This is a genomic window from Streptomyces sp. NPDC056061, from assembly GCF_042266885.1.
Lineage (GTDB): Bacteria > Actinomycetota > Actinomycetes > Streptomycetales > Streptomycetaceae > Streptomyces.
The window spans coordinates 115,344-173,014 of record NZ_JBHJWQ010000008.1 but is presented as its reverse complement, the minus strand read 5'-3'; the positions used below and the strand labels follow the sequence as shown (position 1 = coordinate 173,014).

At 69.8% G+C, this 57,671-nt stretch carries 46 protein-coding genes, 1 tRNA gene and 2 pseudogenes (2 of these 49 cut by a window edge); 34 read left to right on the top strand and 15 right to left on the bottom strand.

The window, feature by feature from the left end; translation table 11 throughout:
* From ACFC79_RS15125 to xerC, 9 genes are all read left to right on the top strand, one after another.
* Positions 1-49: the final stretch of a hypothetical protein gene (locus tag ACFC79_RS15125; RefSeq protein WP_376239920.1), read on the top strand. The gene continues 155 nt to the left of window position 1, outside the view; 49 of the gene's 204 nt are visible here — the last part of the coding sequence; its start codon lies off the left edge, out of view; the stop codon is at positions 47-49.
* A gap of 136 nt (positions 50-185) precedes the next feature.
* On the top strand, positions 186-542 hold the full coding sequence (locus ACFC79_RS15120) for a DUF6251 family protein (protein WP_376239917.1): 357 nt from the start codon (positions 186-188) through the stop codon (positions 540-542).
* 16 nt (positions 543-558) lie between these two features.
* Positions 559-747 carry a hypothetical protein gene (locus tag ACFC79_RS15115; protein WP_376239915.1) on the top strand — a complete coding sequence of 63 codons (189 nt, stop codon included), beginning with the start codon at positions 559-561 and terminating at the stop codon, positions 745-747.
* A 75-nt stretch (positions 748-822) separates the two neighbouring features.
* A complete protein-coding gene (locus ACFC79_RS15110; RefSeq protein WP_376239912.1) occupies positions 823-1,143 on the top strand; it encodes a hypothetical protein in 321 nt (106 codons plus the stop codon).
* A 96-nt stretch (positions 1,144-1,239) separates the two neighbouring features.
* Entirely contained in the window at positions 1,240-3,408 is a 2,169-nt protein-coding gene (locus ACFC79_RS15105; RefSeq protein WP_376239909.1) for an FtsK/SpoIIIE domain-containing protein, read from the top strand.
* Between the two features lie 297 nt (positions 3,409-3,705).
* A complete protein-coding gene (locus ACFC79_RS15100; protein WP_376239907.1) occupies positions 3,706-4,566 on the top strand; it encodes a bifunctional DNA primase/polymerase in 861 nt (286 codons plus the stop codon).
* Between the two features lie 3 nt (positions 4,567-4,569).
* Positions 4,570-6,045 (top strand): ATP-binding protein, encoded by a 1,476-nt coding sequence (locus ACFC79_RS15095; RefSeq protein WP_376239904.1) that lies wholly within the window; start codon positions 4,570-4,572, stop codon positions 6,043-6,045.
* Between the two features lie 457 nt (positions 6,046-6,502).
* Entirely contained in the window at positions 6,503-6,709 is a 207-nt protein-coding gene (locus ACFC79_RS15090; RefSeq protein ID WP_376239901.1) for a helix-turn-helix domain-containing protein, read from the top strand.
* Positions 6,710-6,774: 65 nt separating this feature from the next.
* Positions 6,775-7,953, top strand: coding sequence for a tyrosine recombinase XerC (gene xerC, locus ACFC79_RS15085; protein ID WP_376239899.1), 1,179 nt, complete (start codon positions 6,775-6,777; stop codon positions 7,951-7,953).
* Between the two features lie 82 nt (positions 7,954-8,035).
* On the opposite strand, the gene ACFC79_RS15080 is transcribed toward xerC, so the two are convergent.
* Together ACFC79_RS15080 and ACFC79_RS15075 are read right to left on the bottom strand one after the other, a co-directional pair.
* Positions 8,036-8,109 (bottom strand) — tRNA-Pro (locus tag ACFC79_RS15080).
* Between the two features lie 165 nt (positions 8,110-8,274).
* Entirely contained in the window at positions 8,275-9,201 is a 927-nt protein-coding gene (locus ACFC79_RS15075) for a metallophosphoesterase (RefSeq protein ID WP_376239897.1), read from the bottom strand.
* A 202-nt stretch (positions 9,202-9,403) separates the two neighbouring features.
* Between ACFC79_RS15075 and ACFC79_RS15070 the strand changes: the two genes are divergently transcribed.
* Positions 9,404-9,868: a GatB/YqeY domain-containing protein gene (locus tag ACFC79_RS15070; RefSeq protein ID WP_376239894.1), complete on the top strand. Its 465-nt coding sequence runs from the start codon at positions 9,404-9,406 to the stop codon at positions 9,866-9,868.
* Positions 9,869-10,052: 184 nt separating this feature from the next.
* On the opposite strand, the gene ACFC79_RS15065 is transcribed toward ACFC79_RS15070, so the two are convergent.
* Entirely contained in the window at positions 10,053-12,320 is a 2,268-nt protein-coding gene (locus ACFC79_RS15065) for a transglycosylase domain-containing protein (RefSeq protein WP_376239892.1), read from the bottom strand.
* Positions 12,321-12,707: 387 nt separating this feature from the next.
* Between ACFC79_RS15065 and ACFC79_RS15060 the strand changes: the two genes are divergently transcribed.
* Complete coding sequence (locus ACFC79_RS15060) at positions 12,708-13,061, top strand: WhiB family transcriptional regulator (protein WP_199883305.1); 354 nt, start codon at positions 12,708-12,710, stop codon at positions 13,059-13,061.
* Positions 13,062-13,074: 13 nt separating this feature from the next.
* Here ACFC79_RS15060 and ACFC79_RS15055 read toward each other — a convergent pair whose 3' ends face one another.
* Positions 13,075-14,838: an ArsA family ATPase gene (locus ACFC79_RS15055; RefSeq protein ID WP_376239889.1), complete on the bottom strand. Its 1,764-nt coding sequence runs from the start codon at positions 14,836-14,838 to the stop codon at positions 13,075-13,077.
* Positions 14,835-15,845 (bottom strand): ArsA family ATPase, encoded by a 1,011-nt coding sequence (locus tag ACFC79_RS15050; protein WP_376239887.1) that lies wholly within the window; start codon positions 15,843-15,845, stop codon positions 14,835-14,837. The genes ACFC79_RS15055 and ACFC79_RS15050 overlap by 4 nt, the downstream gene beginning before the upstream one ends.
* Positions 15,846-15,927: 82 nt before the next feature.
* Here ACFC79_RS15050 and ACFC79_RS15045 point away from each other — a divergent pair, with 82 nt between their 5' ends.
* From ACFC79_RS15045 to ACFC79_RS15030, 4 genes are all read left to right on the top strand, one after another.
* Positions 15,928-16,086: a DUF4177 domain-containing protein gene (locus ACFC79_RS15045; protein ID WP_003967454.1), complete on the top strand. Its 159-nt coding sequence runs from the start codon at positions 15,928-15,930 to the stop codon at positions 16,084-16,086.
* Positions 16,086-16,556: a RidA family protein gene (locus tag ACFC79_RS15040; RefSeq protein WP_376239885.1), complete on the top strand. Its 471-nt coding sequence runs from the start codon at positions 16,086-16,088 to the stop codon at positions 16,554-16,556. Before ACFC79_RS15045 ends, ACFC79_RS15040 begins: the two co-directional genes overlap by 1 nt.
* Before the next feature lie 338 nt (positions 16,557-16,894).
* Entirely contained in the window at positions 16,895-17,803 is a 909-nt protein-coding gene (locus tag ACFC79_RS15035) for an NUDIX hydrolase (RefSeq protein ID WP_376239883.1), read from the top strand.
* Positions 17,800-18,645: an MBL fold metallo-hydrolase gene (locus tag ACFC79_RS15030; RefSeq protein WP_376239881.1), complete on the top strand. Its 846-nt coding sequence runs from the start codon at positions 17,800-17,802 to the stop codon at positions 18,643-18,645. Before ACFC79_RS15035 ends, ACFC79_RS15030 begins: the two co-directional genes overlap by 4 nt.
* Before the next feature lie 123 nt (positions 18,646-18,768).
* Here ACFC79_RS15030 and ACFC79_RS15025 read toward each other — a convergent pair whose 3' ends face one another.
* Positions 18,769-19,443, bottom strand: coding sequence for a Crp/Fnr family transcriptional regulator (locus ACFC79_RS15025; protein WP_014046869.1), 675 nt, complete (start codon positions 19,441-19,443; stop codon positions 18,769-18,771).
* Between the two features lie 418 nt (positions 19,444-19,861).
* Here ACFC79_RS15025 and nth point away from each other — a divergent pair, with 418 nt between their 5' ends.
* From nth to ACFC79_RS15010, 3 genes are all read left to right on the top strand, one after another.
* Positions 19,862-20,893 (top strand): endonuclease III, encoded by a 1,032-nt coding sequence (gene nth / locus ACFC79_RS15020; RefSeq protein ID WP_376239879.1) that lies wholly within the window; start codon positions 19,862-19,864, stop codon positions 20,891-20,893.
* A gap of 428 nt (positions 20,894-21,321) precedes the next feature.
* The gene (locus ACFC79_RS15015; protein WP_376240186.1) at positions 21,322-21,963 is read left to right on the top strand and encodes an NUDIX hydrolase; all 642 of its coding nucleotides are present in this window, start codon (positions 21,322-21,324) and stop codon (positions 21,961-21,963) included.
* Between the two features lie 92 nt (positions 21,964-22,055).
* Positions 22,056-23,261, top strand: coding sequence for a MarP family serine protease (locus ACFC79_RS15010; RefSeq protein WP_376239876.1), 1,206 nt, complete (start codon positions 22,056-22,058; stop codon positions 23,259-23,261).
* Positions 23,262-24,014: 753 nt separating this feature from the next.
* Here the strand turns inward: ACFC79_RS15010 and ACFC79_RS15005 are convergent.
* From ACFC79_RS15005 to ACFC79_RS14980, 6 genes are all read right to left on the bottom strand, one after another.
* Complete coding sequence (locus ACFC79_RS15005) at positions 24,015-24,218, bottom strand: hypothetical protein (RefSeq protein ID WP_376239874.1); 204 nt, start codon at positions 24,216-24,218, stop codon at positions 24,015-24,017.
* Between the two features lie 105 nt (positions 24,219-24,323).
* On the bottom strand, positions 24,324-25,331 hold the full coding sequence (locus ACFC79_RS15000) for an alpha/beta fold hydrolase (protein WP_376240183.1): 1,008 nt from the start codon (positions 25,329-25,331) through the stop codon (positions 24,324-24,326).
* A gap of 245 nt (positions 25,332-25,576) precedes the next feature.
* Positions 25,577-26,110, bottom strand: coding sequence for a phage holin family protein (locus ACFC79_RS14995; RefSeq protein WP_376239871.1), 534 nt, complete (start codon positions 26,108-26,110; stop codon positions 25,577-25,579).
* 47 nt (positions 26,111-26,157) lie between these two features.
* On the bottom strand, positions 26,158-27,561 hold the full coding sequence (nhaA, locus tag ACFC79_RS14990) for a Na+/H+ antiporter NhaA (protein WP_376239868.1): 1,404 nt from the start codon (positions 27,559-27,561) through the stop codon (positions 26,158-26,160).
* 300 nt (positions 27,562-27,861) lie between these two features.
* Positions 27,862-29,832: an acetate--CoA ligase gene (gene acs / locus ACFC79_RS14985; RefSeq protein WP_376239865.1), complete on the bottom strand. Its 1,971-nt coding sequence runs from the start codon at positions 29,830-29,832 to the stop codon at positions 27,862-27,864.
* Between the two features lie 278 nt (positions 29,833-30,110).
* Entirely contained in the window at positions 30,111-33,134 is a 3,024-nt protein-coding gene (locus tag ACFC79_RS14980) for a SulP family inorganic anion transporter (RefSeq protein ID WP_376239863.1), read from the bottom strand.
* A gap of 352 nt (positions 33,135-33,486) precedes the next feature.
* On the opposite strand from ACFC79_RS14980, the pseudogene ACFC79_RS14975 reads away from it, so the two are divergent.
* Positions 33,487-34,407, top strand: a pseudogene (locus ACFC79_RS14975) (hypothetical protein); the annotation flags it as partial.
* Between the two features lie 252 nt (positions 34,408-34,659).
* On the opposite strand, the gene ACFC79_RS14970 reads toward ACFC79_RS14975, so the two are convergent.
* Positions 34,660-35,655, bottom strand: coding sequence for an ATP-binding protein (locus tag ACFC79_RS14970; RefSeq protein WP_376239860.1), 996 nt, complete (start codon positions 35,653-35,655; stop codon positions 34,660-34,662).
* 102 nt (positions 35,656-35,757) lie between these two features.
* On the opposite strand from ACFC79_RS14970, the gene ACFC79_RS14965 reads away from it, so the two are divergent.
* Positions 35,758-36,582, top strand: a complete 825-nt coding sequence (locus tag ACFC79_RS14965; protein ID WP_376239858.1) for an oxidoreductase — start codon at positions 35,758-35,760, stop codon at positions 36,580-36,582.
* Positions 36,583-37,244: 662 nt separating this feature from the next.
* Here the strand turns inward: ACFC79_RS14965 and ACFC79_RS14960 are convergent.
* Entirely contained in the window at positions 37,245-38,084 is an 840-nt protein-coding gene (locus tag ACFC79_RS14960; RefSeq protein WP_376239855.1) for an HAD family hydrolase, read from the bottom strand.
* A gap of 568 nt (positions 38,085-38,652) precedes the next feature.
* On the opposite strand from ACFC79_RS14960, the gene ssd reads away from it, so the two are divergent.
* The 7 genes and pseudogenes from ssd to ACFC79_RS14925 form a co-directional block, all read left to right on the top strand.
* Positions 38,653-39,714, top strand: coding sequence for a septum site-determining protein Ssd (gene ssd / locus ACFC79_RS14955; protein WP_376240180.1), 1,062 nt, complete (start codon positions 38,653-38,655; stop codon positions 39,712-39,714).
* Positions 39,711-40,859, top strand: coding sequence for a TadA family conjugal transfer-associated ATPase (locus ACFC79_RS14950; protein ID WP_376239852.1), 1,149 nt, complete (start codon positions 39,711-39,713; stop codon positions 40,857-40,859). The genes ssd and ACFC79_RS14950 overlap by 4 nt, the downstream gene beginning before the upstream one ends.
* An 11-nt stretch (positions 40,860-40,870) precedes the next feature.
* Positions 40,871-41,737: a type II secretion system F family protein gene (locus ACFC79_RS14945; RefSeq protein ID WP_376239849.1), complete on the top strand. Its 867-nt coding sequence runs from the start codon at positions 40,871-40,873 to the stop codon at positions 41,735-41,737.
* The gene (locus ACFC79_RS14940; RefSeq protein WP_376239846.1) at positions 41,734-42,525 is read left to right on the top strand and encodes a type II secretion system F family protein; all 792 of its coding nucleotides are present in this window, start codon (positions 41,734-41,736) and stop codon (positions 42,523-42,525) included. Before ACFC79_RS14945 ends, ACFC79_RS14940 begins: the two co-directional genes overlap by 4 nt.
* A gap of 177 nt (positions 42,526-42,702) precedes the next feature.
* Positions 42,703-42,903 carry a DUF4244 domain-containing protein gene (locus ACFC79_RS14935; protein WP_376239843.1) on the top strand — a complete coding sequence of 67 codons (201 nt, stop codon included), beginning with the start codon at positions 42,703-42,705 and terminating at the stop codon, positions 42,901-42,903.
* Positions 42,890-43,264, top strand: a complete 375-nt coding sequence (locus tag ACFC79_RS14930) for a TadE family type IV pilus minor pilin (protein WP_376239840.1) — start codon at positions 42,890-42,892, stop codon at positions 43,262-43,264. Before ACFC79_RS14935 ends, ACFC79_RS14930 begins: the two co-directional genes overlap by 14 nt.
* Positions 43,156-43,620: pseudogene (locus ACFC79_RS14925) on the top strand (Rv3654c family TadE-like protein); the annotation flags it as partial. The gene ACFC79_RS14930 and the pseudogene ACFC79_RS14925, both read left to right, overlap by 109 nt.
* 88 nt (positions 43,621-43,708) lie before the next feature.
* Here ACFC79_RS14925 and ACFC79_RS14920 read toward each other — a convergent pair.
* Positions 43,709-46,309: a DEAD/DEAH box helicase gene (locus tag ACFC79_RS14920; RefSeq protein ID WP_376239837.1), complete on the bottom strand. Its 2,601-nt coding sequence runs from the start codon at positions 46,307-46,309 to the stop codon at positions 43,709-43,711.
* Between the two features lie 78 nt (positions 46,310-46,387).
* Between ACFC79_RS14920 and ACFC79_RS14915 the strand changes: the two genes are divergently transcribed.
* From ACFC79_RS14915 to topA, 7 genes are all read left to right on the top strand, one after another.
* A complete protein-coding gene (locus ACFC79_RS14915; RefSeq protein WP_003967428.1) occupies positions 46,388-46,741 on the top strand; it encodes an STAS domain-containing protein in 354 nt (117 codons plus the stop codon).
* 944 nt (positions 46,742-47,685) lie between these two features.
* On the top strand, positions 47,686-48,159 hold the full coding sequence (locus ACFC79_RS14910) for an ATP-binding protein (protein ID WP_376239835.1): 474 nt from the start codon (positions 47,686-47,688) through the stop codon (positions 48,157-48,159).
* A gap of 393 nt (positions 48,160-48,552) precedes the next feature.
* Entirely contained in the window at positions 48,553-51,015 is a 2,463-nt protein-coding gene (locus ACFC79_RS14905; protein WP_376239832.1) for a sodium-translocating pyrophosphatase, read from the top strand.
* 497 nt (positions 51,016-51,512) lie between these two features.
* The gene (locus ACFC79_RS14900) at positions 51,513-52,136 is read left to right on the top strand and encodes a small secreted protein (protein ID WP_376239829.1); all 624 of its coding nucleotides are present in this window, start codon (positions 51,513-51,515) and stop codon (positions 52,134-52,136) included.
* Positions 52,137-52,443: 307 nt separating this feature from the next.
* Positions 52,444-53,961, top strand: coding sequence for a methyltransferase (locus tag ACFC79_RS14895; protein ID WP_376239827.1), 1,518 nt, complete (start codon positions 52,444-52,446; stop codon positions 53,959-53,961).
* 680 nt (positions 53,962-54,641) lie between these two features.
* Positions 54,642-54,839 (top strand): hypothetical protein, encoded by a 198-nt coding sequence (locus ACFC79_RS14890; RefSeq protein WP_376239824.1) that lies wholly within the window; start codon positions 54,642-54,644, stop codon positions 54,837-54,839.
* Between the two features lie 404 nt (positions 54,840-55,243).
* A protein-coding gene (gene topA, locus ACFC79_RS14885) for a type I DNA topoisomerase (RefSeq protein WP_376239821.1) crosses the window boundary here: on the top strand, positions 55,244-57,671 show its 5' portion. 497 nt of this gene lie beyond the right edge of the window; only the first 2,428 of its 2,925 coding nucleotides appear in the window; the start codon lies at positions 55,244-55,246; its stop codon lies off the right edge, out of view.

Sequence of the window (57,671 nt, the reverse complement as noted above, 5' to 3'; positions counted from 1 at the left end):
CACCCCGCCTGCCAAGTGGCGCAGCAGCAGCGGCTCCATCGGTCGCTGACCCTCACCGCCCCGGCAGCCACGCCGTGAGGGCGCCGGATCAAATCCGGCCCGGGGCACTCCCCGCACCACCTCGCCGACGCCGCTTCCCGCCGTCGGCGGTCCGCCCCTGCCCGCGTCCCCGAGAGGAAGCAGCCTTGACCACCAACCTCCCTGTCCCCGAAGTCCGGGTGGTGCAGCTCCCGGACGGCACCTACACCTACACCGACCACCTGCCCGCCCCGCCGCAGCAGATCGTGCAGCACATCCACCACGCCCCGCCCGACCGCACCGTGCAGCGCGTCGCGCTCGGGTCCGGTGTCGGCGCCGGTGCTGTTGCGGCCGGTGTCTACTTCGGCCCGCTCCTCGTCGGCGCCCTCACCGCCATCGCCGCCAACCTCGCCCTGCTCGCGTTCCTCGCCGTGGCCCTGGCCTGGGGCGTCGTGACCGTCGTGAAGTCGGTCGGCGGCACCCAGGACGCCGCCAAGTCCCTCACCAAGACCGGCCGCCGCTGACCCGAAGGAGCCCGTCATGTTCAAGGCAGGCGACAAGGTGCGGATCGTCCGCTGTGAGGACGACCCGCGTGCGATCGGCAGAACCGGCCGCATCGTCGACGAAGTACCGCCCGGCCCGCTGACCGAGGGGCGGTGGACGGTGGACAGGATCAGCTGGCTGATCGGTCCCGTGCTGTGCCACACCTCTGAGCTGCGGCTCGCCTGACGGTTCCCTGTCCGCCCCGGTCGCCCGGGGCGGGCGGGGAGCTGGACAGTCCGGCCCCGCCCTGAGGAGGACACCGTGGAGAGCTACACCCGAGCCGAGAAGCGCGAGCGTGCCCGCCTGTTCCGCAAGGGCTTCAGGCAGGCCCTCGCGGACTGCGTCGACCCGAAGGTCGAGAAGGCGATCGAGCGGATCGACGAGCGGGCCCGCGTCCGCGGCGCCCAGGAGTTCGAGGCGCTGCTGAAGGTCCAGGCCGACGCCCGTCAGGCCGTCGCGAACGCCAAGGCCACCGAGCGGACCGCCGCCCGTGAGGACCGGGCCGCCGCCCGGCAGGCCCGCAAGACCGCCGAGGACCACTTGCGCCGCGCCGAGCGGGCCGTGGCCCGTGCGGAGCGCTGAAGAAACCACCCCCGCCGGAGAGGGGGCGCCGGTAGCAGCACGTACCGGGCGCCCCCTTTTCGGTGGTCCCACTGGATTCAGGCAGGAGCACCAGTCATGACCGAACTCGCTGTTGAGGGGGCCGACATGGGCACCCTGCACCATCTCGACGACCACCGCCCCGCCCCCACAGGTGCGGGCCCGGTCGACCTGACCAAGACCGCCCCCGATCCCGCCCAGGATGAAGCCCCGGCGGAGGCCCCGGTGTCGCGGTGGGTGCGGTCCGGCCGTGCGGTCCGGCGGGCCGTCACCCACGAGCGGACCCGTACCGTCGGGCGCCTGACCGTGCGGCACGGCATGTACATCGTGGGCGGGGGCCGGATCGTGGCCCGCCGCACCTGGGAGGGCCGTACCGCCGCCCGCTACGAACGCATGCTGCGGGCCGCCGAAGCCGCGGGGAACCTGGACCTTGCCACCGAGTGGGAGGAGCGCGGGGCCCGCTTCCGTGCCGCACGCCACCAGCGGCGCATGGACCTGCTGACCGCCCCGGTCAAGGCCGCCAAGGGCGCGGCGGCCGGGGCCGGGGTGACTGCCGGTGGACTGCTCCTGCTCGGGATCCTCCTCGCCGTCGCGAACAAGGACTTCGCCGATGTCGCCACACCCACGTTGGCGTTGATCGAGTTGGTCCGATGGATCGTCCTGATCATCTCCGTGGTCTGGGGGCCGCTGGTCACCCTGGGCCCGTGGGCGGCCCTGCTGGGGCTGTGGGCGGTCGGTCGTCACCAGCAGTCCGCACCGCAGTGGGCTCTTCCCGCCAAGGCCCGAAGCAGCGCGGGGGACCCCATTACCCCGTCGATCGTCGTGATGGCCTTGCGCGACCTGGGGATTGCCACGCTGCGCACGGCCGTCAAGGAGATGGGGGATGCCGGGGCGTCGATGCTCGGCCCGATCACCATCGCCGGATGCGGCGTCGAAGTCGATGTCACCCTGCCGTCCGGCGTCTCCACGAACGAGGTGCAGGGCAGGCGCCGCAAGCTCGCCGAGAACCTTGCCCGGCACGAGCACGAGGTGTTCATCACGATCCCGCAAGCCGCCCGCACCGTGCGGCTGTGGATCGCCGACTCCGGCGCGCTGGACGAGCCGATCGGCCCGTCCCCGCTGGTCACCGACGACGCTGTGACCGCCGACTACGCCAAGGGCCGCGCCCCCTGGGGCCAGGACCTGCGTGGCGACGCCGCAGTGCTGAGCCTGTACCAGCGGCACCTGCTCATTACCGGCCTGTCGAACCAGGGCAAGACCGCCGCCCTGCGGGCGCTGGCCCTGTGGGCGGCGCTCGACCCGCGGGTGGAGTTCCGGATCTCCGACCTCAAGGGTGTCGGCGACTGGGCCATGTTCGAGGGCCTGGCCACCTTCCTCAACCAGGGCCCGGCCGATGAGAACGTCATCTCTGCGACCGAGATGGTCGAGAGCCTGGTCACGGAGATGAACCGGCGGATCGAGGTCCGGCGCAACGACCCGAAGGCCGTGTTCGCCCCGCTGATCGGGATCGTCGACGAAGCCCAGGTGGCGTTCATGTGCCCGGTCAAGGACGAGGACGGTGTCCCGTACGGCGGGTCCAAGGCCACGAGCCGGTACTTCATGGCAGTCCGCAAGGTGCACAACCAGGGCCGCGCGGTCGACGTGATCCTGTGGGAGGGCACCCAGGACCCGACCGACCAGAACCTTCCCAAGCTGGTCCGCGAAGGGGCGCACACCCGCGCCTCACTCGCTCTGGGCACTGAGTCGCAGGCCCGCATGGCGCTGGGCGACAAGGCCGTGGACGGTGGCGCCGCCCCGCACCTGCTGCGGCAGGGTCTGGACAAGGGAACTCTGGTCGTCGCGTCCGACGGCATCGACATCCCCGCCGGTCAGGCGTCCATCACCGTGCGCACGCACTACATCGACGACGACCAGGCCAAGACCATCACCGACCGCGCCAAGGCCCTGCGCGACGGCGTCACCACCCTCCACGTCGTCGACCGGGGCGAGGAGCATGACCCGCTCGCCGACATCGCGACCGTGCTGGGCAGCGACGCCCGCGTCCGCACCCAGGAAGTCATCACGCGGTTGGTCGCGCTGAACAAGGACGCCTACGGCAAGTGGTCGTTCATCGACCTCAAGCGCGTCCTGGACGACGCCGGGGCCGAGCCGTACAAGTCCGACGGCCGCATGGTCGTCGCCCGCGACCGCGTCACCGCCGCACTCGCCAACCGCGACGGGGACGGTTCCGCTTCCGCCTCGGAATAGAGGGAGGCGACCTTGCACGGGGCAGGGAGACAGGGAGAACTCCCTAACCGCCTCCCTGACCCACCTCCCTGGGCCTGACCTGCATAAATGCCCGTTCAGGGAGGCAGGGAGGCGCGTACGCCCACACCCTTGGAACCCTCTCCACACGCACCCCGGGAGGGGGTGCCTCAGCCTCCCTGACCGACCCACGGCAGGGATTCCGCATCACGCCGGACGAGTCGAGAGCGGCCCCCTCACGCCAATGAATTGGGGCCGCTCTCGTCTGCCAGCACCTTCTACAGAACTGGAGACCCCAGCATGACTCAACCCACCCCGATCCGGCGAGACCATCGCCGGTCCGCTCTCGACCTGGCGGCGTCGGGCGTGCCCGTGCTGCCCCTCCGGGCGGGCAAGCGCCCCGTCGGCAACTGCCACGCCTGCGCCGGGAACGCGTGCGGCGGGCGCCCGAACATGAAGACGCCGGGCTCCTGCCAGTGCCCGCGGCCGTGTCACGGCTGGGCCGCCGCCACCACCGACCCAGCCGTCCTCCGGTCCGCTGCGTGGGCTGTGGCGTGGCGGGAGGCGCACGCGGTCGCCTACCACCCCGGCGGCGCCCGGCTCACCGTCGTCGACCTCGACAACGCCGACGCCATCACCTGGGCCCGCCAGACGCTGCCCGCCACCCGGACCGTGCCCACCACTCGTGGTGAGCACTGGATCTACCTCGGCAGCATGCAGTCCGCGAACAATGTGCGGCCCAGCGTCGACATCAAGTCGTGCATGCAGTACGCCCGGTGGCTCGGGCCCGGCACCGGCACCATGACTGACCTGCCGGACGCCGTGCGCGCGCTGGTCGTCAAAGAGCCGTCTCCGGTCCGCCCTGCGCAGCGCGCCGTCACGGCGCCCGTGCCTGCCGGTGACGGGGAGTGCCGTCACCGCACGCCCACCTACCTGGAGCGTGGCATCGCGATGGCCGAGCAGCGCATCACCGAGGCCAGCAGCGCGGTCCACGCGACGGTCTATCGGACGTTCCTCGCCGTGCTGTCCGCTCACGGCCGGTGCGGCTGCCTGACCGACACCCACGTTGCGCGACTGTTCACCGCCGCACAGGCCAAGGGCGAGGGGCCGCGGCACTGCACGGACGCGTGGGCCAACGCCCGTACCGCATTGGGGATGTGAGCCGTGTCCGAGGACGAGAAGACCCCGGCACGTGAGGTCATCACCGACTACGCGCAGAGCCATTTCCGGTACTTCCGCACGACCGAGGGCACCGTGTACGCGCAGAGGAACGGCCACCCTGTCGCCCGCCCGATCCGGTCCCAGGGGACGACGGGCAGCCACCGGCAGGAACTCATGGTCGGCCTCTTCAACGACGGAGTCGGCGTGTTCAACGGCACGGCGCTCAAGGAAGCGCTGGACCTGATCGAAGCACTCGCGCTGAGCCAGGACGTCCAGCCCACCCACATCCGCGTCGCCCCCGGGTTCGACGGCGCGACCTGGCTTGACCTGGGACGCGACGACGGGCGGTCCGTCCGCATCCACCCCACCGGCTGGGACATCCGCATCCCCGACCCGCGCGAGGTGTGCTGGCGGCGCACCCAGCTCACCGGGGAACTCCCCCTGCCCGCCCGGGACACTGACGGCAAGGGCATCGACCTCCTGCTGGGGCTGACGAACTTCGCCACCGCCGAGACCGAAAGCCTGGCCCTGGCCTGGCTCGTCGGCTGCCTCGAACCGTCCGTGCCCGTCCCCGCCCCGTTCCTCACCGGCCCCCAGGGCGCGGGGAAGTCGACGGCCGGCCGGATGCTGGTGCGGATCATCGAGGGCATGACCGGGGACCTGCGCCGGGCCCCGAAGGACGAGGAGAGCCTGATCACGGCCGTCGCCGCCGGATGGGTCACCGCCCTCGACAACCTCTCACACCTGGCCCCGGACCTGTCCGACCTGATGTGCTGCATCGTCACCGGAGCCGAGAGCATCAAGCGCGCCCTCTTCAGTGACGGCGACGTCTACCGCTCCCGCTACCGTCGCCCCCTGCTCCTGACCGGTATCGACGTCGGCGTCATCCGGCCCGACCTGGCCGAACGCCTCCTTCCCCTGCGCCTGGACCGGCCCGGCGTGCGGCGGACCGAGGCCGAGCTGTGGACGGAGTTCGCGGAAGCACTGCCCGTCATCCTCGGGTCCCTGCTCGACCTCACGGTCAAGGTCCGGGCGACCGAAGCAGACATCCCCACCGATCTGCGGATGGCCGACTTCGCGCACCTGTGCGCGCAGCTCGACGCCGCGACGGGCTTCCAGACGCTCACCGCCTACCGCAGGAGCCTGGACGACCTCAACGACGACGTCATCGAAGGCGACCTGCTCGCACAGACCGTCCTCAAGCACGCCGCCACCCTCGACCCGGGCACAGAGCAGCGCATGACGTCCACCGAGTGGCTGCACAACCTCACCGGCCTCTACAGCGGCGACGACTGCCGCCCCCTGCCTAAAGGCTGGCCCACCACAGGGAAAGTCCTCTCAGACCGTCTCAAGCGCCTTCAACCCACCCTTACCGCGCGAGGGGTCCTCATCGACTGGGGCCGCACCAAAGAGGGCCGCTACATCGAAATGACCCGCCGCCCGGCCCTACCCCTGCACGAGCAACCCCCGCTGCTCTGACCGGCATCGGCCCGGACAAGCAAGAGGAGCACCCCGCCCGCGCGGGAGGCGGTGCTCCTCTTGTTGTTCGGCGGACGCCGCCCAAAGAACGCGCCGCGACGCGGCTCCGCATTCATGCCTTCAGACGCACCACACCACAACAGACACCCCTCTCTTTTTTCCTAAGAAAGGAAACGCTGCGTCACCCGCGGCACCAGAAGGCCCAAAACAGCCCCTGAGCTGCTGCAACGGGGGTGACGCAGAACGGCTTCGGCTGCGTCATCCCTCGTCACCTGCGTCACCACGTGCGTCATCGGTGACGCACGCCTGCGTCACCAATGACGCACCCCCGCACCCCTGCGTCACCACAAACCCGCAGCTCAGCACCCACGAATGACACAGATGACGTGGTGACGCAGAATCCCGCGCCTCGGACAGGCGCGCACCCGCTCCCGGCATCTACCGGAGGACCACCAGCATGAGCACCGCCACGCCCGCACCCGTCGACCGCCTGCTCTACCGCCCGGAAGAAGCCGCCGTGGTTCTTCGAATCGGGCGCTCGATGGTCTACGAGGAGATTCGCCTCGGGCGACTCCGCACGGTCCGCATCGGGCGCCGTCGTCTCGTTCCCCCTGACTACATCGAGGAGTACATCGGCCTGCTCAAGCACGAATCAACTGCGTGACGAACCGTCAAAACCCGAGGCCGCGCCGAGAGTGGCGCGGCCTCGCCCATGAAAGGAACCGTTCAGTGACCACCAGTTCGAAGCCGTCCCGCAAGGCTGGACACGGCGAGGACACCATCTACTGGGACGGCGCGAAGAAGCGCTTCGTGGGTGCTGTCTCGCTGGGCTACGCACCGGACGGCAGGCGTCTGCGGCCCAAGGTGTACGGCAAGACCAAGACTGAGGTGCGAGGCAAGATTAAGGAGCTGAAGAAGGAGGTCGAAGCCGGAGTAAGGACACCCGCGAACTACACGGTCGCCAATGCGGTCAACGACTGGCTTGAGCGGGGTCTGAAAGGGCGCGACGAGCAGACGGTGAACAAGAACCGCACGCTCGCGACCAAGCACCTGATCCCGTACGTCGGCCGTGCGAAGCTGAAGGACCTGAGCGCCGATGACGTGGACGACTGGCTCATGGGCCGGTCCGAAGTGCTAGCCACCAGGACTCTCCGGGACGTCCTTGCCGTCTTGCGCAGGTCGATCGAGCACGCACAGCGACGAGACAAGGCCGTACGCAACGTCGCTGCTCTCGTCACCGCACCGGAAGGGCAGCAGGGCCGACCGAGTAAGGCCCTGAACCTGGAGCAGGCGAAGGCCGTCCTGGTAGCTGCCCGCGGCTCACGGCTGTACGCCTACCTCGTGCTGTCTCTTCTGAGCGGGGTTCGCACGGAAGAAGCGCGCCCTCTCACCTGGGACCACGTCTATCTGACGACCGAGAACGAGGTTCCGGCGCACGTCGCTGTGTGGCGGTCCGTCCGGCGGCACGGGGACACCAAGACGCGGAAGAGCCGGAGGACGATCGCCCTGCCGAAGCAGGTGGTAGAAGTCCTCGAAGAACACCTGCGCTGGCAGAAGCAGGAGCGGGCATCCCACGGGATCGAGTGGACCCGGGCGGGCCGCGTCTTCACCACCAGGAGCGGCGAACCCCTGGACGCGGCCAACGTGCGCCGCGACTTCCGGGCCATCGTGAAGAAGGCCGGTCTCGCGCAGGAGTGGACGCCCCGGGAGCTCCGGCACAGCTTTGTGTCGCTGCTGTCGGATCATGGCATCCCGCTGGAGCGCATTGCCCTGCTGGTGGGGCACAGCAGCCAGGCAACGACAGAAGCCGTCTACCGCAAGCAGCTCCGCCCCGTGATCACTCAGGGGGCAGAGGCGATGGACGAGATCTTCGAATATGAGCCCGGTGGAGCCAACGGAGAGGCTTGATCGAAAGCCTTTGGCCCCCTGTTTGGCCCCCGGACATGACAGAGGCCCATTCGCGATCAAGCGAATGGGCCTCTGACCAGCGTCGGGGTGGCGGGATTTGAACCCACGACCTCTTCGTCCCGAACGAAGCGCGCTGCCAAGCTGCGCTACACCCCGATCGTCGCCGGTTTCCCGGCGACATCGATTACTTTAGCCCACCCGCGCCCGCAGACGAAATCCGGTTTTGCGGGCGCCGGTGCGGTGACCGGGGTGGTGGGGACGAACGGTCTTTCGGGACCGTGCGACCGCGGGACCGCTCGGGAAGAGACCAGTCGCGAGGGATCAGTCGCGGGGAGTCAGGGTCAGCAGGGTCGCCTCGGGCGGGCAGGCGAAGCGGACCGGGGTGTAGCGGTTGGTGCCGCAGCCCGCGGAGACGTGGAGGTAGGCGCGGTTGCCGTCGACGGAGTGGGTGGAGAGGCCCTTGACCCGGTCCGTGTCCAGGTCGCAGTTGGTGACCAGGGCGCCGTAGAAGGGGATGCAGAGCTGGCCGCCGTGGGTGTGACCGGCCAGGATCAGGGGGTAACCGTCCCGGGTGAAGGCGTCCAGGGAGCGCAGGTAGGGGGCGTGGACGACGCCGATGGAGAGGTCGGCACCGGTTTCGGGGCCGCCCGAGACCTCCGTGTAGCGGTCCCGCTTGATGTGCGGGTCGTCCAGGCCGGTGAAGGCGATGTCCAGGCCGTCGGCCTTGAGGTGGCCGCGGGTGTTGGACAGGCCGAGCCAGCCCGCCTCGTCGAAGGCGTCGCGCATGGGCTGCCACGGGTTGTGTACGACGCCGACCGCGGGGGCGTTCCCGTTGAGGCCGTGCTTGCCCTGGGCCTTCTCCAGGAGGTAGCGGGCGGGGTTGCGGAGCTTGGGGCCGTAGTAGTCGTTGGACCCGAAGACGTACACGCCGGGGAACGACATCAGCGGACCGAGGGCGTCGAGTAGTTCGGGCACGGCCTCGGGGTCGGAGAGGTTGTCGCCCGTGTTGACGACGAAGTCCGGGCGCAGCCCGGCCAGCGACTGCAACCAGGCACGCTTCTTACGCTGGCCGCTCACCATGTGGATGTCGGAGACCTGGAGCACGCGCAGCGGGCGGGCCCCGTGGGGGAGCACCGGAATGGCGACGCGCCGCAGGCGGAACGAGCGGGCCTCGAATCCGGCGGCGTAGGCGAGACCGGCCGCGCCGACTGCCGTGATTTTCAGGGGAACTCCGTAGCGTGCGCGCATGGGTCCATCGTCGCAGACACCGTGCGGCGGGAGGAAAGTTGGCAGGTGGGGGAGAGGCGCGTCGGGGGCGGTGGGTGACGGGCCGGACGGCGGGTGGGAGAAGAAGAGAAGAGCGGAGGAGAGGGGGAAGGAAGGCGGCGGGAGGCGGGCCGTGGGAGAAACGGGCGGGCGCCGGGTGCCGCGTACCTGCCACAATCACCACATGACCACGCTCAAGTCCAAGCTCAAGGAAGACCTCACCACGGCCATGAAGGCGCGTGACGAGCTGACCTCGTCCACGCTCCGGCTGACCCTCACCGCCATTGCGAAGGAGGAGGTCAGCGGCGAGTCGGCGCGCGAGCTCTCCGACGACGAGGTGCAGAAGGTGATCGCCAAGGAGGCGAAGAAGCGCCGGGAGGCGGCCGATGCGTTCGCCAAGGGCGGCCGGGCCGAGCAGGCCGAGCGTGAGAAGGCGGAGGGCGAGATCCTCGACGCGTACCTGCCGAAGCAGCTGACCGACGACGAGCTGGGCGCGATCGTGGCGTCCGCGGTCGAGGAGGCGAAGGCAGCCGGGGCGGAGGGGCCGCGGGCGATGGGCGCCGTCATGAAGATCGTGACCCCGAAGGTCGCGGGACTGGCGGACGGCGGCCGGGTGGCGGCTGCGGTCAAGAAGCTTCTGGCCGGCTGAGACCGGCGACCGTCCTCCGGACGGACGGATTTCCCGTACGGGTACGAGTACGGGCATGGGTCGTCCGCCCGGACGCACACGCCCGGGCGGACGGACGGAGTCGCGGGCACGCACATGAGGGCGGGGTTTCCCGGACCGTGGTCGGTCCGGGAAACCCCGCCCTCATACGTGTGCGTCGTACCGGTCAGGGCCCTTGGACGCCGCCGTTGTCCTGGCCGGGGTGGGTGCCGGGGTTTCCGTCGCCCGGGTTGGGCAGGTTGGTGTTGCCGGGGAACGGGTTTCCGCCGCCGGGCCGGTCACCGGGCTTGTGGCCCGGCTTGTGGTCCGACTTCTGGTTGGGCTTGCTGCCGCCGTTGCCCGGACGGTCACCGCCGCGGTCCTGGTCGTCGCCCTTGCGCTGGTCCGGGATGTCGACCGTGTTGAAGGGGGTCGCGGGCTGTCCTTCGAGGGCGCCCGACATCGCGTCGCGCCAGATCGGTCCGGGGACCTGTCCGCCGTACACCTTGGCCTGGTACACGCCGCCGATGGTGACGTTCTCCATCTCGACGTCCTGGGCCGGGCTGCCGACCCAGACCGCGCCGGACAGGTTCGGTGTGTAGCCGACGAACCAGGCGTTCTTGCGGGCATCGGTCGTACCGGTCTTGCCCGCGCTGTCGCGGCTCTGGAGACCGGCCTGCTGTCCTGTACCCGAGTCGACCACGCCGCGCAGCAGGGTGTTCACGGTGTCCGCGACGGTCGGGGACATGGCCTGCGAGCAGCTGGTCTTCGGCACCTGGAGGGAGGAGCCGTCCGCCTTCTTCACCGACTCGATGGCGATCGGCGTGCAGAAGGTGCCGCGGTTGGCAAAGGCGGCGTATGCGCTGGCCATCGTCAGGGGGGAGAGGCCCTTGGAACCGAGGGCGATGGCCGGGGACTGGGGGAGCTTGTCGCCGTTGCCCTGCACCACGCCGAGCTTGTCGGTCATCTGCGTCACGGGGCAGAGACCGATGTCCTCCACCATCTGGATGAAGTAGGTGTTGACCGACTTCTCCATCGCCTCCCGCAGCCCGTAGGGGCCGACTTCCGACTTGTCCTCGTTCGGCACCCGCTCGCCGTTCACGTTCACGTACGGCTTGTCGCAGGTCTGCACCGTCGGGTACGGCATCTCGTACGGCGACGAGTAGACCTGGGTGGCGGGTTTGCCCTGCGCTATGGCTGCGGCGGCCACGAAGGGCTTGAACGTCGAACCGGTCGGGAAGCCGAAGTTCGAGCCGCCCATGTCCTTGTTGACCGAGTAGTTGTACTGGGTCTCGTTGGGGCCGAAGCCGTACGGCCTGGACTGGCCCATCGCCATGATCTTGCCCGTTCCGGGCTGGACCAGCGTGACGGCCGTGGCGACCTTGTCCGTCTTGTAGACGTGGCTCTTGATCGAGTTCTGCGCCGACTGCTGGGACTGCGGGTCGAGCGTCGTGCGGACCGTCAGGCCGCCGCGGTTCCAGAGCTTGGCCCGGTCCTCCTTGGTCTTGCCGAAGGCGGGGTCGGTGAGGAAGACGTTGCGCACGTAGTCGCAGAAGAAGCCGGCGCCGCTGACGGCAGTGATGCAGCCGTTCTTCGGCTTCTTGACCTTGAGCTTGATCGGGGCGGCCTTCGCCTCGTCGGCCTCGGCCTGAGTCACGTTGCCGACATCGGCCATCCGCTGGAGGACGATGTTGCGGCGCTTGGTCGCCTCCTCCGGGTCGTTGACCGGGTCGTAGCGGGTCGGCGACTGCACGATGCCGGCCAGCATCGCGGCCTCGCCCAGCGTGAGGTTCTTCGCCGACTTGGAGAAGTAGCGCTGGGACGCGGCCTCGACGCCGTACGCCTGCTGCCCGAAGAACGTGATGTTGAGGTAGTTCGCCAGGATCCGCTTCTTGCCGAGCTTCTCCTCGACCTGGATCGCGTACTTCAGCTCCTGGATCTTGCGGCCCATGGTCTGCTGAGTGGCCTGTGCGACCTTGTCCGGGTCGTCACCGGCCTCCTCGATGAAGACGTTCTTCACGTACTGCTGGGTGAGGGTCGAGGCGCCCTCCGCCGTCCCGCCGGTCTGCACGTTGCGGTTCAGCGCGCGCAGGATGCCCTTGAGGTCGATCGCCCCGTGCTCGTAGAAGCGGGCGTCCTCGATCGCCACGATCGCCTGCTGCATGTACGGCGAGATGTCCTCCAGCTTCACCACCGTGCGGTCGCGCGAGTACACCGAGGCGATCATTCCGCCCTTGCTGTCCAGGATCGTGGTGCGCTGGCTCAGCGGCGGGGTCTGGAGATTGGCCGGGATCTCGTCGAATCCCTCGACCGTTCCCTTGCTGGCGAGCCCCAGTGCTCCGGCGGCCGGCAGCGCGATGCCCGCGAGCACAACTCCGGAAAGTGCGGCGACACCGAGGAACTTGGCGGCCTGCTGGGTCGTCGAGAGACCCCCGCCCGAGCGCTTCTTTGGCATGGAGGCAGCCTACGTTCTCATTCGCCGGACACACGTATATGCCTTGGCCTAAGCTGCACTCAACTGTCACAGCAGTTCGGTTCCGCATCAACCCCCGTGCGCGATCCGGCCATGCGACAAGGCGTTCCCGAATTCGCCTCATGTGTCATGGAAAGTCCGTTGCGATCTGGGAGAACCGTCCCTATTCCGCAGGGGATATCCAGCTATGTCCTCACCTCACTCCCCTGGGTGATCTGCCGCATACGCATAGTCCGTTCGGGCCATTCAAGATTGGGCCCGAAGGGGGTGTTGTGCTGTCGCCACCTTCCGTAACGTCCTCAACTGGCAGCGGTGAATATGCCGCTGCCGCCGTGGGGGAGCCTCGATTCGGGAGAGGACGGCGCCGGGATGGGCTGGGTAACCGACTGGAGTGCGCAGGCAGCCTGCCGCACTACGGATCCGGATGAACTGTTCGTACAAGGAGCAGCGCAGAACAGGGCCAAGGCGGTGTGCACCGGATGTCCGGTGCGGACCGAGTGCCTTGCCGACGCGCTGGACAACCGCGTCGAATTCGGCGTGTGGGGCGGAATGACGGAGCGGGAGCGCCGGGCGTTGCTGCGCAGGCGGCCCACCGTCACGTCCTGGCGCAGGTTGTTGGAGACCGCGCGCAGCGAGTACGAGCAGTCCACGGGAGGCATCCTGCCCGTGGCGATCGGACTGGACGACGACGAACTGCACGAGAGGTACGCCGCAGTGGGTTGATGCGGGTGGACGGCTACGAGGCTCCGCCCCCGGCCGGTCCGGTCGCGAGTCGGTCCCCGATGGACCGGAGGCCCGCCAGGTCGTGCACGTCACCGGGGAGTGCGGCCACTTCCGTCACGGCCACCTCGGGATGCAGGGCGGTGAAGCTGTCGCGTGTGCGCTGTTCGCGCGCGACCACCTGCATGCGTTCCGCGTGCAGTCGCAACAGGGCGGCCGTCAGCTGCTCGACGGGCGCGGCCGCGGAGGCGAGTACGGCCGAGGACGCGGCTTCGGGGGCGTGTTCCGGATTCGCTTCCCGGGCAGCCGGTTCTTCTTCTGATCCGCAGTTCTCGTGCCCTGATCCGCAGCCTTCGTCCGGGGCCCGGACCGCTGCGCCTTCTGTTCGTCCTATGTTTTCCGTGGTGTCTGTGGTGTCAGCGAGGTCTGTGGTGTCCGTTGCGTTTCCGGGAACGGCTGCGTGCTCGCGTTCGGCGGCTTCGGCGAAAGGCGCGGGCGTGGGCGCGGGGTGGTCGGCTTCGGGGGAGGCGACCGACCAGTCGGCCAGGTCACGAAGTCCAGTCTTCCCGTCAATCTGATCCACAATGCCGGACGCATCAAGATTTTCCGCGGCTGCCAGAGCGTGCTCGGCGGAGAGCCGGGCGGCGTCGCTGCCGTGGACGCGATTGAGCACCAGACCGGCCAGAGGCATGTCCTCCGCGGCGAGCCGTTCCACGAAGTACGCCGCCTCGCGCAGCGCATCGCGCTCCGGAGTCGCGACGACGAGGAAGGCGGTGCCGGGCGCCTGCAGCAGTTTGTACGTGGCATCGGCGCGGGTGCGGAAGCCGCCGAACATGGTGTCCATCGCCGCGACGAAGGTCTGCACATCGCGCAGGAACTGGCCGCCCAGCAACTTGCCGAGGGTTCCGGTCATCATCGACATGCCGACGTTGAGGAACTTCATTCCGGCCCGGCCGCCCATCTTCGCCGGGGCCATCAACAGCTTGATGAACTTTCCGTCGAGAAAGGAACCGAGCCGCTTGGGCGCGTCCAGGAAGTCCAGGGCGGAACGCGACGGAGGGGTGTCGACGATGATCAGGTCCCATTCGTCGCGCGCGCGCAACTGACCCAGCTTCTCCATCGCCATGTACTCCTGCGTGCCCGCGAAACCGGCCGACAGGGACTGGTAAAAGGGGTTCTCCAGGATCGCGCGGGCCCGTTCGGCGTCCGCGTGGGCCTCCACGATCTCGTCGAAGGTCCGCTTCATGTCGAGCATCATGGCGTGCAGTTCCCCGCCGTCGTCGCCCGCGATGCCGGAAACCCGGCGGGGGACGTTGTCCAGCGAGTCGATGCCCATGGACTGGGCGAGCCTGCGCGCGGGGTCGATGGTGAGGACGACCGCCTTGCGACCGCGCTCGGCCGCCCGTACGCCCAGAGCCGCCGCGGTGGTGGTCTTGCCGACCCCGCCCGATCCGCAGCACACGACGATCCGGATGCCGGGGTCGTCCAGCAGCGCGTCGACGTCCAACTCCGGTGTGACGGCGGGAGTGTGGACGGGTGCGGCGCCCAAGGACGCGGAGCCCGCAGGCACGGAGCCCGCGGGCACGGAGCCCGCGGGGGCGGGGCCTGCGGGCGCGGGTTCGGCGGTGGTTCTGCCCGCGGCGCGGGGCGAGGTCCGGGACCCGGCCGGGGACGAGGACGTGTCGTCGGCCGCGTCGGGGATGCGGTGCCGGGCCGGGGGCGATGCCTCGTCCATCACCCCGTCGGCGGTCGTCTCCGCGCCTGTGCGCTGTGGTGTCATGCGCCCGCCCCTTGTCCGGCCTCTCGTTCCGGGGCGTCGGCCACCTCGTCCCCCACTCCTTGTTTGCGGAGCTCGGTCGCCAGGTCGTAGAGCCCGGCCGGGTCCATCCCCTCGCCGATCAGCGGGAGTTCGTATCCCGGCAGTTCCAGCCCGGAGAGCACCGCCCGCTGCTCGCGTTCCAGCTCGACCCGTTGGGCGTGCTCGGCGGCCTGCTCGACCAACGGGCGCACGAGTGCGGCGGAGCCCGTCACGCCCGCGCGCGTCAGGGTCTTGGCGATCTCTTTGCGGCGACCGCCCGCCGCGGCGCGCAGCGTGTCCTCGTCGAGCAGGTGCGGGCGCACCATGTTCACGATGACCCGGCCCACCGGAAGCTCGGCCTCCTGCAACTCGGCGATGCCGTCCGCGGTCTCCTGGACCGGCATCTCCTCCAGCAGCGTCACCAAGTGGACCGCGGTCTCGGGGGACTTCAGCACCCGCATCACGGACTGTGCCTGATTGTGTATCGGCCCGATCCGGGCCAGCCCGGCGACCTCGTCGTTCACGTTGAGGAAGCGGGTGATGCGTCCGGTGGGCGGGGCGTCCATGATCACGTAGTCGTAGACGTACCGGTTCTGCTTGTCCTTGCGGCGCACCGCCTCGCAGGCCTTGCCGGTCAGCAGCACGTCGCGCACGCCGGGCGCGATGGTGGTGGCGAAGTCGATCGCGCCGAGCTTCTTGAGCGCTCGGCCGGCGCTGCCGAGTTTGTAGAACATCTGGAGGTAGTCGAGCAGCGCGCGCTCCGCGTCGATCGCCAGGGCGTACACCTCGCCGCCGCCCGGGGCGACGGCGATCTTGCGCTCCTCGTACGGAAGTGAATCCGTCTCGAAGAGCTGGGCGATGCCCTGCCTGCCCTCGACCTCCACGAGGAGGGTGCGCCTGCCCTCGGCCGCGAGGGCGAGCGCGAGGGCGGCGGCGACCGTGGTCTTACCGGTACCGCCCTTGCCGCTGACGACCTGGAACCTGCTCACGTATTCGAGCCTAACCAGTCGGGCCGCGGGCTACGCACGAGGCTGCGCGTGCCAAGGATTGCGCAGGCATTACAGTCGGGCCATGACCAAGTGGGAATACGCGACCGTGCCCCTTCTCGTGCACGCGACCAAGCAGATTCTGGACACCTGGGGCGAGGACGGCTGGGAGCTGGTCCAGGTCGTTCCCGGCCCGAACAACCCCGAGCAGCTCGTTGCCTACCTGAAGCGGGAGAAGGCGTAGTGGCGGGCGTCATCGAGTCGAAGCTCGCCGAGCTCGGGCTGACCCTGCCGGAGGTCGTGCCGCCGCTCGCCTCGTACCAGCCGGCCGTGCGGTCGGGGGCGTACGTGTACACGTCCGGCCAACTGCCGATGGTCGACGGCAAGCTCGCGGTCACCGGCAAGGTCGGTGCGGAGGTCACGCCCGACGAGGCCAAGGAACTGGCGAGGACCTGTGCGCTCAATGCGCTGGCTGCCGTGAAGTCCGTCGCGGGGGATCTGGACCGGATCGCCCGGGTGGTGAAGGTCGTGGGCTTCGTCGCCTCGGCGTCCGACTTCACCGGGCAGCCCGCCGTGATCAACGGTGCCAGTGAGCTGCTCGGTGAGGTTCTCGGCGACAAGGGTGTGCACGCGCGCAGTGCGGTCGGCGTCGCGGTGCTGCCGCTGGACGCCCCGGTGGAGGTCGAGGTCCAGGTCGAGCTGGCCGGGGACTGAGACACGCCCGCCCCGGGGCGTCCGGGCCGCGGACCGGCCCCTGTGCCCTTCGGACTCCTGATCCCGTCCGGTCGACGCGACCGGGCGGGATCACGTGTGTGCGGAGAGGCGGGGCCGTCGGGGCGTGAGCGCGGTGCGGTGTGGGACGGGGTGCTGCGGGGCGGGGTACGCGGGCGGAGGGCGTGGTAGCGGTACGGTCGCTGCGCTCCTCGGGCGGCGGCCACTCCGCCTCCCGGGTTCCCGGGCGGTGGTGGCGGCGCGTCCCGGGCTCTCGGGCGGTGATCATGGCGTTCGCTCCGCCTCTCGAACATCGGCGCGGTTCCGGATAGCCTCCGGCCATGTCCAATGGTCAGTGGTACCCACCGGAATGGCCCGACCGGATCCGGGCACTCGCCGCAGGCGAGCTGACGCCCGCGGTGCCGAGGCGGGCCGCCACGGTGATGCTGCTCCGGGATGCCGCCGACGGCGCCGAGGGCGGTCCCGCCGTTCACATGCTGCGTCGCCGCGCCTCCATGGCCTTCGCCGGAGGGGCGTACGCCTATCCGGGCGGCGGCGTCGACCCCCGCGACGACGACCGGCTGGTCGACTGGGCCGGACCCGCTCTGGAGAGCTGGGCCGAGCGACTGGGGGTCGGTACCCCGGCCGAGGCCCAGGCCATCGTCTGCGCGGCGGTCCGCGAGACGTACGAGGAGGCGGGCATCCTCCTCGCCGGCCCGACCGCCGACACCGTCGTCGGCGACATCACCGGAGCGGACTGGGAAGCCGACCGCGAGGCCCTGGTCGCCCGGGAACTGTCCTTCGCGGAGTTCCTGGACCGACGCGGTCTGGTACTGCGCTCCGACCTGCTGGGCGCCTGGGCGCGCTGGATCACCCCCGAGTTCGAGCCGCGCCGCTACGACACCTGGTTCTTCGTCGCCGCGCTTCCCGGGGGCCAGCGCACCCGCAACGCCTCCACCGAGGCCGACCGGGCCGTGTGGATCGGCCCCGGAGAAGCGGCGGACGGATACGACCGTGGGGAGCTGCTGATGATGCCGCCGACCGTTTCGACACTGCGGGCGCTGCGGCCGTACGGCACGGCGGCCGAGGCGCTGAAGGCCGCCGATGCCCAGGACCTCGCGCCCGTCCTCGCACGGGCGCGGCCGGAGGGCGATGACCTGGTGCTGAGCTGGCCGGGACACGACGAGTTCACCAAGCACATCCCGAGCGGGCCGGACGCCACCCGCGGCACGGGAGGCGAGCCCGTATGAGCGACGCCTCCGCACTGCCCGGTCAGCCGCGCGGCGGGGTGCTGTCCGGCCCCGCGACCACGCGCGCCGTCAACGTCCTCGCGCCCAACCCCTCGCCGATGACGCTGGACGGCACCAACACCTGGATCGTGGCCGAGCCCGACTCCGACCTCGCGGTCGTCATCGATCCGGGACCGCTGGACGACACGCACCTGCGTGCGGTCATCGCCACCGCCGAGCGGGCGGGCCGCCGCATCGCACTCACCCTGCTCACCCACGGCCACCCCGACCACGCGGAGGGAGCGGCGCGCTTCGCCGAGCTGACCGGGACGAAGGTGCGGGCCCTGGACCCGGCGCTCCGCCTCGGCGACGAGGGGCTGAGCACGGGCGACGTGATCACCACCGGGGGGCTGGAACTCCGCGTGGTACCGACGCCCGGGCACACCGCGGACTCGCTCTCCTTCCACCTGCCCGCCGACCGGGCCGTGCTGACGGGTGACACCGTGCTCGGGCGCGGCACGACGGTCGTCGCACACCCCGACGGGCGGCTCGGCGACTACCTCGACTCGCTGCGCAGGCTGCGCTCACTGACCGTCGACGACGGCGTGCACACGGTGCTGCCGGGGCATGGGCCGGTACTGGAGGACGCGCAGGGCGCGGTCGACTTCTACCTCGCGCACCGGGCGCACCGGCTGGCCCAGGTGGAGACGGCGGTCGAGGCCGGCCACGGGACGCCGACCGAGGTGGTGGCGCATGTGTACGCGGATGTGGACCAGTCCCTGTGGCCCGCGGCGGAGCTCTCCGTGCGGGCACAGCTGGAGTACCTGGGCGAGCACGGACTGATCCGGCCGGATCGGGACTGACGCGTGAGGGTCCCGCAGCTCTGCGGGCCCCTCACGGGCCGCGCGTACGGGGCCGCGCGGAAGCGGCACCCCACCAGCGGTCCGGCGGATCCTCTCCGGCTCACGACCCAGGTCGTGACCGGCCTAGCGGGACCGCTTCGCCAGACGTTCCACGTCCAGCAGGATCACGGCACGGGCCTCCAGCCGCAGCCAGCCGCGTCCGGCGAAGTCGGCGAGCGCCTTGTTGACCGTCTCGCGGGAGGCCCCGACCAGTTGGGCCAGCTCTTCCTGCGTGAGGTCGTGGACGACGTGGATGCCTTCCTCCGACTGGACGCCGAAACGGCGCGAGAGGTCGAGGAGGGCCCGGGCGACACGGCCGGGAACGTCCGAGAAGACCAGGTCGGACATCTGGTCGTTGGTCTTGCGGAGTCGGCGGGCGACGGCACGCAGCAGCGCCGTGGCCACCTCGGGCCGCGCATTCAGCCAGGGCTGGAGGTCACCGTGACCGAGGCCGAGGAGCTTGACCTCGGTCAGGGCGGTCGCGGTGGCGGTGCGCGGACCCGGGTCGAAGAGCGACAGCTCGCCGATGAGCTCGCCGGGGCCGAGGACCGCCAGCATGTTCTCGCGCCCGTCGGGGGAGGTGCGGTGGAGCTTCACCTTGCCCTCGGTGACCACGTAGAGGCGGTCGCCAGGGTCGCCCTCGTGGAAGAGCGCGTCGCCGCGTGCGAGGGTCACCTCACTCATCGAGGCGCGGAGCTCCGCGGCCTGCTCATCATCGAGCGCCGCGAAAAGCGGGGCGCGCCGCAGAACGTCGTCCACGAGTTCTCTCCTTGTCGGCCTGTCCAGGGAACCGTGGTCCCCATCATGCCGGACGGTAAAACAGTGCGATCAATCACAAACCAGTTTGACGCACGGGCGTGCCGAACCGAGCGGCAGGGGGCCGATCGGGGCCGTATGCACAGTGGACAGGGCGGATGTCAGCGTGTGGCTCTAGGCTGGCCGGGTGTCCGAAACGCCGGTGAGAGCGCAGGTCGAGGGGGCTGATGGAGTGTCGGAGGGCCGTGATTCCGCTGTGGGCGAACAGGGTGCGACTCGTTCGGAAATAGTGACAAATCGCCCTGCGGGTGCACAGCCCCGGAGAGCTGCGGCGAGGGTCTCGAAAAGTCCGAGAACCCCGAAGACTCCGAAAGACCCGAAAAGCCCGGAAGCTCCGGAAGGTCCGGAAGCTTCGCAGGGTGTGAAGGGCACTGCGGCCACGTCCCCGGCGAAGGGAACGTCGAAGACGGTGGTGGGACGCGGGAGGAAAGCAGCGGCGGAGGCGAGGACGAGGACCGGCGCCGAGGCCGACACCGGAACCGGCCCGAAGGCCGACGGGGAAACCGGCGCGAAACGCGGAACGAGAGCCGGGGCCGGAGCCGGGGCGAAGGCCGGCCCCGGGTCCGGAGCCCGGGCCGGTGCGAAAGCCGGCACCAAACGCGGAGCCGGAGCCGGAGCCGGAGCGAAACCGGAATCGCGCCTGGCGATGGTCCGCCGCGCCCGCAGGATCAACCGTGAGCTGGCCGATCTCTACCCGTACGCGCACCCCGAACTGGATTTCAGGAACCCCTTCGAGCTTCTCGTCGCCACGGTTCTCTCCGCCCAGACCACCGATCTGAGGGTCAACCAGACCACCCCCGCGGTCTTCGCCTCCTACCCCACCCCGGAGGACATGGCCGCGGCCGTTCCGGAGGAGTTGGAGGAGCTCGTCCGGCCGACGGGTTTCTTCCGCGCCAAGACCAGGTCGCTCATCGGCCTTTCCGTGGCGCTCAGGGACAACTTCGGCGGCGAGGTACCGGGCCGTCTGTCCGACCTGGTCACGCTTCCCGGGGTAGGTCGCAAGACCGCCAATGTCGTCCTCGGCAATGCGTTCGGCGTACCGGGCATCACCGTCGACACGCACTTCGGCCGCCTGGTCCGTCGCTGGAAGTGGACGGACCAGGAGGACCCGGAGAAGGTGGAGGCCGAGGTCGGTGCGATCTTCCCGAAGAGCGAGTGGACGATGCTCTCGCACCGCGTCATCTTCCACGGCCGGCGCATCTGTCATGCCCGCAAGCCGGCCTGCGGCGCCTGCCCGATCGCCCCTCTGTGTCCCGCGTACGGGGAGGGCGAGACGGATCCGGAGAAGGCCAGGAAGCTGCTGAAGTACGAGATGGGCGGTCAGCCCGGTCAGCGGCTGAGCCCGCCGGCGGACTTCCCGGGGAAGCCGGCACCCGCCCTGGGGTCCGGCTGACACAAGGCGTTCACCGCGGAACGAAATGTGTGACGCCAGGCGTTGTGAGACGAGGGGTGCCCATGAAGACGCACGAACCGAGCACACGAGAACAGGCCGCGCACCAGCAGACCACGCACGGACCGGCCACGCGCGAGCCGAGCACACATGAGTCGAGCACGCGCGAGTCGAGCACGCAGCCGCCGCGCGCCGACGAGCGGACCGCGGCACACGAGCGGCCCGCTCACGCACCGAGTACGCACGCACCGAGTGCGCACGAGCAGGGCGCGCACGAGCGCGGTGCGGGGGAACGGTCCCGAGCGGCGGCCGCATCCGCGGCGGGCCATCCGGCGGTGACCAGCCCCGCCGCAGCCGTTGCCGCCGCCGAGGTCGCCACGAACGCGGCGGAGACGGGCCACGACGGCGCCGTCCACGTCACGGCCGAGGGCATGCCCGACTGGCTCGTCCCGGTCGCCCACGCGGCACAGACCGTCGAGCCCGACCAACTCAGCCGGTTCCTGCCGCCGGAGAGCGGCGCGGGACGCCAATCCGCGGTGCTCGTCCTGTTCGGCGAGGGAGAGCGCGGACCCGAACTTCTCCTCATGGAGAGATCGGGGAACCTGCGGTCCCACGCCGGGCAGCCCTCCTTCCCCGGCGGCGCCCTGGACCCGGAGGACGGCGATCCGGCGACGACGGGGCCGCTCAGAGCCGCGCTGCGGGAGGCGCAGGAGGAGACCGGCCTCGATCCGCACGGGGTCCAGATCTTCGGCGTGCTGCCGAGGCTCTACATCCCGGTGAGCGGCTTCGTCGTGACGCCGGTCCTGGGCTGGTGGCGGTCGCGGAGTCCGGTCCGGGTCGTCGATCCGGGTGAGACCGCCCGGGTCTTCACCGTTCCCGTGGCGGATCTCACTGATCCGGCCAATCGGGCGACGGCGGTCCATCCGAGAGGACACCTGGGCCCGGCATTTCTGGTCGAATCCGCTCTCGTGTGGGGTTTCACCGCCGGAGTGATCGACCGCATTCTGCATTTCGCGGGCTGGGAACGCCCGTGGGACTCCGCCAAGCAGGTGCCTCTCGACTGGCGTGCATGACAGGCTGACTCCCGTGCTGCGCCGTCCGGGCCCGCCCGGACCCAGCAGCCGAAAGCAACAGGCCCGGTGACGAATCTGCGAGGCAATAGACGGTGAACGTGCTGGACATCCTGCTGCTGGCCGGCGCCGTGTGGTTCGCGGTCATCGGCTATCGACAGGGGTTCGTCGTCGGCATCCTGTCGGTGATCGGGTTCCTGGGCGGCGGACTCGTCGCCGTCTACCTGCTGCCGATTCTCTGGGACCAGTTGACGAACGGATCCGAGGTCTCGTCGACGGCGGCGGTCGTCGCAGTCGTGATCGTGATCGTCTGCGCCTCCGTGGGGCAGGCGTTCACCACGCACCTCGGGAACAAGCTCCGCCGGTACATCACATGGTCACCGGCGCGTGCCCTCGACGCCACCGGGGGCGCCCTGGTCAACGTCGTCGCGATGCTGCTGGTCGCCTGGCTGATCGGCTCGGCGCTGGCCGGTACTTCGCTGCCGACGCTGGGCAAGGAGGTTCGAAGCTCTTCGGTCCTGCTCGGCATCTCGCGGGTGATGCCCGTCCAGGCCTCGACCTGGTTCACCGATTTCTCCTCGGTGCTCGCGCAGAACGGCTTCCCGCAGGTGTTCAGCCCCTTCGCCAACGAGCCGATCACGGAGGTCCAGGCCCCGGATCCGGCGCTGATCGGCAGTCCCGTCGCGGCCCGGGCCAAGCAGTCCATCGTCAAGGTCGTGGGTACGGCCCCGAGTTGCGGCAAGGTCCTCGAAGGCACCGGCTTCGTGTTCGCCGACCGGCGCGTGATGACGAACGCCCACGTCGTCGGCGGAGTCGATGAGCCGACCGTCCAGATCGGCGGCCAGGGGCGGCTGTACGACGCAAAGGTCGTGCTCTACGACTGGCAGCGCGACATCGCTGTACTCGATGTCCCGAACCTCGACGCGAAGCCGTTGAAGTTCACCGACACCGACCACGACGCCCGGACCGGCAACAGCGCCATCGTCGCGGGCTTCCCGGAGAACGGCTCGTACGACGTACGGGCCGCGCGTGTCCGGGGCCGCATCGACGCCAAGGGCCCGGACATCTACCGCCGGGGCACCGTCCGCCGTGATGTCTACTCGCTCTACGCGACTGTCCGGCAGGGGAACTCGGGCGGGCCGCTGCTGACCCCCGACGGCAGGGTGTACGGAGTCGTGTTCGCGAAATCGCTCGACGACCCCGACACCGGCTATGCGCTGACGGCCGACGAGATCCGCCAGGACATCGCGCATGGCCTCTCCGCCAACCAGCAGGTCGACAGCCAGGGGTGTGCGCTGTGACGGCTGCCGCGTAACGACTGGGGCGGGCGTGCGGCCCCACCTGATCTGGGGCGGGCGTGCGGGCGCCACCGGACGTCCGGCTTCGCTCGATCGGGGGAGACTCTGTCCTCGCCCTGACCTGTCGTCGCCTCGTCGCCTCGTCGCCTCGTCGCCTCGTCGCCTCGCTCGCCTCGCTCGTGTCGCCGGTCGTCGGCACGGCTGGACGTGCTCCTCTCGTCGAGCCGCGCGACCTCGTGCGCAGGGGCAACGTCACAGCACTGCGCAACGGTGCGACCCTGGCCACTGCGGCCACTGCGGCCACTGCGGCCACTGCGGCCACTGCGGCCACTGCGGCCACTGCGGCCAGTGCGCCCACTGCGCCCACTGCGCCCACTGCGCGACCGTGCGCATCGGGCGGTCCCGGGACGCCCTTCACCCGTTGCTCCGCCCTGCGAACGACGACCCTGTCCTCATCCGTCGCCACCACGACCCGTGGATCAGGTGTCCGCCGCCGCGCGGCCGTCGCGCACTCGCCAGGTCGTCATGACCACAAGCATGGGTGCTCCGTGGCGAGGGTGCTTGGCCGCCGCGCGATCGTACGGCGCCGAACGGCGCAGCCTCTTGGGCAGCCATCGTCGGTCCGCGGCCACCGGGAAGTCCCTGCAGAGGTCTCAGCCGGGACCCACGGACACGAAGTTCCCTGTCCGTGGCCAGGCCGACGGGCCGCAGGCTACTCGTCCGATCGATGAACTACCCCGATGCACGGGGCAGTTGTCATCCGCGTGGGTGGCGCAGGCGCGCCGAGACCCAGCGGGCTCTGCGGCGCAGAATACGCGGAATGCCCAGCTGGGGATCGTGCAGAACATGCATGTCGTGCACCCGGCCCTGGGGGCCGCTCCCCTCGTGTTTGCTCGGACCCGCCGTGGCGGTCGAGCGACGGTTGCGTGCTGCGTCACCGAAGTCGTGCGTCCAGCCCATACCTCGACGTCTGCCCGTGCCTCATGGTCGGTAACCGCCCATCCGTCAGCCAATTGGCCTATGCGTCGGGCAATTGGCTGTTTGCCGGACCGCCGAGCCCGCGGACTACCGGTCGGGCTCGGGATCCTTGAGCCAGCTGATGAGTTCGGCCGAGAAGCCGACCGGATCCTCCTCGTGCGGGAAGTGCCCCAGACCGTCGAAAAGTCGCCAACGGTACGGCGCTTCGACATACTCGCCCGACCCCGCCGCGCTCCGTGTGCGGACGGCCGGATCGAGCGAACCATGCAGGTGCAGGGTGGGGACGCGCACCGGAAGTTTCATCCGGCGGTTGAACTGGATTCCGTCCGGACGGGCGAGGGAGCGCACCATCCAGCGGTAGGGCTCGATCGAACAGTGCGCGGTCGACGGGATGCACATCGCCCGCCGGTAGGTATTGATTGTGGTGTCGTCGGGGAAGCCCGGGGTCCGGGGGCCCGCCCAGTCATGGATCAGTCGGCCCACCAACGCCGCGTCGTCGGCGACGAGCTGACGCTCCGGTACCCACGGGCGCTGGAAGCCCCACACGTAGGAGCCCGCCCGGGTCTGCGCGAAGTCGGAGAGCATCGAGGAACGCCAGCGGCGGGGGTGCGGCATGGAGGAGACCACGAGACGCCGCACCAGCTTCGGCCGCATCACGGCGGCTGTCCAGGCGAGGTAGCCGCCCAGGTCATGACCGACCAGGGCGGCGTCGGGTTCACCGAGCGAGCGGATGACGCCGGTGACGTCGAGCGCCAGGTTGGCCGGGTCGTACCCCCTGGGCGTACGGTCGCTGCCGCCGACGCCTCGCAGATCCATCGCCACGGCGCGGAATCCGGCATCGGCCAGCGCGGTGAGCTGATGGCGCCAGGTCCACCAGAACTGCGGGAAGCCGTGCAGCAGCAGTACGAGCGGCCCTTCGCCGAGCTCGGCGATGTGGAAGCGGGCACCATTGGCGGCCACGTCCCGGTGCGTCCATGGCCCGTCCAGGCGTACAGGCCCGCCCGCACCGCCCGTGCCGCTTGCGCCGGGCGCGGCACCCGCACCGGCCGAGCCGGACGGGACGCCTGAACCGTGCGAGCCGGATGCGGTGGGCAGGGACGGGGAGCCGGACGGGTGAGGCGAGCCGAGCGACACGGAGGAGTCGGATGCTCCGGACGGGGCCGGAGGGGCCGAGGGATCTGCGGAACCGTCCGAGCCCACAGGACCGTCCTGGGGATCCCGGCCGTCAGGCCCCACCTGACCTGCCCCCCGAGCCGCCCGACCGCCAGGACCTTCCCTGCCCGCTCGGCTCGCCGGGTCATTCGGACTTAGCGGGTCGGATGCGCTGGAATCGGAGACCGTCATGTCGACGAGCGTGCCACAGCCGACGCCTCGTCCTGCACCGGAGACTGTTCCGGCGCTCTGGCTGCCAGCGTGCTGCCTGCGGCGTCCGGACGACCCGTCCCCGCCGTGACGGCCGGGCGCGGGTGCGGCTTGACGCCCTGCAGCACGGCCGCCGTCTGCTTGGCCGAGGCAATGGACTTCTCCGGCGGCTTCACCTTCTTGAACTTGGCGATGGCGAACAGTGCGAGCAGCACTCCGAGGAGGATGAAGGCGCCGCCCACGATCAGGAACGACCAGGCCAGCCCGAGTCCCAGGTTATGGATTCCGTACGCTGCCGCGAAGCTCAGCACCGGGATCGCGAACAGGAACAGCACACCCGCGACGATGATCACCACGCTGCCGGTGACGCCGCGCTTGACGTCCTGGCGCACCTCGGCCTTGGCCAGGGCGATCTCGTCGTGCACCAGTGCGGACATCTCGGCCGTCGCCGCGGCGACCAGCTGCCCGAGACTGCGGTCGGCGCTGCCCGCGTTGTTGCCGGGGTCGCTCATCCCTGACTCCCTCTTCTGCTCTCCTGCTCAACACATCTGGTGTCAGATCATGCCGGACTGTCCGGCTTGCTGCTCGCTGCCCCCGCCAGTTGGGCAAGATGGCGGTGTTCGGCCGCCTTCTTTTCGTGGATCGCGGCCATCCGAAGGTGGTACGCCGGATCGCCGTGCTCGTAGACGTCGGGCACGCCGTCCTCGTCCTCGTCGAGCTCCTCCGCATCGTGCAGCATCCGGTACTTGCGTACCCGGAGCTTGAGCAGCACCCCGGAGAGCAGGGCGGCTGTCAGGGAGCCGATCAGTACGGCCGCCTTGATCTCGTTGACCGAGTCCTTGTCACCGACGAAGGCAAGTTCGCCGATGAGCAGCGAGACGGTGAAACCGATTCCGGCGAGAGAGGCGACCGCGAAGACATCCGCCCAGGCCAGTTCCTTGTTCAGCTCCGCCTTGGTGAAACGGGTGGCCAGCCAGGCACCGCCGAAGATGCCGACCGTCTTGCCGACGACGAGACCCAGGACGACGCCGAGCGTCTCGGGCCGGGCGAAGACGTGTGCCAGTGCCCCGCCGGAGAGCGACACGCCGGCGGAGAAGAGGGCGAACACCGGCACCGCGACACCGGCCGAGAGGGGACGGATCAGGTGCTCGATGTGCTCGCCGGGGGACTGCGTCTCACCGTCCCGGCGCGTGCAGCGCAGCATCAGGCCCATGGCGACACCAGCGATGGTGGCGTGAATGCCGCTGTTGTACATCAGGCCCCAGATGACCACGGCAAGCGGGACGTACACGTACCAGCCGCGCACCTTGAGGCGCAGCAGCAGGTAGAACACGGCGAGGCCGACGAAGGCGCCGATCAGCGCGATGAAGTTGATCTTCTCCGTGAAGAAGACCGCGATGATCAGGATGGCGAAGAGGTCGTCGACGACGGCGAGTGTCAGCAGGAACGCGCGCAGTGCGTTCGGCAGCGAGGTGCCGATGACCGCGAGGACGGCGAGCGCGAAAGCGATGTCGGTGGCGGTGGGTACGGCCCAGCCGTCGGTGGAGCCGCCACCGGTCACGGCCACCAGTGTGTAGACGACGGCGGGAACCGCCATTCCGCACAGCGCGGCGATGACCGGGAGGGCCGCGGCCTTGGGGTCGCGGAGTTCGCCCGCGACGAGTTCCCGTTTGAGTTCGACGCCCGCGACGAAGAAGAAGATCGCGAGGAGCCCGTCCGCCGCCCAGTGCTCGACCGAGAGGTTGAGCCCCAGGGAGCCGGGGCCGAAGTGGAGATCGCTTACGGCGTCGTAACTGGCGCCGAAAGTGTTTGCCCACACCAGGGCCGCTATCGCGGCGACCAGCAGAATGACTCCGCCGACGGTTTCGGTGCGCAGGGCTTCCGCGAGGTAGTTCCGCTCGGGGAGGGACAGCCGTCCCAGGAACGTGCGGCGGGACGGGGACGTGGGGGTGGGCGCGTCCACGGGCGGGGACCTCCGGGTCGGTGCGGCGACGATGGCATGGCTGATGCACTTGCCGACCAGACTTCCCGGCACACCCGGTGGAGCTTTGTTGTTTTCTTGACGCGCCTGCCACTGTACCCCGGGTGTGCCCGGTTCAATCCGGTGATCATCACCCGATGAGCCCGAGGGACATACGGCGCGGGCGGTTTCTAGGGATCGCCGCATGCCCCTCGGTGCGTTCGCTCGGCCCTCGGCGCTCCGACCCCGGAGGCCGGGGCACCCTGGGCGGAGCGACGCGCCCGGTCCTCGAAGGAGACGGGCTCAGTCCTCGGAGGACGAGGAGGACGGCAGCTGGGTCTGGATGAGGTCCATCACCGAGGAGTCGGTGAGCGTCGTCACGTCGCCGAGCTCGCGGTTCTCGGCGACGTCACGCAGCAGACGCCGCATGATCTTGCCGGAGCGGGTCTTCGGCAGCTCGGCGACCGGAAGGATCCGCTTCGGCTTGGCGATCGGACCGAGCGTGGCGCCGACATGGTTGCGCAGCTCCGCGACGAGCTCGTCGGAGGTACTTGCCGACCCACGCAGTATCACGAACGCGACGATGGCCTGGCCGGTCGTCTCGTCGGCGGCGCCGACCACGGCGGCCTCGGCGACCGACGGGTGCGACACGAGCGCCGACTCGACCTCGGTGGTCGAGATGTTGTGCCCGGACACGAGCATCACGTCGTCGACCCGGCCGAGCAGCCAGACGTCGCCGTCCTCGTCCTTCTTCGCACCGTCGCCGGCGAAGTACTTGCCTTCGAAACGCGACCAGTAGGTGTCGATGAAGCGCTGGTCGTCGCCCCAGATGGTGCGGAGCATCGACGGCCACGGCTCGGTCAGGACGAGGTAACCGCCCCCGCCGTTCGGCACCTCGTTGGCCTCGTCGTCGACCACCGTGGCGGAGATGCCGGGCAGGGCGCGCTGGGCGCTCCCCGGCTTGGTCTCCGTGACACCGGGCAGCGGCGAGATCATCATCGCGCCGGTCTCGGTCTGCCACCAGGTGTCCACGATCGGGCACGTGTCGGCGCCGATGTGCTTGCGGTACCACATCCACGCCTCGGGGTTGATCGGCTCACCGACCGATCCGAGGACCCGGAGACTGCTCAGGTCGAACTTGGCGGGGATGTCGTCACCCCACTTCATGAACGTACGGATCGCGGTCGGCGCGGTGTAGAGGATCGTGACGCCGTACTTCTGCACGATCTCCCAGAAGCGCCCCTGGTGCGGGCTGTCGGGCGTGCCCTCGTACATGACCTGCGTCGCACCGTTGGCCAGCGGGCCGTAGACGATGTACGAGTGCCCGGTCACCCAGCCGATGTCGGCGGTGCACCAGAAGACGTCGGTCTCCGGCTTGAGGTCGAAGACCGCGTGGTGGGTGTACGCCGCCTGGGTGAGGTAGCCGCCGGAGGTGTGCAGGATGCCCTTGGGCTTACCCGTCGTACCCGAGGTGTAGAGGATGAAGAGCGGCTGCTCCGCCTCGAACGCCTCGGGGGTGTGCTCGGCGGACTGCCGACCGGTGATCTCGTGCCACCAGACGTCGCGGCCCTCGGTCCACGCGGTGTCCTGGCCGGTGCGCCGGACCACGAGCACGTGCTCGACCCCGTCGATGCGGGAGACCGCTTCGTCCACGGCGGGCTTGAGCGCGGACGGCTTGCCGCGTCGGTAGCCGCCGTCGGCGGTGATGACGACCTTGGCGTCCGCGTCCTGGATGCGGGCGGCGATGGCGTCGGCGGAGAAACCGCCGAAGACCACCGAGTGCGCGGCGCCGATGCGGGCGCAGGCCAGCATCGCGATGGCGGCCTCGGGAATCATCGGGAGGTAGACGGCGACCCGGTCGCCCTTGTTGACACCGAGCTCGACGAGTGCGTTCGCGGCCCGGGAGACCTCGTCCTTCAGGTCGGCGTAGGTGATGGCGCGGCTGTCGCCCGGCTCGCCCTCGAAATGGATGGCGACCCGGTCGCCGTGGCCGGCCTCGACATGACGGTCCACGCAGTTGTACGCGACGTTGAGCCTGCCGTCCGCGAACCACTTCGCGAAGGGCGGGTTGCTCCAGTCGAGCGTTTCGGTCGGTTCCGTGGCCCAGGTCAGGCGGCGGGCCTGCTCGGCCCAGAAGCCCAGCCGGTCAGCCTCGGCCTGCTCGTACGCCTCCGCCTTGACGTTGGCGTTCGCTGCCAGATCGGCAGGCGGTGCGAACCGCCGCTCCTCACGAAGCAGATTGGCCAGGCTTTCGTTGCTCACGACATCTCCCATTCCCAGGGTGTCCGTTGTGTCCCGCGCATAGCTCATCAGGCCAGGGGCCGGGTGACAAGAGTCTGCCGGGAATTGGTTTAGACCTGTGTTTCGGTGTATGGAGACACGGGCTCCGCCTCCCACATGCTGCGCCGGGCCGTGCAGCACGGTGCGGAGTGACACGGTGCGACATGATTCGGGGCGGTACGGGTGGTGGCGCGGGAGTCGGAGCCACGGGGTCCTACGGAATTTCCACGGGCCTGCGGCCCGCCCGGTTCAGATGCTGGTGGGTTTCCAGTTCAGATGTCGGCGGGCTGTCGCTCGCCCGGGTCGGAAAGGGTACTCGTCGTGCTCGGTGAGGCACCGGGTTCGGGGGTGTCGCGGTCGCCGGGGCCCACCCGCTCGAAGACCTCGTCGAGGGCCAGGCCGGTACTGGCGCCGTCGGACAGCAGATATGCCTGCGCTTCGCCCACGTGAAAGTACATTCCGTGCACGTGGAGTGTGCCTTCGGTAAGCCGCCGCGCGACTGTTTCGTGGGCTCGTAGATGTTCCAGCTGCTGGATGACGTTGGTGAGGCAGAGCTGTTCCACGGCGTCCACCGGCAGTCGGCCGGAGATCCGGGCCCATGAGTGGTGGCGGGAGCCCATGCGCTCCAGGCTCGGCAGCCCGTGTCTCAGCCAGCGCCAGAGGGCGGTCTGCGGGGTTCCCGGGGCGGGGCGGCCTTCGAGCAGTGCGTGCATTGCACCACAGCCGGAGTGCCCGCAAATGGTGATGGACTCCACCCCCAGCACGTTCACCGCGTATTCGATGGCGGCCCCCACCGAGTTGTCCGCCGGCTCGGCGTTCGGCGGCGGCACCAGATTGCCGATGTTCCGAACGGTGAACAGGTCACCCGGTCCGCTCGCCGTGATCATGCTGGTGACCAGACGCGAATCGGCGCAGGTGATGAAGAGCTGGGAGGGCCGCTGGCCCTCTCTGGCCAACCGGGCCAGCTCCTCGCGCACCAGCGGGGCGGTGTCGCGCTGGAACGAGCTGAGTCCACTGAGCAGTTGCCCGGTTCTCGCCGGGCGCCGGGCGGCGGCGAACGAGGGGGTCGTGGCTGCGGAGGGGGCGTCGTTTCCTGGCGCGGCCATGGCGTTCGGTCCGGAACCGGTGAGGTCGGGGACGGTGGCGTTCGAGCCGGTGGGACGGACTCCGGGGCCGGAGGCGAGGTCGGGGCCGGAACCCGGGTTGAGGGAAGGGGCAGGGCCGCATACGTTGCCGGAACCCGTGCGGAGGGAAAGGGCAGGGCCGGTGGGGCCAGGGCTGGAGGCGGGGGAGTGGTTGACGTCGGCGCGGGCGCCGTTGAAGGTGGTGCTGAGGCCGTGGCGGGGGTCGAACGGCTGGTCGGACGGATCGTGGCACTGATGATTGCGCCACGGGGTCCAGGGGTGACAGCAGGAGTGCGCCGCTGAGGCGGGCTCCGCGATCCGTCCCCCCGACCTGCCGGTGAAGACGACCCGACCGCCGTGGGCGGTCTGGGCGACGCTCCAGTCCCGGATCGTCTCGTAGGCCGCGTGGTCCATGAAGAAGCCGTCGAGCTCGACGACCACATGCCCGTCCTGCGGCAGTCGGCCGAGGGTCCGGCTGAGCCGGGGCACTGCGAGAAACGTCAACTGGCCCCGTACGACAACCAGATGCTGCCCGTCCTGATCGGTGACACTGATCCTGGTACGGGCCAGGCGGTGGAGGGCGACGACCACTGCCACGGCGATGCCGATCGCCACTCCCTCAAGAACGCCGAGAAGGATCACACCGCTGATCGTCGCTCCGTACACTAGGACCTCCCGGTGTTTGTGGACGTTGCGGATGTGGGCGAAACTCACCATTTGGATACCGACCGTCATGACCAGCGCGGCGAGCGCGGCCAAGGGAATTTGTTCCAGGACGGTGACCAGCAGGGCGGCGGCGACGATCACCCAGACGCCGTGCAGCACGGTGGAGGCCCGGCCGGTCGCCCCCGCCCGGACATTCGCCGAACTCCGCACCGCTCCGCCGGACACCGCCAGGCCTCCCACCAGTCCGGACAGGGTGTTGGCAATGCCTTGCGCACGCAACTCGCGGTCGAGGTCGGAACGCCCGACACGCGGGACGGGTAGAGGCTGTGAGGTCGGCTCCGCCGGTCCGGCGGTTTGGGAGGACACGGTCGGCAACGCCGATACCCCCGACGTGTCCGGCATGTCCGACGGGCCTGGTGAGTCCGAGGAGGCCAAAGAGGCCCCGGGGGAGGGGCGGTCGTGGCCCGCCTCGACGTGTGCGGTCGGAGAAGACGCCGTGGCCGGATCGGAAAACGGGTCCCGGCCCGGGGTGGCGTCCGCCGCAGGCGTGGGCGGGGTCACTGCCGTGGTTCCGGCACCGTTCCCGGCGGCGGCTCGTGCGCCGACGCGGTCGGCGCTCAGCTTGTCCACGGCGACCGCGGCGAGCAGCGACTCGAGACTGGCCACCAGCATCACTGTGAACACGGCGGTGGCGAGTGCGAGGACCGGTCCATGAGGCAGCTCCGGCAGCGCGTGCGAACGCCAGGACGGCAAATCGACGCGGGCGATCTCGGGCGCCGTGACCGCGGCTACTGCCGTTGTGGTCGCCACCGCGACAAGGGCGGCCGGAACACGTCGTACCGCCAGGCCGATGCGGCCGGGAATCCGTGACCACAAGATCAGGACGGCGATGGTCAGGGCGCCGATCAGCGGCGCGGAAGGGGTCACCTTTCCCAACTGATCCGGCAATGCCAGGAAGTTGGATACCGCGGAGCTCTCGGGCGAACCGCCGAGCACGATGTGGAGCTGGGCGAGGGCGATGGCCACACCGATGCCGGCGAGTGTTCCGTGCACGATGGCGGGGCTGACCGCGAGAGCACTGCGCGCCGCGCGCAGTGAGCCCAGCAGGATCTGCAGCAGTCCGGCGCCGATGGTGATGGCGCAGGTGGTGCGCCAGCCATGGATCTGAATCAACTCGGCCGTGACCACGGTCAGTCCGGCGGACGGGCCACTGACCTGGAGCGGGGTGCCGCCGAGCATCCCGGCGACGATGCCGCCGATCGCGGCGGAGAGGAGCCCGGCTGTCAGTGGCGCGTCCATGGCGACGGCCAGGCCGAGCGACATCGGGACGGCGAGCAGGAACACCGTGATCGATGCCGAGAGATCGGCGCCCGTGACGCGGAGCCGAGGACCGCCTGGCAACGATGGTCGCCGCGGCGGGCTGTGAGGCCGCTTGACCCCCGAGGCGCGAGGCGGGCGCGAACTGCGGGACGAGCGGCTGTGACGTGTGGGCACGCAGGCAGACATGTTTCCCGTCTCCTCCGGAAGGCGTGGGCGCGAACGTGAGGGAAGCGGCCGTGAATCACGGCATGCGGCGGCGGGATTTCCCAACTCTTAGTAAACAGATCGTAATGGGGAGTAAATATCTGTGTCCATGCTTGGGGATAAATGACCTATTCATTCACTCATCCAGGTGAATGGGCTGCTTTCTAGGTAGACGGCTGTGCCCGTCTCGGTGCGTATGCGTGCGGATTCTCTCGGGCTAAAGCGTCATATTTTGCGCAAAACAACCGCGAGAGAGGCAGGACGAATGCCGGCTGCCACGACAGGCCGTGCGTGGAGGAGCAGAGGCGTGGAGGGAGGAACCGGGGCGAGGGGCATGGCCGGGCGGTCGGGCCTGTGCTGCGTGACCATTGCGCTGGTTGCGGGGCTGATCGGTTGCTCGGCCCGGTCGCACGACAGGGGCGGTGTGGCCGGACCCCGCGCCGAGCAGCCCGGGGCCGCAGCGAAGAAGCGCGCCCCGGGAACGGCGCCCAGAAGCGTGTTCCGCCTCATCGGGGATGGGGCCACCGCCTTCACCGGCGGTCAGCCGAGGCGGTCTGCCGTCAAGCCCCTGGTCGCGGGCCGGAAGCCGCCGTAATTCGTGGTGTTCTCATGGGACGGCGCCGGTGAGGACGGTCAGAAACTGTTCTCGTATCTCTGCGAGGTGGGCAGGAGGTACCACGCGAACATGATGTATTTCCTCAGCGGCGTGTACATGCTCCCGGAGAGCAAACGGAAGCTCTACGACCCACCGCAGCACGGCATCGGCAGCTCCGACATCGGATTCAACGACACCGAGGGCATCCGCAACACCATCGCCCAGATACGAGGGGCCTGGGCGGACGGCAGCGAGATCGGTACCCACTTCAACGGCCACTTCTGCGGTTCGGACGGTGGCGTCGGTACCTGGACCGTCGACCAGTGGAAGAGCGAGATCGACCAGGCCAAGTCATTCGTGAAGAACTGGAAGACCAACGACCCCGCCCTCAAGGACGAGATGCCGCTCCCCTTCGACTACGAGAGGGAGCTCGTCGGTGGCCGCACCCCGTGCCCGGAGGGGAGGAAGAACATGGTGGCCGCGGCGCGCACGATGGGCTTCCGCTATGAGTCCAGTGGGGGCGGCCGTCAGGTCCGGCCGAAGAAGAAGGGCGGTGTCTGGAACCTCTCGATGCAGCTTGTCCCGGTGCCGGGGCGCGGATTCGAGACGCTCTCGATGGACTACAACTTCATGTTCAACCAGTCCGGTACGACGGCAGGGACGGATTGGGCGGTAAACGGGGAGGCCCCCGGGGAGGGGCGCGGAGCGCACCGCTGACCGCGGTCGGTGGCGATGCCCGGTGCGTGGCCTGGTGACCACGCACCGGGCATCGGCTGCGCAACCCGCCGTCCGGGCCGACGCCCGAGAACGTGACTCCGCCCCGATCCCCGCACCTGGCCCGGGCAGCGGGCGCATCGGAGCGGCCGCCTTCCGTGGCCTCTTCGACCTCTTCCCGACCCGGGCGCTGCTCGGTCAGGCGGGCTGCACTGCACCGTCCCGCGCATACCGTTCATCCAGCACGAAGGCGGGGTCGACCTGAGCTGCCAGATCTGCGCCCGTCTTCTCGTTGCCCCAACTCTCCGCGTTCTTCAGATGGAAGTGCACCATCTGTCGGGTGTAGCGCTCCCAGTCGCGCTGCCCGTACGAGTCGTCCGCGGCGTTCTGCAACGCCTGCAGGGCCATCCGGTTGTCCGCCTCCAACTGCTCGAAGCGGTCCGGCCGGCCCTTCTCCATCGCCCGTACCCAATCGGAGTGACCGACGCTGACCAACAGGTCATCACCCACTTCGGCGCGCAGGAAGTCGATGTCGTCCTTGCCCTGCACCTTGTTGCCGACGACCTTCAGCGCGACCCCGTAGTCCCGGGCGTACTCCTTGTACTGCCGATAGACCGAGACGCCCTTGCGGGTCGGCTCGGCAACCAGGAACGTCATGTCGAAACGAGTGAACATCCCCGAAGCGAACGAGTCGGATCCGGCCGTCATGTCAACGACGACGTAGTCCTCGGGCCCGTCGACGAGATGGTTGAGGCAGAGCTCGACCGCGCCGACCTTGGAGTGGTAGCAGGCCACTCCAAGGTCCGATTCGGTGAACGGCCCGGTGGCCATCAACCGGATCTGCCCGTCGTCGAGGTCGATCGTGCGGGCGCAGGTGTCGTAGACGGGATTGTTCTCACGGACCCGCAGCAGCCGTGATCCCTCGCCGGGCGGGGTCGTCTTGATCATTGTCTCGGCGGAGGCGATGCGGGGGTTGCTCCCGCGCAGATAGTCCTTGATCAGGGGAAGTTGGGCCCCCATGGCCGGCAGGGCCGCGGCCTCCCGGTCGTCGAGGCCGAGTGCAGCGCCGAGATGCTGGTTGATGTCGGCGTCCACCGCGACGACATGGGCTTCATTGGCTGCGAGGTGACGGATGAAGAGCGAGGACAGCGTGGTCTTGCCGCTGCCGCCCTTGCCCACGAAAGCGATCTTCATGTTCACCTAGGGTAGCGCCATGATTGCTTTCCGCTTTCGCTCTTCGTGAAGAACGCCACTCCTGGGTGGTATTGGCGGAGCGGGCGCGTAGCCTCGCTACTTATGAGTACGACTGCCTCCGATCCGCTCGCAGCCCTGGGCACTCTGCCGGGAGTCGCCGAGGCGGTGGACTCCGTGCGCAAGGCCGTGGACCGGGTCTACGGCCATCGCATCATGCGACGTCGCAGTAACGAGGTCACCGCGGAAGCGGCGCTGCGCGGTGCTCGTGGCTCGGCGGCGCTGTCCGGTGCCGACTGGAGTCTGGAGGAGGTGCGTCGCCGTACCGATTTCGGTGGTGACGACGGGGCGCGGGCGATCGGAGCGGCTCTGCGGCTCACCGCCGAGGCGGGGCAACTGCTCTCCATCTGGAGACAGTCACCCGTGCGGGTGCTCGCCCGATTGCATCTCGTCGCGGCTGGGGGTGCGGAACCCGAGGACGCCGTCGGCCGTCCGCGCCTGGCGGGTGAACACGTTGACGAGCCGCTGATCGAGGCGCCGCTGCCCGACGCCGACGAGGTGGCCGGGCGGTTGGACGGGCTCTCCGGACTGATCCTCGCCGGGACTGCCGCACCCGCACTGGTGACGGCGGCGGTGGTGCACGGCGAACTCCTGGCCCTGCGCCCCTTCTGCTCGTACAACGGTCTTGTCGCGCGGACCGCGGAGCGGATCGTGTTGATCGGGAGTGGGCTCGACCCCAAGGCGATCTGCCCCGCCGAGGTCGGGCATGCCGAGCAGGGGCGGGCGGCATACCTTGCGGCGTTCGAAGGATATCTGTCGGGAACGCCGGACGGGATGGCGTCCTGGATCTCGCATTGCGGGCGATCCGTGGAACTGGGCGTCAGGGAGTCCACTGCGGTCTGCGAAGCGTTGCAGCGCGGCGCTGCGTGACGTTGCGCGTGTGGCCGGGGTGACGGAATCGTCGGGCACCCGGCCGAGACGATGTGCGACTGTCGTGCGCGACTGGGTCCGACACCGCGCGTGTGATGTCACGGCGGTGACCTCGTCGCCCGACCTCGGTGTGGGGCACTGCGACGTGCGGCGAAGAACGTGCACCTGAGTGCGGCGAGGAGCCGGCACCTGAAAAGGGTTGCGGCGGTACCGACCTCGGTACCGCCGCTGGCATGTCTACCCAGTTACCATGCGTCCTCGATATATGCCCATCAGGTCGGGTGCTTTGCCCGTTCCCTGGTGCGGCTGGCCCGTAATCGACGGGTCGACGTCGCGTGGGTGCTCGGTTTTCATGCTCGGTCCGTGGGGCCTTCTGCGTGTTACAGGTAATCCTTTCGGATGTCCTTGGTCTCGCGGGCCGTTGAGTCCTTTGTACTCCAGAGCCAGGTTGAGCGGTAGTGGCGGCCGCACATCTTTACTTTTAGGTTCAATTACGCATGGGTTGGTCATATCGGTCCAACCGCTGGAAATTGCTGATTTGGTGAGTAGTGGGGGCGGATTCCGGATCCGATTGGCCGGGGTGGTCGGCAGGTGCGATGGGGCAGGTGTTGGCGGGCCGGGTGGTGTGGCGGGGTGCGCGAAAGCACCGCCCGGCCCGCGGGTCAGACGGGCGTGGCGATGGCGCGGCGGCGTGAGGTGTACCAGACCAGTCCCGCTGCCACGGCGGCTGCCCCCACTGCCGCAGCCGCTACCAGCGCCGGACGCGGCGGCATGGAGAACGCGGGCAGCCGTTGCTTCAGGCGGACCGGGCGATTGAAGACGAGAATCGGCCACTCGCGAAGGGTCGCTTCGCGTCGCAGGGCGCGGTCCGGGTTCACTGCGTGGGGGTGTCCGACCGACTCCAGCATCGGCACATCGGTCATGGAGTCGCTGTAGGCGTAGCAGCGCGAGAGGTCGTACCCTTCCGACATCGCGAGCGACTTGATCGCTTCGGCCTTCGTCGGCCCGTAGGCGTAATACTCCACCTCCCCGGTGAAACAGCCGTCGTCGCCGACGACCATCCGGGTGGCGACGACTCGGTCGGCGCCGAGCAGTTCGCCGATCGGCTCGACGACCTCCGCGCCCGATGTGGAGACGATCACCACGTCGCGTCCGGCGGTGTGGTGTTCCTCGATGAGGGTTGCCGCCTCGTCGTAGATGATCGGGTCGATCAGGTCGTGCAGGGTCTCGGCGACGATTTCCTTCACTTGCCGGACGTTCCAGCCCTTGCATAGCGCGGAGAGATATTCCCGCATCCGTTCCATCTGGTCGTGATCTGCCCCTCCGGCGAGGAACACGAACTGGGCGTACGCAGTGCGCAGTACGGCGCGGCGGTTGATCAGTCCGCCATGGTAGAAGGACTTGCTGAAGGTCAGTGTCGAAGACTTCGCAATGACCGTCTTGTCCAGGTCGAAGAAGGCTGCTGTGCGCGGCAAGAAGCGGTTTTCCACACGGCAGAGCATAGGGGCCCACCATTCGGCGTAAACTCCGGCGCGTGGGTTTGCCTGAGAAGGCTCTCGGGTACACCATGGAAGTCACGGATCGTTCGCGACCGTGCTAACCCGGTCCGGCTCCTCCCCCCCCCCGAGTCGGCCGTGGGGACGACCCCCGCTCTCCCCCCCGGCGGGGGTCGTCGCATGTCCGGACGCATTTCTGCCGTTCGGAACCAAGCATTCCGACCCCCTATTGGATCGTGTTGGCCGACTGTCGCCCTGTCGTTTGCCATCCTGCCTCGTCACTCTGGGTAACGGAAGTGCTGCTCTCCGGAAGTCGTTGGTATGGGTGACGGAGTTATTCACAGCGGCAGGGTTGTCCACAGTTTTCGAGCAAGATCCACACGATTTCCGGAAGTGCCGCACGGTGATTCCGACCGCGAAGTCCGCGGGTTGCGGAATCGCTGATCCCGGAACGCTCCGAGATCGCTGCGACCCGCGGCGAACGTGCAGTGAGAAGGGGGCGGAGATCGTGGCTGAATCCAACGCGCGGGATCGTCTGCCGGCCGCCGAAGCGCGACGGGGCGGGCCTCTGATCGTGACCGAGGATGTGGAACTCCTCGACGATCTCCTGCGGCTGTGTGCGGCCGCAGGAGCAGAACCGGAAGTTCATCATTCGCTGCCTGATCGTCGGGGCAGTTGGGAACAGGCTCCGATGGTCCTCGTGGGCGACGATGCCGCGCGGAGGTGCCGTGGAGCGGTTCGCAGGCGCGGAGTGATGCTTGTCGGGCGGGACCAGGACGCGCCGGACGTGTGGCGCCGCGCCGTGGAGATCGGGGCCGAATATGTGCTGAGGCTGCCCGATTCGGAGGGTTGGCTCGTCGATCAGATCGCCAACGCGGTGGAAGGCGTCGGCCGGCCCGCGCTCACTGTCGGGGTGATCGGCGGACGGGGTGGCTCGGGAGCGTCGACACTGGCCTGCGCCCTGGCGGTGACTGCGGCTGATGCAGGACGGCGGACCGTACTGATCGACGGTGACCCGCTCGGCGGAGGCATCGATGTGCTGCTCGGCGGCGAACGCGCCGAAGGTTTGCGGTGGCCGGATTTCGCCCATTCCAAAGGTCGGGTCGGCGGCTGTGCGCTGGAGGAGTCGTTGCCGTCGCTGCATGGGCTACGCGTGCTCAGTTGGGGGCGTGACGACTGCGTGGCCATCCCGCCGGAGGCGATGCGAGCGGTGTTGGCCGCTGCGCGGCGACTCGGCGGGGTGGTGGTCGTCGATCTGCCGCGTCGGGTCGACGAGGCCGCAGCCGAGGTGCTCGCCCAGTTGGACCTCGGGCTGCTGCTGGTTCCCGGGGAACTTCGCGCGGTGGCGGCGGCGAAGCGGGTGGCGTCGATGGCCGGGATGGTTCTGGACGACCTGCGTGTGGTGGCCCGCGGCCCGTACGCGGCAGGCCTCGACGCGCAATGGGTGGCGCAGGCTCTGAGGCTGCCGCTCGTCGGTGAACTCCCGGTCGACACAGGGCTCCTGGGGGCACAGCAGGACGGCTCTCCCCCCGGTGGGAGTGCGCGAGACCCACTGGCCAGGTTCTGCGCGGCGTTCTGGGAGCGAGCGATGGCCTCGCGGGACGTGGCGGGGCACGGCGCCGGGGGTGCGGCATGACCGACACGCTGCTCGACGCCGTCCGGCAGCGGTTGGCGCAGAGTGGTGCGGCTCCGACCCCGGCCGGGGTGGCAGCTGCGCTGCGGGCGCAGGGGCGCTTGCTCGGGGACGCCGAAGTGCTTGTGGTGACCGATGAGTTGCGCGGTGAACTGGTCGGTACCGGGGTGCTGGAGCCGCTGCTCGCCGACCCGGCGGTGACGGACGTGCTGGTGTCCGCCCCCGATCGGGTGTGGATGGACCGGGGAGGCGGGCTCGAACTCACCGGAGTGACCTTTCCGGACGCAGCCGCGGTGCGCAGGCTGGCACAGCGGTTGGCGGCCGTGGCGGGGAGGCGGCTGGACGACGCCCGGCCCTGGGTGGACGCGCGGCTGCCGGACGGAACCCGTATGCATGCCGTGCTGCCACCGGTGTCCGTCGGGTCGACGTGTCTGTCCCTGCGGGTGGTGCGGCCCAGGGCCTTCTCGCTGATGGAGCTGGTTGCGGCGGGAACCGTGCCACCGGGTGGCGATCGGGTGCTGAGGGCGCTGGTGGAGGCCCGGGTCTCGTATGTGATCAGCGGGGGGACCGGGGCCGGAAAGACGACCCTCCTGTCGAGTCTGCTGGGCGCGGTGGGGCAACGGGAACGCATCGTGCTGGCGGAGGATTCGGCCGAGCTGCGGCCGGACCACCCGCACGTGGTGCGTCTGGAGACCCGCCCTGCCAACCAGGAGGGGGCGGGTCAGGTGTCCCTTCGCGATCTGGTGCGGCAGGCACTGCGCATGCGGCCCGACCGACTGGTGGTCGGAGAGGTACGGGGTGCCGAGGTGACGGAATTGCTCGCGGCGCTGAACACCGGGCACGAGGGCGGTTGCGGGACGGTTCACGCCAATGCCGCCGAGCACGTACCCGCCCGTCTCGAGGCATTGGGGACGGCGGCGGGGCTGGACAGAGCGGCACTCCACAGCCAGTTGGCAGCGGCGTTGTCGGTGGTGGTTCATCTCGTGAGGGACCGGTCCGGACAGCGGCGGATCTCCGAGGTGCAGGTCCTGGACCGGGACGCGGCCGGGCTGGTGGTGACCGTGCCGGCGCTGCGCTGGGGTACTGCCGGATTTGTTCAGGAGCGGGGATGGAGTCGGCTGCGGTCACTGATCGGGGGCGTGCTGTGAACGGAGGCGCGATGCCGGGGGCGGCGGCGAGCGCGAGCTGTGTCGCGCTCCTGTGTCTCTTGATTGCTGCCCGGTCGGTGACTGTGCGGGGCCGGAGGCGGCGCAGAGCCCGAGCGATGTTCGTCGATGGTGGGCCGGCGTCGCCGCTGGGTCTGTGCCGGGAGCGGGCGAATGGGTGGCTTCGGCAGGGGGTGCGGGAAAGGCCGGAGTGGTTGTGCCTCCCGGTTGCGCTGGGCGTCGCTGTTCTGGGCCGGTCCGTGCTTCCCCTGCCGGCAGGGGCGGTGGCGATCCCGCTGGTCCGGCGGTGGCTGCGGCGACGCGCTGTGAGGCGGGGGCGGGAACGCCGGGCCGATGACGTGGTGGCGCTGTGCGGCGCCGTGGTGGGTGAGCTGAGGGCCGGTCGCGAGCCGGGGTGGGCGTTGGTCCTCGCAGCGCGCGGTACGGACGCGTTGGGGGCGATGGGGGCGGGCGTGTCCGCTGCGGCTCGGTTCGGTGGGGACGTGCCGGAGGCGCTCCGGCAGGCGTCCCGTGTGCCGGGCCTGGACGGGCTTGCCGGAATGGCGGCGTGCTGGCGGGTGGCCGTGGACGGAGGTGCCGGACTCGCGGCAGGACTGGATCGGCTGGAGGGCGCGCTGAGAGCGGAACGGCGCGGGCGGGAGGAGTTGCGGGCCCAACTGGCCGGCGCCTGGTCGACGGCGGCCGTGTTGGCACTGCTGCCGGTGCTGGGGTTGGGACTGGGGGCCATGCTCGGGGCCGAACCACTGCGGGTGCTGTTCCACACTCCGGCGGGGTTGGCCTGTCTGGCGGTGGGTGGGTTGCTGGAGACGGCAGGCCTCTGCTGGGCCGGGCGGATCGTACGGGCGGGGGAGGCGCCATGAACGGGGTCACCCGAGAGGTCGCGCATGGGGTGGCGGTGTGGGCCGCTGTGGGCATGGCCACGTGTCTGGGCCTCGCCCTGGTGGCACGGCGACAGATGCGGGCAGGGCGACGCCGAGGTGCGGCGCTGTTCGCGATCGGCCGGGAGAAGCGTCGACGTGGATGGGCACTGTCCGGCGTCCGGGTGAAGGAGTGGATCGCACCGGTGGGTGTCGCGGCCCTGGGTGCGGTTCTGATCGGAGGTCTGGCGGGGTGTGCGTCCGGTCTGGCGGGGGCGTACGGAATCCGGCGATGGCAGCGGAATCACAGTGCCCGCGAACCGGGGCAGGACGCTGTCGGGGCTGCGGAGATGGTGCGCCAACTTCCCCTGGCTGCTGACCTCCTGGCTGCCTGCATCTCCGCCGGTGCCGGACCGTGGGAGGCCGCGGAGGCGGTGGGGGAGTCGTTGGGCGGACCGGTTGGTGTGCGACTTGCACGGACGGCGGCGGAAATCCGGCTCGGTGGTGAGCCTGCGGCGGCCTGGGAGAGGTTCGGCGAGGTACCCGGGGCGCGCGCACTGTCCCGTTGCCTGGAACGGGCGGGAACGACCGGAGCGCCGGCGGCGGAGCCGGTGGCTCGGCTCGCCGAGGCATTGCGGGCCGAGCGGGCAAGTGCGGCCGTGGCCCGTGCCCAGCGAGCGGGTGTGTTGATCACCGCGCCGGTGGGGCTCTGCTTCCTTCCCGCCTTCCTGGCTGTCGGAGTGGCACCGGTGGTGATCGGCCTGGCGACCGGCCTGCTTCACACCGGCTGAGGAGCCGGCGGAACCAGCAGAGCCAGCAGAGTCAGTGGAACCGGCAGGTCCGACGGGGCCGGTAGGGCCGATGCGGCTGACGGGCCCCGGCGGATTCGGCAGAAAAGAATCAGCGCCTCTCTGTACGCACAAACAACTGCTCAATCAGTAGAAATCACGTATTTCACGGAGGTTGACATGGTGCAGCGAATCGGTGGTTGGGTGCGGCGCATGATGCGCCGAGTCCGGTCAGACCACGGAATGACGACATCCGAATATGCGGTGGGAACGATTGCCGCCTGCGCGTTCGCGGCGGTGCTCTACAAGGTGGTCACCAGCCAGCCGGTCATGTCCGCGCTGCAGTCGTTGGTGAAGGACGCGCTCGATGCGAAGTTCTAGAGGCGGCAGTGGCACGGGGGACAGGGGAGCGGTGACGGCGGAGGCGGCCATGGCTGTTCCCGTGCTGGTGGTGTTCGCGCTGTCGCTGGTCTGGGCGCTGATGGCTGCCTCCGCCCAGATCAGATGTGTGGACGCGGCCAGGGCCGGGGCGAGGGCGGCGGCACGCTCGGAACCGGAAGCGCAGGTTCTGGAGGTTGCCCGTTCGGCGGCACCCGGTGGAGCCGAAGTCGCGACGGAGCGAATCGGTGAACTGTGGCGCGTGAGGGTGGCGGCACCGGCGCCCGGCTTCGGTCCGCTGGCGCTGACGTTGCACGCCGAGGCGGCGGCGCTTGCCGAGGACACGGTGGGGGCGACACGGTGACGGGGACGAGCCGGGCGACCCTGGGCCGGGGCCGGGATGAGGACCGGGACCTGTCTCTGGGCCACGCCTGTGTCTCGGCCCGGGTCCTGGGCCGGGCGCATCGTGACTCGGGGCTGGCGACGGTGTGGGTGGCGATGACGACGGCAACGTTGTGCGTGGTCTTCGCCGTCGTGCTGGCCCTCGGGCAGGTGGTGGTCGTCAGGCACCGGGCAGGCGGGGCGGCGGACCTCGCGGCGCTGGCAGCGGCCGACCGGGCCCTGAGCGGGCCGGAGCAGGCATGCGACACGGCCGAGAGGGTGGCTGCGGCGCAGGGGGCCGTGGTGGTGCGGTGCACGGTGCGTGGGGAGATCGCCGACGTCACGGTCCGGGTGAGCTTCGGACCATACGAACCGGCGGCCAGGTCCAGGGCCGGCCCTCCGTCGGCTGCGCCTGGTCCTCCGACGGTTACGTCCGGCCCTCGGACGCCTGTTCCTGGTTTTCTTTCCGATCCTCTTCCTGCTTCCGGTTCCACCCCTGACCGTCGGATGGCTGCCCCCGACCTCTCGGATCAGTCACCACCGCCTCCACCGGTCCCTGGGGCTCCGGTTCTCCCGAAACCGGTGGAGCGGATCGGAGGAGCTCGCCGAGAAGGCGTACGGCACCTCGCTTGTGCAGCGGATCGTTGCCGTTGCCGCACTTGGGGGACTGGATGCAGGACGGACAGCCCGCCTCGCACTCACAGGACGCGATGGCCTCGCGAGTCGCGGTCAGCCAGGCTCGGGCGGTGTGGAAGGCCCGTTCGGCGAATCCGGCACCACCCGGGTGCCCGTCGTACACGAAGACCGTGGGCAGCAACGTGTCCGGGTGCAGCGGCACGGACACACCGCCGATGTCCCACCGGTCGCAGGTGGCGAACAGCGGCAGCATTCCGATGGACGCGTGTTCCGCAGCGTGCAGGGCACCACCAAGAATCTCCGGATTGACACGAGCGGTGTCGAGTTGATCCTGCGTGACCGTCCACCACACCGCGCGGGTGCGCAGAGTGCGGGGCGGCAGATCGAGTTTGGTCTCGCCGAGGACCTCGCCGGTGATCAGTTTGCGACGCAGAAAGGAGACGACCTGGTTGGTGACCTCCACGGAGCCGTAGCAGAGCCGGCCGTCCCCCCAGGGGACCTCGGTGTCGGTCTCCAGGACGGTGATGGCGGTGGTGTCGCGGGCGGTCGTCGAGTACGGCGGTGTCGCTTCCTCGACCAGGGCCACCGAATCCTCCAGATCCAGTTTTCGCACCAGATAGGTGCGGCCCTGGTGAAGGTGGACGGCGCCCTCGTGCACGGAGGTGTGCGCGGCGGCTTCGTCGACCGTGCCCAGCAGCCGGCCGGTGCCCTCCTCGACGACCTGGACGGGACGGCCGCCCTCTCCCCGGATGTCGGTGAGGTCGGCGGCGCGTTCGCGGCGGGTCCAGTGCCAGCCCGACGCCCGTTTGCGCAACAGCTTCGCCGCCTCCAGCTGCGGCAGCAGGTCGGCCGCGGCCGGACCGAAGAGCTCCAGGTCCGGTTCGGTCAACGGGAGCTCCGCAGCCGCGGCGCACAGATGCGGGGCGAGGACGTACGGATTGTCCGGGTCGAGCACCGTCGACTCCACGGGCTGCCGGAACAGCGCCTCGGGATGGTGCACGAGGAAGGTGTCCAGCGGGTCGTCGCGGGCCACCAGGACGGCCAGGGCCCCCTGGCCGGAGCGTCCGGCACGGCCCGCCTGCTGCCACAGCGACGCCCTGGTGCCCGGGTAGCCGGCCATGACGACGGCGTCCAGCCCGGAGACGTCGATACCGAGTTCCAGGGCGGTGGTGGCGGCCAGGCCGAGGAGCCGTCCGGAGTGCAGGGCGTGTTCCAGGGCGCGACGTTCCTCGGGGAGATAGCCCCCGCGGTAGGCGGCGATCCGGCCGGGGAGGGAGCGGTCCACCTCGGCGAGGCGTTCCTTGGCGATGACGGAGATCAGTTCGGCGCCGCGGCGGGAGCGCACGAAGGCGACGGAACGGACGCCCTGGACGGTCAGGTCGGTGAGAAGGTCGGCGGTTTCGGCGGTGGCGGTGCGACGTACGGGAGCGCCCTTCTCGCCGTGCAGTTCGGTCAGCGGCGGCTCCCACAGGGCGAAGACCAGCTCGCCGCGGGGCGAGGAGTCGTCGGCGACCTCCTGGACGGGGAGCCCGGTGAGGCGGCGTGCCGCGACAGCCGGTTCGGCGGCCGTGGCCGAGGCGAGGAGGAAGACGGGATCCGCCCCGTAGCGGGCGCACAGGCGGCGCAGTCGTCGCAGGACCTGGGCGACGTGGGAGCCGAAGACTCCCCGGTAGGTGTGGCACTCGTCGATGACGACATAGCGCAGGGCGCGCAGGAAGGAGGACCAGCGGGGGTGGGACGGGAGTATCCCGCGGTGCAGCATGTCGGGATTGGTCAGGACGTGGTTGGCGTACTGGCGCACCCATTCGCGTTCCTCGACGGGGGTGTCCCCGTCGTACACGGCGGGTCTGATGGCGTTCCCGAGGGGGGCGGCGAGTTCCTTCACGGCACGCCTCTGGTCTGCGGCCAGGGCCTTGGTGGGGGCGAGATACAGGGTGGTGGCGCCTCGGCCGTTCGGGGCCTCGGAGCCGTCGAGCAGGGTGGTGAGCACCGGGGCCAGATAGGCGAGCGACTTCCCGGATGCCGTGCCGGTGGCGATGACCACGGATTCGCCGTCCAGGGCGTGCTCGGCGGCGACGGCCTGGTGCACCCAGGGCTGGTCGATGCCGGCCGTCCGGATTGCGGCGATCACTTCTGGCCGGATGCGGTCGGGCCAGATGGCATGGGTTCCCGCGCGCGGGGGCAAGTGCTCCGTATGAGTGATGCGCGCGGACCGGCCCGCCGCTGCGGCGAGTCGGTCGAGGACCATGGCGGGAGAGGGGCCGGAGTCCCTGTTCCCGGGTGGTCGACTGGGGCGGTGTTTCTTGGCCATCGGCATCGAGTGTGTCACTGGCGTGACGGACAATGGTCCCAAGGCGTCGTGCATGGCTGCTGGTAAGTGATTGAATGCCATCGCGGCTGGCGATCCGTCCCCCGGCTCCGCCGGGGAGACCGAGGGGCGACCGCTCGATAGCAAGGTGCTGGAGGATCCGTGGACCTGTCCTTGTCGACTCGCAATGTGTCCGGCCCTGGCGGCGACCGTACGGTCGTCGAGGTCGGTGGCGAGATTGATGTGTATACCGCGCCCAAGCTGCGCGAGCAGTTGGTCGAGTTGGTGAATGACGGCAGCTACCACCTGGTTGTCGACATGGAAGGCGTCGACTTCCTCGACTCCACCGGCCTCGGCGTGCTCGTGGGCGGCCTGAAGCGCGTCCGGGCCCATGAGGGCTCGCTGCGTCTCGTCTGCAACCAGGAGCGCATTCTCAAGATCTTTCGGATCACCGGTCTGACCAAGGTGTTCCCGATCCACACCACGGTCGACGAGGCGGTTGCGGCCACCGACTGAGGCCGGGGCCGTTGCCCGGCCCACCGGGTTCGTACTCGGTGGGCCGGGGTCCGTGTTCCGGCGCGTCGGGTCCGTATCGGGCTGGCACGGGGTCGGGTGTGCGGATCGGCCGACGGCCGGTCCCGCGCACGGTCCGCGTACCGGCAGTCCGCCTGGCCGCCGGTATCGGGCGCGTGCGACCGGCGGCAGCCTGCCGTCCGGTGAGTCTTTCGATTCGTGGACAACAGCAGATTCGTGGACAACAACAGAGCGGACGATCGGTCGGGTCGTCGGCGGTCGGGCAGACCGAGAGGTCGGATACCCCGGCGGGGCCGGAGCCGGAACGTCGTTGTTCGAGCTGTTGCCCACCGGGCGAACGGCTGACCGGGCGAACGGCTGACCTGGCGATCGGTGGACGCGCGCTCCCCATACCTGTCGGTCGGCTGTTCGGCAGTCGGCCGTGTGGGCGACGGGGCGTGTGTACGCCGGACTGCTTGTCGACGGGCCACTGTCGACGGGCCACCGGGTTGTCGGTGGTCACCGGGCCGGTCTTGCCCTGGTGGGGCCGGCGCCAGGGGCGATCGCCGTACATCGGTGGCATCGATCGTTCGTGATGGTGCGGCGGGACTGACGGAACCGGCCCCATTTGCCGGTTTTGTGCGGAGATGTCTGCTCGGGGCGGAGGTATCGCGGCCGGGCGAAGAGCCGGATGAGGCAGCCGGACGGGGTAACCGGACGGGTGGCCGCCGGGCGAAGGTCCGGTGAAACGTTCGGCGGGCTGGAAAGCAGCCGGAAGGACGCCGGAGAAGCGCCGGAGGGCGCCGGAAGGGCGACCGGGAGAATGTCGAGGGAGAGCCGGGTGACGGTCGGAGTGAAGACCAGAGGAACACCGGAAGAAGAGCCGGGGCGACGGGCGGCGTGCCCAGGCGCCCGGGATGCACGTCCGTACGTCTGAGGGGGATCACATGGCCACCGTTGAACTCCGCTTCAGCGCCCAGCCCGAGCATGTCAGGACGGCACGCCTCGTCGCAGCCGCTGTGGCGCGCCGGGCAGGCGTGGACGAAGCCGTGCTCGACGAAGTCCGACTTGCCGTCGGCGAGGCATGCAGTCGCGCAGTCGGCCTGCACCGCAGCCATGGCATCACCGATCCCGTCTCCGTTGCCCTGACCGAGGAGGAGAAGTCCTTCTCCATCGAGGTCGGGGACAAGTTGCCCGGGTCGGGCGCCGAACCCGTTCCCGGCGGAGCAGCCGCGAAGCGCGGCGCCGCGTCCGGCGGGGGCCTCGACGAGCCGGAACCCGAGGCCGGTGCCGACGGCGAGGACGAGATGGGGCTCGCGGTCATCAGCGGTCTCGTCGACGACGTGGAAGTCAGGTCGGGTGTCAATGGCGGAGTGATCCGGATGACCTGGCCGAAGACGCCCGTGACCGTTATCCCCTGAGGCTCACGGACGCCGCGGACACTCCAGGACGCCGCAGACACCGCGAACGCCAAGGCGCCGCAGGCGGCGCGCGACGGTGCGGACATCAAGGCGCCGCAGGCGTCGGGGTGACGGCGGTCCGTGGCCCGGATCCGTTCGGGGTCCCGTATCGGATCCATTTTCCTGATTTTCCCTTTGAGGCCCTGCCGAGCAGGGCCTTTTTCATTTCTTCGGGATCGGCCGTTCGTGGAGGGTCTGCCTGCTGCCCCATTGCTGCATTCGGGGCGGCCTGCGACTCGATCTTTTGTCCATGCGGTCATATGGGTCAATTGCATCTGCGGTCCGCCGCTCTGATTCGAGTTGCGCTGCTTACAATCCGTCCACGTCTTGAGTGCTGAGCGTCGAGGAGGGCGTATGGCGGAGTTCTTCGGCACCGCAATTCCGGGGCCGGTACAAGAAACCGCACTCTCCGCACTCACGACCGGGCCCGAGAGCGTCGCGGCTGCGACGCTCACCGCTGTCAACCGCGCCGTCGTGATCGGCGTAGCGGTCGTCGCCGTCGCCGCACTTGTGATCGCCCGACTGCTGTCGCGGCAGGTACTGGCGGCCGGTGAGGGGACCGAGCGGATGCAGGAGATCGCGGCCGCCGTGCAGGAAGGCGCACGTGCATACCTGACCCGTCAGCTTCGTACCGTCGGCGTCTTCGCCGTGGTGGTCTTCTGTCTGCTCCTGCTGCTTCCGGCCGACGACTGGTCGCAGCGCGCGGGCCGCTCGGTGTTCTTTCTGGTGGGCGCACTTTTCTCGGCGGCCACCGGATACACGGGTATGCGACTGGCCGTGCGCAGCAATGTGCGTGTGGCCGCTGCTGCGCGTGAGGCGATTCAGGGAGAGGGTGAACCGGAAAAGGACCTCGCGGCTGTTTCGCACAAAGCGATGAGGATCGCCTTTCGTACCGGTGGCGTGGTCGGCATGATCACGGTGGGGCTCGGGCTGCTCGGTGCCTCCTGCGTCGTGCTGGTCTATTCCGCCGACGCGCCGAAGGTATTGGAGGGCTTCGGCCTCGGCGCCGCGTTGATTGCCATGTTCATGCGCGTCGGCGGGGGTATCTTCACCAAGGCCGCGGACGTCGGTGCCGATCTCGTCGGCAAGGTCGAGCAGGGGATCCCGGAGGACGACCCGCGCAACGCCGCCACCATCGCCGACAATGTCGGCGACAACGTCGGCGACTGCGCGGGCATGGCGGCCGACCTCTTCGAGTCGTACGCCGTGACGCTCGTGGCCGCGCTCATCCTGGGCGAGGCCGCCTTCGGTGATGTCGGGCTGGCCCTTCCCCTGGTCATTCCGGCGATCGGCGTGCTCACCGCGATGATCGGGATCTTCGCGGTGAGCACGCGGCGCACCGACCGCAGCGGAATGACGGCGATCAACCGAGGCTTCTTCCTCTCCGCCGTGATCTCGCCGGCGCTGGTGGCCGTGGGCGTCTTCGTCCACCTGCCGTCCTCCTACGCGGATCTGGACGGTGTCACCGACCGCGCCATCGCCTCGCACAGCGGCGACCCGCGGATCTTCGTCCTGGTCGCCGTGGCCATCGGCATCGTGCTGGCCGCCCTGATCCAGCAGCTGACCGGCTACTTCACCGGGACGAACCGGCGCCCGGTCACGGACATCGGCACGTCCTCGCTGACCGGCCCGGCCACCGTCGTACTCGCCGGCGTCTCCCTCGGACTGGAGTCGGCCGTCTACACGGCGATGCTGATCGCTCTGAGTGTCTACGGGGCATTCCTGCTCGGCGGCACGTCGATCACGCTGGCGCTCTTCGCGGTGGCCCTGGCCGGCACCGGACTGCTCACGACCGTCGGTGTCGTCGTGGCCATGGACACCTTCGGTCCGGTCTCCGACAACGCACAGGGGATCGCGGAAATGTCCGGGGACGTCACGGGGGCGGGTGCCCAGGTGCTCACCGACCTGGACGCGGTCGGCAACACCACGAAGGCCATCACCAAGGGCATCGCCATCGCCACCGCGGTCCTGGCGGCGTCGGCGCTCTTCGGCTCGTACCGCGACGCGATCGCCGGGGCGGTCGACGGCGTGGGGCCCGGGTCCGGAGCCGGGTCCGGACTCGGGGAGATGACTCTCAGCCTGGACATCTCGCAGCCCAACAACCTGGTGGGACTGATGCTCGGCGCGGCGGTCGTCTTCCTCTTCGCCGGGCTGGCGATCAACGCGGTGTCCCGCTCGGCCGGCTCCGTGGTCCACGAGGTGCGGCGGCAGTTCCGCGAACACCCCGGAATCATGGACCGCAGTGAGAAGCCGGAGTACGGACGCGTCGTCGACATCTGCACCAAGGACGCCCTGCGCGAGCTCGCCACGCCGGGTCTGCTCGCCGTCCTGGCGCCGATCGCTGTCGGGTTCGCCCTCGGGGTCGGTCCGCTCGGCTCCTACCTTGCGGGCGCCATCGGCGCAGGCACGCTGATGGCCGTCTTCCTCGCCAACTCCGGTGGCGCGTGGGACAACGCCAAGAAGCTCGTCGAGGACGGCCGGTACGGCGGGAAGGGCAGCGAGGCCCATGCCGCGACCGTCATCGGTGACACGGTCGGCGACCCGTTCAAGGACACGGCCGGACCGTCGATCAACCCCTTGCTCAAGGTGATGAACCTGGTCGCGCTGCTCATTGCCCCGGCCGTTGTGCGGTTCAGCTACGGGCACGACGCGAGTCCCGGTGTCCGGGCCGGGGTGGCGGTGCTCGCCGTCGTCGTCATCGTCTGCGCGGTCCGTGCCTCCAAGCGGCGAGGGGTTGCCATGGGGGACGAAGAGAGGCACGGGGGCGGGAGTAGAGGTGGCGGGCCCGCCCGGCCCGGCCGGGCGGGCGTTTCGTGAAGCGGCGGCGAAGTCCGGAGGCGAAGGTTCCGGCGGAGGCGCCGGTCGCGGAGGGCGGGGCGGGGGCGTCCACCGGGTGCAGCCGTCCCGGTTCGCTGTGGGGCTGGGTGCAGCCATTCCGGTTTTGGCGTGGGGGCCGTGGGCAGCAGTTCCGGTTTCGCTGCCGGGCGCCGCGCCGGTGTGGTGAGGTGCTCTGACGCGTCGTCTGCTCAGGGGCCTCGTCCGCCGGTCCGGTTGCCGCTTGGCGGGAGGCGGGAGGCGGGAGGCGGGAGGCAGGGGCGGAGGTGGTCATGAGCCGCCCGTTGCGGATGCGTCCGTGCGGGTGTTTGTGGATCGAGCGGTCCCTCATCTCGGGGGCTGGGCGGGTGAGTTGTATCTCCCTCTTTCCCCTTGGTGCAAATGGCTGCAAATGGTTACCTATCGGACGCCCGGCACCCGGATGGAGGGCATCCGACGTGTAAGTTCCGGGGCCGAGAGCCTTGGAAGGGACCGATCCGGTGAACAAGAAGCTTGCGGCCGCGCTGTCCGGCGGCGCGGTACTGGTACTGACGCTGACGGGCTGCGGCAGCGATGACGACAACAGCGAAAAGGTGAACGACTGGGCCAAGACGGTCTGCGACCAGGTCCAGCCCCAACTGCAGAAGATCGCGAACGCCAACGCCGCCATCCAGCAGCAGACCGCGGACAACAGCAAGCCCGTCGATGTCCAGAAGACCGACTCGGCAGCCTTCCAGCAGATCTCGCAGGCGTACAAGGCGCTGGGCGCGGCTGTCGACTCGGCGGGCCCGCCGCCGGTGGACGACGGAGAGGCCACGCAGAAGGAGGCAGTGAAGGAGCTCAACGCCTCGTCCGCGGCGTACGCGAGCCTCCAGACCAAGGTCGACGCGCTCGACACGAAGGACCAGGCGAAGTTCGCCGACGGCCTCAAGGGCATCGCGGACGAACTGAACAAGATCAGCACGAGTGGTGACAAGGCGCTGAAGAGGCTTCAGTCCGGCGAGGTCGGCACCGCGATGGCGAAGCAGAAGGGCTGCCAGAAGCCGACGGCCTCGACGCCGCAGACCACGCCGCCCGGGGCACCCACCCCGTCGCAGTCCGTTTCGCCCAGCAAGAAGGCGTGACCGGGCACCGACGGCGGTAGCGGAGGGCCGAGCCGCACCCATCGTCCTGGCCCTGCGCGGTTCCGGCCGCCACGGGCCCGGCCCTCGTGCGGCTCCGTCCTCGGAAGTCCGATCTCCTCGGGCACGGGGTGTCCGCATCCTCGACACCTCCGCGGACCCGGGGGCCGCGCGCCCGGAGTCGTGCGCCTGGGGCTGTGCGCCCGAGGCTGTGTGCCAGGGGCCACGGGCCGGGCCGCAGGGTCGGTACGCCGGTCCCGGTGGGCACCGGGCCGCTGCCGTTGTCGGTGGGAGCGGACACAATGGTGGGGTGAGTACGACCAGTCTTCCCGCGCCCGACCGTTCGCCCCGGCTCCGCGAAGCCCTGCTCGCCGCCGACTTCACCGCCGACGGGCTCCTCGACCTGCTCGGTGCGCCCGCCTATGCCGCGCTCGCGCGCAGCGAGACGGTCCCGGCGCTGCGGGCCACTCGTGGTGAGTCCCCGCTCGACACGCTGGTGCGGCTCTTTCTGTTGCAGCGCCCCGTCCCGTACGAGCGCGCCCGCGCTGCGCTCCCACTGGCGGAGTGCATCGAGGACGGCTGGGTGGTCCGCACCGACGACGAGGTGCGGGCCACGGTCGATGTGCGGCCGTACGGCGGGCCCGAGGGACAGGACTGGTACATCGTCTCCGACCTCGGCTGCGCGGTCGGGGGAGCGGGTGGCATCGGTTCGCGCGAGGAGGGCGTGGTGCTCGGTGTCGGCGGGGCGTCCACCACGCTCGCCGGGATCACCGTCCGCACGCCGGTCGCCTCCGCGCTCGACATCGGCTCGGGCTCCGGCATCCAGACGCTGCATGCCTCCCAGCACGCCACCCGGGTCACGGCCACCGATCTCAATCCCCGTGCGCTGGAGTTCACCCGGCTGACGCTCGCCCTGTCCGGGGCCCCCGAGGCGGATGTGCGTCTGGGTTCCCTCTACGAGCCGGTCGGCACGGAGACGTATGACCTGATCGTCTCCAATCCGCCGTTCGTCATCTCGCCCGGTGCCCGTCTCACCTACCGTGACGGCGGCATGGGCGGCGACGACCTGTGCCGGACCCTGGTGCAGCAGTCGGGCGATCGGCTCAACGAGGGGGGATACGCCCACTTCCTCGCCAACTGGCAGCATGTGGAGGGTGAGGAGTGGCAGAGCCGGCTGAGTTCCTGGGTGCCGCACGGCTGCGACGCCTGGATCGTGCAGCGCGAGGTTCAGGACGTCACGCAGTACGCGGAGCTGTGGCTGCGTGACAGCGGTGACCACCGCACGGACCCGGCCGAGTACGCGGCACGGTACGACGCCTGGCTGGACGAGTTCGAGGCCCGTCGCACCAAGGGTGTCGGCTTCGGCTGGATCACCCTGCGCAAGTCGGCCGCGGCTGCGGCGGGGAACCCGTCGATCGTGGTCGAGGAGTGGCCGCACGCGGTGGAGCAGCCGCTCGGACCGGCCGTCCAGGCCCACTTCGCGCGCCAGGACTTCCTCCGGGAGCAGGACGACGCGGCGCTGCTGGCCGGCCGTTTCACGCTGGCCGCCGAAGTCGTGCAGGAGCAGGTCGGACTGCCCGGCGCCGAGGACCCCGAACATGTGGTGCTCCGTCAGAACCGCGGGATGCGGCGGGCGACGAAGGTCGACGCCGTCGGCGCGGGCTTCGCCGGAGTGTGCGACGGGACGCTTCCCGCGGGCCGGATCCTGGACGCCATCGCCCAGTTGATGAACGAGGACCCGGTGCTGCTGCGCGATCGCACGCCGCAGGCCATCCGGTTGCTGGTGGAGGAGGGCTTCCTGGAGCCGGTGTCGCCGTCGGTCGGCTGACGGTGCTGCCGCGGCCCGAGAGGGCGGCCGTCGCCTCCTTCTTTCGGGGCTTGCGGTCGGAGTTCGCCTCGGTTCGGAGTTCGCTCCGGTTCGGAGTTTTGCTCAGGTCCGGAGTTCGCTCCGGTTCGGTGTTCGCTCAGGTCCGGAGTTCGTTCCGGGCCGGGGGTCGCGTTCGGGTGCGTGACGAACGCCCACATCGGCGGCGGCTTCACGCGCGTCGCCGTGTGGCCGGCCGACGGGCCGTGCGTTCCGGCGGGGCCGACGGGCAGCACCTCTCGATGAGGTAGGCGGGCCGTTTCCTCCGGCTGTCCTGAACCTGAAGGGGCGCATGCTCCGGCTGGAGCGGCCTGGGGTCTGCGGCCCGTGCCCTGCGGCCCGTGCTCCGTGCCGCGGCCTGCGGCGCGTGGCGGGCGGCGAGCGGTCGGTGATGAGCGGCGGCCGGATCGGGTTCGGGGGGCGTTTCCGTCCGGACCGTCATGGCCGCCCGATCGGTTCCGGTCGACGTACCGGTTCCGGCCGCCCGGTCGATTCCGGTTGTCGTACCGGTACCGGACTGCGGCGCTGTGCGAATCCGGCCATTCACCCGGGGTTCGCGTCCCCGACGCCCCGGGGTGACAGCCTCCCCCTGACCGGGACGGCACGGGCCCCCGGCCGAGCAGGGACAGGGAGGCGTACGGGCAATGGAGAGCGGACCCGCAGTCCTCGCAGGAACGGTGTTCGCGCTGTTCGGCGCCGCGCTGTTGCTCTGGACGGGGACACGTGTGCGGAACGGTGCGCCGGTGGCACATGGTGTGAGCCCCGTCGCTTCCGCCACTGTCGCCACTGTGTTCGGCGTACTTTTTCTCGTCCTCGGTGTGTGGTGCTTCACCCGCATCTGATCCACTTCCGGCCGGATCGTGCGGGCCGCCGAGCGGTGCGGGTCCCGGCGGGGCGTCGCAGCCCCGCCGATGTACGCCGATTCCGGTGAGGCCCCCGGGCCCGGCAGGTCAGGGCGGGAAACACGCCCGGAGCGCCCACGTCCCGCGGCGGACACCTGCGGAGGCCCGGGTCGCCACCGGGCCATGCGGGAAACCGGTGGGCGGCGACCGTGCACACGGCGGACCGGGTAGTCCGGGCGGCAGGAATGCCGGGAGTCGGGTTACCGTTCGAGTGGCCGTTGCGGGCTTTTGCCGTTTGACACGGGGGCGGGTTGTACCGTCACACTCCGCAGCGACAGCACCGTCGGCAGCGCCACACGGCTGCCCGGATGCCCACCGAGCGTCGACCGGAGAGAAGAGCGAAGTTGTCCCCGACCAGCGAGACCGCACAGGGCGGCCGCCGACTCGTCATCGTCGAGTCGCCTGCCAAGGCGAAGACGATCAAGGGCTACCTCGGCCCCGGTTACGTCGTCGAGGCGAGCGTCGGGCACATCCGCGACCTGCCGAACGGAGCCGCCGAGGTCCCGGACGAGTACACCGGCGAGGTCCGTCGGCTCGGCGTCGACGTCGAGCACGACTTCCAGCCCGTATATGTCGTCAACGCGGACAAGAAGGCACAGGTCAGGAAGCTCAAGCAGCTTCTTGCCGAGTCCGACGAGCTCTTCCTCGCCACCGATGAGGACCGCGAGGGCGAAGCCATCGCGTGGCACCTGCAGGAAGTCCTGAAGCCCAAGGTCCCGGTCCACCGGATGGTCTTCCACGAGATCACCAAGGACGCGATCCGGGCCGCCGTCGCCAACCCGCGCGAGCTCAATCAGCGCATGGTCGACGCCCAGGAGACCCGCCGCATCCTCGACCGGCTCTACGGCTACGAGGTTTCGCCGGTCCTGTGGAAGAAGGTCATGCCGCGGCTGTCGGCCGGCCGCGTCCAGTCCGTGGCGACCCGCCTCGTCGTCGAGCGGGAGCGCGAGCGCATCGCCTTCCGTTCCGCCGAGTACTGGGACCTGACCGGAACGTTCTCCACCGGAAACGGTGCCGGAACCGGGGCGAACGGGACGTTCGGTAGTGGTGGCGCGCGACGCGTGGACGCCTCCGACCCGTCGTCGTTCACCGCGCGCCTCAGCACGGTCGACGGCCGCCGCATCGCCCAGGGCCGTGACTTCGGTCCGGACGGCCGGCTCAAGTCCGGCTCCGGACAGGTGCTGCACCTGGACGAGGCGAACGCCCGCGCCCTGGCCGCCGCGCTCGCCGACACCGCGTTCACCGTGCGGTCGGTCGAGTCGAAGCCGTACCGGCGCTCGCCGTACGCCCCGTTCCGGACGACGACCCTCCAGCAGGAGGCGAGCCGGAAGCTTGGCTTCGGGGCCAAGGCCACCATGCAGGTCGCGCAGAAGCTGTACGAGAACGGCTTCATCACCTATATGCGTACCGACTCCACGACCCTCTCGGACACCGCGGTCGCCGCGGCCCGGGCCCAGGTCACGCAGCTGTACGGCGCCGACTACCTGCCGGACAGGCCGCGCACCTACGCGGGGAAGGTCAAGAACGCGCAGGAGGCGCACGAGGCGATCCGTCCCTCCGGCGACCGCTTCCGCACCCCTGCCGAGACGGGCCTCACCGGCGATCAGTTCCGGCTCTACGAGCTGATCTGGAAGCGGACCGTTGCCTCCCAGATGAAGGATGCGGTCGGCAACTCCGTCACCGTCAAGATCGGTGGCCGGGCGAACGACGGCCGGGACGCCGAGTTCTCCGCGTCCGGCAAGACGATCACCTTCCACGGCTTCATGAAGGCGTACGTCGAGGGCGCGGACGACCCGAACGCCGAGCTCGACGACCGCGAGCGCCGTCTGCCGCAGGTCGCCGAGGGCGACGCGCTGTCCGCCGAGGAGATCTCGGCCGACGGGCACGCCACCAAGCCGCCGGCCCGCTACACCGAGGCGTCGCTGGTCAAGGAGCTCGAAGAGCGCGAGATCGGCCGTCCGTCGACGTACGCCTCGATCATCGGCACGATCCTGGACCGCGGTTACGTCTTCAAGAAGGGCACGGCGCTCGTCCCGTCCTTCCTGTCGTTCGCCGTGGTCAACCTGCTGGAGAAGCACTTCGGCCGACTCGTCGACTACGACTTCACCGCGAAGATGGAGGACGACCTCGACCGCATCGCGCGGGGCGAGGCCCAGTCCGTCCCGTGGCTGAAGCGTTTCTACTTCGGCGCCGGTGACGACATGGCCGGTGCGGGCGCGGCCTCCGACGCGGGCAACGGCGACGGCGACCACCTCGGCGGCCTGAAGGAGCTCGTCACCGACCTCGGGGCGATCGACGCCCGGGAGATCTCCTCGTTCCCGGTCGGCAACGACATCAAGCTGCGGGTCGGTCGCTACGGGCCGTACATCGAGCGCGGCGAGAAGGACGCCGAGGGCCACCAGCGCGCGGACGTGCCGGAGGACCTGGCGCCCGACGAACTGTCCGTGGAGTACGCGGAGGAGCTGCTGGCCAAGCCGAGCGGCGACTTCGAGCTCGGTACGGATCCGGTCAGCGGGCACCTGATCATCGCCAAGGACGGGCGCTACGGCCCGTACGTCACCGAGGTGCTGCCCGAGGGCACGCCGAAGACCGGCAAGAACGCGGTGAAGCCGAGGACGGCCTCGCTCTTCAAGTCCATGTCCCTGGACACGGTCACGCTTGCCGACGCGCTCAGGCTGATGTCGCTGCCGCGGGTCGTCGGCGAGGACGCCGAGGGCGTCGAGATCACCGCGCAGAACGGCCGCTACGGCCCGTACCTGAAGAAGGGCACGG

Bases quoted from the DNA above. Each gene is read 5' to 3' on its own strand.
- ACFC79_RS15005 (WP_376239874.1), bottom strand. From the start codon at position 24,218: ATGGGCTGGACGCACGACTTCGGTGACGCAGCACGCAACCGTCGCTCG.
- ACFC79_RS14905 (WP_376239832.1), top strand. From the start codon at position 48,553: ATGGCGGAGTTCTTCGGCACCGCAATTCCGGGGCCGGTACAAGAAACC.
- ACFC79_RS15065 (WP_376239892.1), bottom strand. From the start codon at position 12,320: ATGCCAAAGAAGCGCTCGGGCGGGGGTCTCTCGACGACCCAGCAGGCC.
- ACFC79_RS14910 (WP_376239835.1), top strand. From the start codon at position 47,686: ATGGCCACCGTTGAACTCCGCTTCAGCGCCCAGCCCGAGCATGTCAGG.
- ACFC79_RS15105 (WP_376239909.1), top strand. From the start codon at position 1,240: ATGACCGAACTCGCTGTTGAGGGGGCCGACATGGGCACCCTGCACCAT.
- ACFC79_RS15060 (WP_199883305.1), top strand. From the start codon at position 12,708: ATGGGCTGGGTAACCGACTGGAGTGCGCAGGCAGCCTGCCGCACTACG.
- ACFC79_RS15100 (WP_376239907.1), top strand. From the start codon at position 3,706: ATGACTCAACCCACCCCGATCCGGCGAGACCATCGCCGGTCCGCTCTC.
- ACFC79_RS14965 (WP_376239858.1), top strand. From the start codon at position 35,758: ATGAGTACGACTGCCTCCGATCCGCTCGCAGCCCTGGGCACTCTGCCG.
- ACFC79_RS15015 (WP_376240186.1), top strand. From the start codon at position 21,322: ATGCCCGACTGGCTCGTCCCGGTCGCCCACGCGGCACAGACCGTCGAG.
- ACFC79_RS14970 (WP_376239860.1), bottom strand. From the start codon at position 35,655: ATGAAGATCGCTTTCGTGGGCAAGGGCGGCAGCGGCAAGACCACGCTG.
- ACFC79_RS15075 (WP_376239897.1), bottom strand. From the start codon at position 9,201: ATGCGCGCACGCTACGGAGTTCCCCTGAAAATCACGGCAGTCGGCGCG.
- ACFC79_RS15090 (WP_376239901.1), top strand. From the start codon at position 6,503: ATGAGCACCGCCACGCCCGCACCCGTCGACCGCCTGCTCTACCGCCCG.
- ACFC79_RS14935 (WP_376239843.1), top strand. From the start codon at position 42,703: ATGGTGCAGCGAATCGGTGGTTGGGTGCGGCGCATGATGCGCCGAGTC.
- ACFC79_RS15115 (WP_376239915.1), top strand. From the start codon at position 559: ATGTTCAAGGCAGGCGACAAGGTGCGGATCGTCCGCTGTGAGGACGAC.
- ACFC79_RS14945 (WP_376239849.1), top strand. From the start codon at position 40,871: ATGCCGGGGGCGGCGGCGAGCGCGAGCTGTGTCGCGCTCCTGTGTCTC.
- ACFC79_RS14890 (WP_376239824.1), top strand. From the start codon at position 54,642: ATGGAGAGCGGACCCGCAGTCCTCGCAGGAACGGTGTTCGCGCTGTTC.
- ACFC79_RS15030 (WP_376239881.1), top strand. From the start codon at position 17,800: ATGAGCGACGCCTCCGCACTGCCCGGTCAGCCGCGCGGCGGGGTGCTG.
- ACFC79_RS14960 (WP_376239855.1), bottom strand. From the start codon at position 38,084: ATGCTCTGCCGTGTGGAAAACCGCTTCTTGCCGCGCACAGCAGCCTTC.
- ACFC79_RS15045 (WP_003967454.1), top strand. From the start codon at position 15,928: ATGACCAAGTGGGAATACGCGACCGTGCCCCTTCTCGTGCACGCGACC.
- ACFC79_RS14930 (WP_376239840.1), top strand. From the start codon at position 42,890: ATGCGAAGTTCTAGAGGCGGCAGTGGCACGGGGGACAGGGGAGCGGTG.
- ACFC79_RS14995 (WP_376239871.1), bottom strand. From the start codon at position 26,110: ATGAGCGACCCCGGCAACAACGCGGGCAGCGCCGACCGCAGTCTCGGG.
- ACFC79_RS14920 (WP_376239837.1), bottom strand. From the start codon at position 46,309: ATGGCATTCAATCACTTACCAGCAGCCATGCACGACGCCTTGGGACCA.
- ACFC79_RS14950 (WP_376239852.1), top strand. From the start codon at position 39,711: ATGACCGACACGCTGCTCGACGCCGTCCGGCAGCGGTTGGCGCAGAGT.
- ACFC79_RS15055 (WP_376239889.1), bottom strand. From the start codon at position 14,838: ATGACACCACAGCGCACAGGCGCGGAGACGACCGCCGACGGGGTGATG.
- ACFC79_RS15070 (WP_376239894.1), top strand. From the start codon at position 9,404: ATGACCACGCTCAAGTCCAAGCTCAAGGAAGACCTCACCACGGCCATG.
- ACFC79_RS15035 (WP_376239883.1), top strand. From the start codon at position 16,895: ATGTCCAATGGTCAGTGGTACCCACCGGAATGGCCCGACCGGATCCGG.
- ACFC79_RS14980 (WP_376239863.1), bottom strand. From the start codon at position 33,134: ATGTCTGCCTGCGTGCCCACACGTCACAGCCGCTCGTCCCGCAGTTCG.
- acs (WP_376239865.1), bottom strand. From the start codon at position 29,832: ATGGGAGATGTCGTGAGCAACGAAAGCCTGGCCAATCTGCTTCGTGAG.
- ACFC79_RS14940 (WP_376239846.1), top strand. From the start codon at position 41,734: ATGAACGGGGTCACCCGAGAGGTCGCGCATGGGGTGGCGGTGTGGGCC.